Below are 57,671 nucleotides of genomic sequence, written 5' to 3' on the forward strand. Positions count from 1 at the left end.
AGAATTAAGCACGCATTTTTGATTTTTTTTCCCTTGCTGTTCGTCTATTGGCTTCAAACACTGATATAGCTGGAAGAGTGGATATATCTAAAAAAATCAAAATCAATATTTTCTCCACTATTTTTCAATAATCACGTGTAAAAAATATTATTCGCTTAAAATAAAATTCAAAAAAGCCTTTAGAGGCTTTCCCAACTTTATGCCACTGATAAGAATCGAACTTACGACCTTCACCTTACCATGGTGCTGCTCTACCGACTGAGCTACAGCGGCTGATTTTTCAGTATTTAGCAGAAATGAAAATTTGATTTACAAATTTTTCCTTCCGCCACTTGAAGTCTTAACTTCATTCTTACCGAAATGAGCAATCCTGCTCTGTAATGTTTTATCAAAATAATCTTCTTGCTAAGATTACTTAACCATTCTATCAAAATTCCAAAAAATTGCAAGTGAGAACCGTGCTACATTGCTCTTTCCCATAATAAAAAGACCACTAAAAAGCAGCCTCATCTTATGTTATTTCACTAACATCTGATTTCCCAGTCCTTTACTGATTGGTTCTACAAAATGAATATCTTTGTTCTGAGCATCTTTTAATAGCTCTTGCCAAGCTTTCCATACATTAGCTTCCGAAAAGCGTTCAGACAGTTCATAAGCTTTATCAGACATTGTTTGTAATTCCTTATCATCTTCAAAAAGCTCAACAAACTTTTCTGCCATTTCTTCAACACCATCAAATCCGACAATATAACCATTTTCTCCGTTCACAACTAAATCATTGGGACCATAATTAACATCATTCGTGACCGTCACCATTCCATGACTTTGCGCTTCCATCAATGCCAGATTAAATCCTTCCATGATTGACATGAGCGCATAAACTTGGTGTTCACGTTGTACACGCGCGACATCTTCTTTTTCCAAATAGTCATGTAAATGCACAGCTTCTTGTAAACCGTACTTTTCAATAGCTGAATCTATTGCTTTTTTAGCTGCATCATTATCACGATGGTCTATGTAACCATAAGCATCTAAAGTAATATCAGGAATTTTAGCTTTTGCTATTCCAACTGCTTCAGCAACTTTTCCTACTCCTTTTTCTGGAGCAATACGACAAGTCATAAGCACACTGTGTTTTTTTCGACTAGTCATAGGAATTTTATCTTCTGCAAAAACTTCGTCAGGATTGACACCGACAGGTATTGTAAATAACTTCGTAATTGGCTCAAAACGCGCCTTAACATCTCGTGTTTGCTTATCCGTTGCAGAAACTATCGCATCATACTTATTTGCATTAGTTAGACCATATTCATAGAAATTATTCATCACAGAATGCATTGGGTCTTGCGCATCTCCAGCATGAGAATTATGTAAATGCAACACAGTATAGGCAGGACGTTCCAACTCTGGCAAAGACCAATCGCCCAAATGTGTACGGTCTAAAATAAAGATATTTGCTTTTTCTGGATTCCAATAATCCTCATTTATGCAATTAAAGAAATACAAAGTGAGTTCATCAATATTAGAAAAAATATAAACTGCACCATTATCTTTCGTTAATCTCCAGCCCGTCTTAATGAATTTTTGGTTTGCATCAAAACGATTGTAAGTTTCCAACACAGGTTTCCCATTGATGTCATACCAAACTTCCGTCCCAATCTTATTATCTGGCGTATACCATTGTGCCAAACTCATAAATCCACGAAAATCATAGTGGTCCACTCGATATAGATTGCCAAAGCCATCAAAAAGCTCTACAACACTTACACGTTCCATCTCATCTTCATCATAATAACGAACACGCGCTACCAGTCGATTTTCCTGATTGACTAAATACATTAGTTGTCCTGGTTGTTTAACATAACTCAATCCCGTCAAGCCAAAATCAATGTCTTCGACATGAATGATTGTTTCAGGAACTTTTTCAGCTTTTTGAAAATAGTCAAACATTACCAACGTTTCTTCTTGAGAAACACCTACATTTGCTAGATAACGATGCACTTGAGGATTCCATTCTCGAAAAACAAGTTTAAATGGCTCTCCATGCTTTCTGAAAAGGTCTGCCCGTTTAAGCTGAGCGTGTTCAATTCCAGAATTTTTAGCATTAAATGTCGAATTTATAAAGAATAACATTACTGAACGCCTCCTACAAATAGATTTTTAATAGTATTTTTCTGTTTAAGCCAGCGTTCCCAAGCCTTTTCTTCACTAAATTCTTGAGACTTTTGGTAAGAAACTTCTACCAAATCAGAAACTAGCACATCAGCTAAAGCCTGAGCAGCTTCATTTAAAGCACCATATGGCACCAAACGTCCGTTTCTTCCATTTTCTATCATATCTGAAAGGCCATATTTCACACCATAAGCTACCACAGGAACTCCATGTGACAAAGCTTCCAGCACATTCATTCCAAATCCTTCACCACCAGAAACATTTAATAAAGCTTTTGAAGTATCTAAAGCTTTATCAATTTTCTCTTTGGATTGATAACCTTTAAATTTTACATTATCTTTCAAATCTAATTCTTCAACTTTTTTATTCATCTGTTCTTGAATATCTGCAGGTGAAGCATATCCATAAAATTCTACCACCAAATCAGGAATAACCGCTTGTACCCTTTTAACAATTTCAAGCACATCAATTGGATTTTTTTCAGCCGCAAGTCTTCCCAAATAAATCACTTTATTTTCACGTTTTTCTTGCTTCAATACTCCTTCATCCGCAAAAGTATCTGGTAAACTAATAACATTCTTAAAAGAGTAAAATTTCTTGATTTCATCACGTTGCTGGTCTGTAGCTACAATAATCCCATCAAATTCATCCTTATATGCCGAAAATAATGGTTCAAGATAATCCACCACTTTTCTTGAAGCACCCACTTGCAAATTATTTGCCGTATGTATATTATGCAAAAATTGCCATTTACCTACTGCTCCCGTAACATCTGCCAAAGCCGCTACCAACGATGGGCGGTCATTGATATAAACGACTTCATCTTTTCTTGCCAACTCATTCAAGAAAAATGTAAAAAGTTCTTGTTCCGTATTAAAACGCCAGACACATCCCTCATAATCAAGTAACTTATACATTGTTGGATTAAGTTGACCATTGATGTTCATGTGAGTAATTTCAAGCTTAGGTACACCATTATAATCAAAAAATATTTGACTACCTAACGTTCCATTAGGGTGAAAATATTGAGTAGAAGATTTAAATCCTCTCCTATCCCATATATCCTTCGCAAGAATACCATTCATATCATTGAAGTAATCAATCGAACCAACAATTCCTACCGTTGCAGGAGCAATCGAAACTTTACCGATTACCTTTCCTGCGTGTTTAATCAATGACTCATTTGCATCTATTCCCTCGATATGATACAGCTCTTTATCAATCGCTTCCGTATAACGAACATCAATATCTTTCGCCACAACATCTTCAATTCCTTGAAAATAATCGTACATATTGATTACATCAGTGTAAGATAAACCCGCTCGTTGCACATCTCCTGAAAGTTGCGAATTATAATTTTTTACTAAAATTTTCGCTGGAATATTGTTATCATGAAAAAGCTTCACTCTTTTAATTGCTGAAAATTCCGTTCCAGAATTTAAAGTAAAAATATTTTCATTCACAAAATAATTCATCGGCATTTTATATGCTCCGTTTCATTTTTCTAGCTCTGTTCTCTATTATACCATTATACTACACTACGTAAAGAAAAAAACAAGTAGCTCTATTTTGCTTTGACATTAGCTAGACTAAAGTAAAATTTAGAGCTACTTATTATGCTTATTTTGTATCTAAAGCTTATTCTTTCCCTTTAGAATCAGAGTTTCTACGTTTTTTAAGAAATACTGCAACAAGTAACGTCAATAGACCAACTGACATAGCGATTCGAGAATCTTCTTCCCCATCTCCTGTCTTAGGCAACGTACTAGCAGTAATTTTACTCATAGCTACCACAGGTTGATTATTAGCGGAACTATTCGTATTATTTTCAGTTTTCATAGTCTTTACAGCATTTGTGTTCTTTGTAGTCTTTCCAGCATCAACTGTAGATAAACTATTTGCTAAATCTGCTACTGATTGAACTTCTCGTAACGCTGAGCTTGCCACACTCGCAGCGCTACTAGCGATAACTTCTTCCGACATTGCTTTTGAAGTTTGTCCCGCAGAAGCATAACTATTTGTCAATGATGCTGCCTGACTTGCTAATGAAGTTGCACTCATTGCGATTGATTGTTCTGCCTTAGCTTGAGAAGCCAGACTCGCTAAGCTCTTATCACTAGAATAAGTTCCTGCCTCACTCACAACAACATTTGTTGTACTTGTGGTCATACTTGAAGAATTTTTGGCACTGGCTGCTGCTGTTGAAGCCGATGAGGTCATACTCATTGCTTCATTTTGCAAATCACCTCTAGCATTCATCAACAAAGTATGAATAAGTGAACGCGCACTAAGTGCCGTACTATTAGCACTACTTGCCGTACTTGCTGCTGTTGAAGCTTCATTCGTTTCATATATTGCCTGCGCAATATATGAACTTACTACTGATGTATTTCCATCTTCCGCAGCACTTTTCGCCAAGCTTGCATAAGAACTAGCTAAACTAGCATCTGTTATAGCTACCATTTTTGCATTTGTTGCAATACTATTAGCGTTATTAGCCGCACTATTAGCACTTTCTGCCAAACTATTATCAAAAGCAACATGGACATTAGAAGTATTTGCTGATGCCAAGCTTGCCAGATTTGTTGCCTCATCGTTAGCCGACTGAGTATTATTTGCTGCCATGCTCTTACTTATCGTAGCAGAGCTAGCATACTTATCTGCACCTGTTGCACAACTCTCTAAGGCTGAAATCAACTGTTCATTTGATACAACACTTGTCGCTTCCGATGCCGCTTTTAAAGCATCACTCGCCGCACTTGAAGCAAGAGAAGCTTGTTGTTCAGCAATAGCTTTTTGACTCGCTGCACCTGTCAAATCTCCTGCAGCTAAATCTTTCACCATTGCCTCCGAAGCTGTCGTAGCCGCTTTTGCTGCTGAACTTGCAATGACACTGTCAGAAGACGTTTCATTCGCTAAACTTACCAAGCTCGCATCGCTTGGATAACTATTCTCTATACTTGAAACTGTCGTATTAGCTAAACTTGCTACCTGCACAGCACTATTTGCAATAGACACAGCTAAAGCCACATTATCTGTTGCATTTGAGTTTGCAGTTGAAGCTGCATCACTTAATGCTTGATTCATCAAAACTTGTGTCGCACTGTCTGCTTGATTTCTAGCATTGCTTGCCATCGTCGCATCACTACCTGCCGCACTGGCATAACTGCTTGCCACACTCAAATTTCCTGTATTTGCTGCGACAATCGCTTCACTAGCTTCCACACTGGCTTGTAACGCTGCGCTATTGGCAAGACTAGCAGCACTACTTACCACAGTTGCATCAGATGTGAGAGCTGGGTCATTCGGATAAAGATTAGCAACACTAGATGCTGTTGTACTATCTTTATTCGTTGCTGCTGATGCTGTACTAGCTGTTACTGATGCACTATTGGCAAGATTTATCGCATCATTCGTTGAACTTGCTAAATCATTTTTTGCTTGATTAGAAGCTGAATCTATTGCTTGCGAAGCCAACTCTGCTGCACTTGAAGTTGCATCGCTCAAAGCTTGATTCATCATAGCTTGCGTTGCACTGTCTGCTTGATTCCTAGCATTGCTTGCCACCGTTGCATCACTACTTGCCGCATTGGCATAACTGCTTGCTTCACTCAAATCCCCTGCATTCGCTGCGACAATCGCTTCACTAGCCTCCGTACTGGCTTGTAACGCTGCGCTATCTGCAAGGCTGGTTGCGCTACTTACTATAGTTGCATCAGATATGAGAGCTGGGTCATTCGGATAAAGATTGGCAACACTAGATGCCGTTGAGCTATCACTACTCGTTGCGGTTGATGCCGTACTTGCTGTTACTGATGCACTCTTTGCCAGATTTATCGTATCATTTGCCGAACTTGCAAAATCAATTTCTGCTTGTTGAGAAGCTGACTCTGCTACTTGTGAAGCCTCTACAGCCGCACTTGAAGCACCAGATGCTGCACTACTTGCCAAGGCAGCTAAACTCGTCGCATCCCTGGTATCTCCAGCATTTGCTGCTGTAATCGCTGCTGATGCCGCTGAACTTGCAATAGTTGCCAGACTACTTGCAGCATTATTAGCCACACTTGCAAGCGTTGAGTCAGCAACCAAGCTCATATCATTTGGATAACTATTTAAAGCTTCACTCGTAGTCAACGAATTATTAACGGCAACATTTGAAGCCGTTTGAGCCACATCTGATGCTGTATTTGCAGTTGCAATCGCTGCTGATGCCGCCGCGTTATTACTTGCTGTACTGTCCGCTGCATCTTTTTCTGCTGCCGTAGTAACTGTATCCAACGCTGATTCAGCAACTGCCTTTTCACTTGTGGCAACAGACGCTGCTGAACTTGCAACACTCGCTGCACTACTTGCTATAGCTGCATAACTTTCCGCGACTGCTTGATCGGACAAAGCAGCACTTGTATTTCCGGCAAGAGAATCTACCGTCACAGCTTGAGCTGCTGATGCCGCCTTATCTGCAGCACTTGAAGCAATCATTTCAGCGGAACTTGCAGCCGTTGCTTCCGATTGAGCTACTGCATTTGCTGAGTTAGCAAGACTTGCCGCTGATAAAATCGTTGAATCTGCTGGATATTGTGATGCAAGAGAAGTCGCCGAAGTTGCCGCTTGACTTGTCGAAGCTGTTGTATCATTTGCCGCGCTGTTTGCCATTTCTGCTTCTGCTGCAGCATTTTTTGCATTTTCTGCTGCATTATCTGCTGCAACCGTACCGTTTGATACTGCCAAAGTTGCTGCATCGTTAAGAGCTTGTTTTGCTGCATTCGAGGCAACTACCGCAGCACTTGATGCCGCGTTTGAGGCTGTATTTGCCATTTTTGCATCTGCACTGGCTTCGTTTGCATAAGAATTCGCTTCTGATGCTAGACTTGCAACAAGACTGAGATTAACATTATTTGCTGCACTCGTTTCCGCAGCTTCTGCTGATGCAGCAGAAGCCGAATCACCAGCTGCAACCGCACTTGCATAAGCAGACGATGCACTATCATAAGCAGAAGTCAATGCACTGATGACTTTATAATCTTCATTCACCGCTGTTGATGCTTTTATCGCATCCTGAGCCGCTTGGCTTGCTACTGTACTTTCAGTATTTGCTGTATTTGTGGCACTGTTCGCTAAACTTGCATCACTGGATAATGCAGTATTACCAGAATTCTGTGCATAAAGCGAATTTGCAACACTTGCCGCAGAAGTCGCCGAGCTGACCGCTACACTATTTTGATTGTTTGCCGTTGCAGTATTTTCATAAGTATTTGCTACTGTTGTTGCGCTTGATGCAACACTTTCATAGCTACTAATATAAGCACCGTTAGTATTCGCTGCTGACAATGTCGCCAAAGCAGATGACAAATTTGTAGCCTCACTCGATGCTACTGTCGCAGCAGAATTTGCAACAGACAAGGCTGAGCTAGCAACAGCACTATCATTTGCTACAATCGCCCCCTCACTTGCTGCCATCGAAGCATAGCTTGCTGCTAGAGAAGCGTTATTTTGTCCTGCAGCACTCGTTGCTTGTGACTGATAACTATCAGCAACCGAAGTATTTCCTGCTGCTGTTGCACTGCCCGCTAAAGATGCATAGTAGGAACTTAAACTTCCTTGAGCCGCAATCGAAGCCATTATAGCATCCGATGAAGCAAGTGACAAAGCATTTGAAGCTTCTGAAGCCGCACTATTTGCAACAGCTTGTTCACTTGTTACTACAGATGCAGCACTTGAAATCACATCAGTATCAGAAACAACAGCAACATTTGAAGCAAATTGTGAGTAATCTGAACTAGCTAACAGAGTACTCAAACTCCCTTGAGCTGCCGTAGTACTATCCGTTGCGTTTGAAATAGCATTCGCAGAATTTGTTAATGAATTATTAGACGACGTTGCGAAAGTTACAGCACTTGATGCGTTAGAAGCATAACTTTCAGCTAAGCCATATTGAGCAGCATCAGCCGAAGACTCTAAACTTGCTGTATTTGCGGCTGTAGATGCAACTTGTGCTGCACTTGAAGCCACAGCAGCGTTAGATGAAGCTGCACTCGCTAAGCTTGCAGCTGCAGAAGCAGCTGAGGAAGCTTGTTCTGCAGCAATTAAAGCATCTGAAGAATCTCCATGCGCTTCATAGCTTGCAGCATCTGAAGCTTGTTCACTCGCTGTTGCTACAAGTTGATTCGCTTGAGTGACTTCATTATTAGCCAAATCTGCTGCCTGTGAAGCAACTGTACTGGCTGATTGAGCTGTGTTATTTGCCGATGCGATAATACTATCATTTGGCCAATCATTACTATCTGATGCAGTAATCGCTGCATAAGAACCTGCTCCATTTGCCCCTGCAGAAGCATAACTATTTGCAGAATCTGCTGCTGTTTGCGCATTCGCAGCATTCTTAATCGTTGCCTCAGAGAACGAAGACATTGCTGAATTAAATGCCGTTGAATTTACAGAACTTGCTAAAGAAGCGAGCGAAGCATTAGCATCACTTGTAACCGCAGCCGAAGCTGCCTCTGATGCGTTAGCTGCAAGATTTGCTGCATTGATAGCATTATCTGCTGCTTTACTTGCTGCTACAATCGCATCTGCCATACTAATCTGGAAGCCTGAGATTTCATTATAATAGCTTTCAGCATTTGTCACATCTCCTACGGCTGCTACTGAAGAAGCCAATAATGCAAGGGAAGAAGCTTCTGAAGAATAAAGTGATGCCGTTGCACTCGCTTTTGCTGCATCTGCCGCATAGCTATTTGCCGCCGCTGCGTAATTATCAATATTTTCTGCCGCAGTTATTAGCGCTGTATCAGTAGCACCGTACTCAGTTGCATAGGATTGGGCAAGGAGAGCATCTGCTTGTGCTGTTGCATTTGCACTGGAAGCAACAGAAGCTGCTGAACTAACTGTTGTTGCATCACTCGCTACTGATGTGCTTGCTGAGCCGGCATCTGAGGCATAGCTACTTGCTAACTTATCTTGTATGTATTCATTTGAAGCTGCGGTTGACTGAGCTAAAGCATCTTGTAAGGCTGCACTCGCTATTTGAGAAGCTTGTGAAACAACTGCTATATCAGAAAGAGCTTGTAACGCTGCACTAGAAGCTTGAACATTGTAATAACTTGCGAGAGACAAGTTTGCTGCACTCGCCGCACTGATAGCTAGAACAGCTACAGATTTAGCAATACTTGATTGAACAGCAGCATCTGCTACGGCGCTACTTGCTACTTTCGTTGCAGACGAAGCCAAAAGATAGTCAGAATTTGCTGCACTGGCTGCTGAAGTATTGATTGTATCAAGTGGATATTGATTGGCAATACTATTTGCATCGGAAGCTGCACTTGATGCAGAGATTGCTACGCCTGACATAGCATTAGATGAAGCTGCAGCTACAGTTGCCGCAGATGATGCTATCAAATATTCAAATTCTGCAGAGGCTGCAATGACTGCGGCGGCGGCTTCGGAAACTGCGGTTGATGCAATATTACTGTCCGCTGCTGCGCGTGCATTATCAGAGATAGCAATACTTGCGTCATTATCAATTTCGAGCGTCAATACAGCAGCTGAACCTGGGTCATATTGACTTGCAGGTGCTGTGTCTGTGGCATAAGCAGCGACTAGCGCTTGTAATGAAGCAGCTTCACTTGCTGCTGATTGTGCTTCTGCCGCTGCATTTGAAGCATCTAAAGTTGCCGTACTCGCTTCAGCATTAGCAGAAGAAATGACTGAGCTTGCTGAGCGAATCAGTGTATCATCTGGAAAAGCATTCGACATTGAAGTAATGGCATTTGCCTCAGATGTGGCTACTTCTGCTGTTGAGGCCGCACTATTGTATTCAGGGATTGCTCCAAATGTTGCTCCTGCTGAACCAGCATTTTGTGAAGCAACGATAGCATTTGACAAGGCACTACTACTTGTCTCTGCAAGAAGAGAATTATCAACGATTGCTTGAGAGTTTGCACTAGCTAGTGCTTTAGCAGCAACACTTGAATCATAAGAAGCGAGCGCTGAGTCTGAACTCGCCAAACTCAACAACGCTACTGCCGAATTCATCTTCTGCAAGGCATCTGCAGCCAATCCTGCGGCGGCGGCACTATCTGTACCTGCCATTGCAGTATTTCCCATAGCAAGATAAGATGAAGCGGCGGCAAAGAGAGAAGCTGCATCAACCGCATCTTGTGAAGCTATTGCTGCGTCCTGTGCTGCCGTAGTGGCTGCTGAACTTGCGCCACCTGTCCAAACAATCGTTCCATTAGATGCTGTACTAGAAACTAGCGCTGCATTTAAAGCATTGCTTGCTTCTATATTTGCATTTGAGGCAATCGTTGCATAGGAAAGAATGCTCTTATCATTATAAGAATTTTGTAGATTATTAGCTGAAGTTGCTGTCGTCGTTGTTGCATTGGCACTATCTTTTGTTCCTTGAACATAGTCAGCAGCTGAATTTGCTGCTACTGCTGCTAGAGAAGCATTTACTGATGGATTACTCATTACATAAGTAATGCTATAACTTGGATTTGACCCATCGTAAGTTCCTGTGATTTTCCCACCTTGAATGACACTTGATGGACTATCTGCTGAACCAGTTGCATCTCCATCGCTAGTCACAACTGCATAATAAACATAACCCGTCGTCACATCAGTAATCGTTGACGGTACTTCAATACTCCAGTTATCTCCCATAACACCTGCATCAGATACTACAAAAGTCCCTCCAGAAGTTGAGGTATCGCTTGTAACTGAATCTCCTGAAATAGCAGCTAAACTATCAGCATTTGAAGTTGAAGCTGTATTAAAGGTATCTGGGAAATTTAATGTCGCTGTTGCCTTGACAGTTTCTGGCGCTACTAAAAGCACAAAACTGTTACTTGTACTATAATTTCCACCATTATCAGCATTTATTGCTGACTGGACGGCTGCTGAGATATTGGAAGCAAGTGATGTATATTGAGTTCCCACAGCATAAGTTGAACCAGCATAGCTCACTGCTGAAACTTGATAGTTATTCGGTAATGTAGCTAGACTTCCTGAGATATTAGAAAGAGTATCTCCAAAAAGCCCTGTTTCAGAGATTGAGCCTGCTAATGTTGGTGTATTCGCATAATTGCTCGCATAAGAATATGCAAAAGTTGCTGTTTCTGAGTTGGCAGAAAGTGTAACTGTAAAATTATTTGTGCTGTTTGTTGCAGGATAATTCCCAGCATTAAAGTTAGAAGCAGCTATGCTTTCCGCTGTAGCTAATGATGAGACAGCTGAGGCAATCGCACTATAACTTTGATAAGAAGTTGTCGAACCTGCTACTTGATAAGAAAGAGCGAGTGATGATGTATAAGAATAATAGGATTGTGCAACTGAGGCAGCTGATGAAGCAGCTGAACCTGCATTTGCACCTTCTGAGGCAAAATCACTGGTATAGATATACGCATTTTCAGCTGCTTGAATGAGTGCCGCACCTGATAAAGTACTTGAACTATAGGTTGTATTACCACTTGGGTCTGTGACAGAAGCGACCGAATAACCACCAGGGACTTTAGCAAGCACATTTGTCGCAACTGCTCCTGTACTATCAATAGCTAAGCCTACTGAGCCAGAAGTTGAGTAAGAGCTAGGAAGTGTGGCAGCTCCTAATGTTGGTGTCCCTGTCGCATAACTATAAGCAAAGTTTGCTATGTCTGCATTTGGTGTATAGTAAACATTGATAACATTTGGATTGATAGCACTTTGTGCAAAGTTTTGCACGGTAATCGGACTTGATGTGCTAGAGTAAGTGTAACCAGATAACGTTGGATGCGTGTAGTCAGTCGTATCTCCTGTACCATCAACACCAAAACTCGAACCAATCGCTTGAGATACAGATGTAGATGGTGCTGTAGCGATAGGCAATCCAGTTGCAGCATTGATGTAGTTGACAATGACAGGCTGACTTGCTGCATAGCCTGAGATTGTTGCTGCTGGGACGGTTGTTGTTTGAGTAGAAGTCGTATTCGCACCCGTCGAACCTAAATAAGTAGATGAACTTAAATTATTTCCTGTCGTTAATGAGGCAGAAGCCATATTAACCGTCATGGTTGAACTGTTACCGCCCGTTGAACCTACAAGTCCTAGAGACATCTGATTTTGAACGGTTAAATTCGTATAGGTGACCGTTGTCGTTTCAGTCTGATAATGTCCCGAACCAAAAGTATCTGAAGGCATTATCGTAACAGTATAGGTTAACACAAGAGTACCTGTCGTTGAATTTCCAGTTGTGGTATTCGGTGTCCATTGAAGTCCCACGGTATCAAAAGGACCATTGGTAGTCGTCAAGCCTCCATTTGATAAATCATAGCCTTGAGAGAGTGAAGCAACTGGGTTTGTTCCTGAATTCGTCGTTCCAGAAGTCGTCAGATTTCCTGAAGCATTCGTCTGAGCAATACGGATTTGTTGAGATGCAGAACCTGAGCCACTATCTGCACCCACTGTACTATCTGCAGGCATTGTTGATGTTGAAGGGTCAGCATAAAAGTCACGACCAGCAAAAACCGTATTAGGAAGCCCAGCATAGTTGACCGTATTGCCAGATACATAGCCAGAAATAGCTTCTACACCTTTACCAATTCCAAGATAGGGACCTGGGGCGCCACCTGTGGAACTATAAGTTGTTGAAGTCCCACTCGTCGTGGAGCTTACATTGGTTGCTGCTAAGATTTGCTGGGCTGATGCCGGTGTCAAGATAAATCCAAGGTCATCCCCTACTTTATTATTAGAACCTGAAGCGAGTGTTTTCACATTAGAAACAGTAACCGCTTGTGTCATATCAAGTGCTTGATTAAAAATAGCCATCCCACTTTGAAAGCCACTGTCTGTCGCAAGTGTCATCGTACCCGATGTACTATTTTGAAAGCCAACTTTTGATGTTCCAGCACTATTTGCGCTTACCGTCTGATTGATTGCGCCAAAAGTCCAGTTGCTTTGTGTTTGTAAAGCACCTGTCGCTATCGCAATACTATTCGCAGATAGCGTTTGTCCAGGAACGAGTGTTCCTGCAGAGTTTGTTGCTGCATGAGCTATGATAGGACTTGGTGTTAATAATGGAAGTGCTACTGATGCGACTCCTCCAGCAAATGTTACCAAGAGCATTGAGCCATATACCCATTGCTTACCACGTTTCCACATACGAAAATTCGTTTGTTTTTCTTCCCTTTGTGTGTCTTTGAATAATGTGCTATGTTTCATTGTGGAAACTCCTTCATAATGCCTTTAATTGTATATTTAGCTTCGATTTTAAAGCTAAATTTTTCGACTATTTTATGTTATCATTTTTCAAAATTCTTAACGTTTCTTTTTAGAAATATTTCGGTTATCATTTCGCAACTTTTAGTTTTTTTTATTTCTTATAATTATTTTATTATTCGTTTAAATCTATGAATTATTTGGGTAAGTCCCATATATAATCTATAAATTTAGATTTTTACCGATAAACATTTGTTTATTTTGTTTTTATATAGTGTATTTATTATCTTTTTTATATGCTTCATTGTTATACAAATTTGTAGTAAAAAGATTTACATAAACTCTAAATTCTGTTATAATAATCATGCGAAATGAGAATACGCAAAAAAAACGCGTGCTAGCCGCACGCGCATGTCTCTCATCTCGGACAATTGGGATGACTAGCTACTTTACTTATGGCTAGTTTTTTTGTATTCAATATAAGCTTTCACAAGTTCAAGGATTGTCTTCAACAGTGCTAGCACAGCTAGAAATGCTGTCATGAATACCGCTTTCTTGTCCGAGTGTGTCATCAAATAACCATTTAGCCTCCCCATCCTCCATTACTACTATTTGTAAGACCGTTGGCTACCGTTTATTAAAAACTCTGAGCTTTTTTAGCACTAGCTCTATATACGTAAAAACATTCATTTGTCACTGAATTTTTGAAAAAAGAGTAAAAAAAACAATCTTAATTGAGTGTACTATCTGATTAGAAAACTAACCAGATAGACAGAGCTAGACTAAGCAATGCTACTCAATGCCCTAGGCATCAACTCAGGCACACCGCCAACATCGTAACACTCAATAAGGATTCTTATTTTTTTGTTTTTACTTTTATTTTTTAAATTATACTAATTCGATGATTGCCATTGGTGCAGCATCACCACGACGTGGTTCTACTTTAAGGATACGAGTGTAACCACCGTTGCGACCTTCGTAGCGTTTAGCAATATCATTGAATAATTTTTGAAGTGCTGTTGGGAAAGTTTCAGTTTCTTCGTTGAAATCTTTTTCAGCAATTTCATTACGAACATATGCTGCTGCTTGACGACGTGCGTGCAAATCACCACGTTTGCCAAGAGTAATCATTTTTTCAACTGTTGAACGAACTTCTTTTGCACGAGCTTCAGTTGTAACGATTGTTTCGTTGATAATCAACTGTGTTGTCAAATCACGAAGCATTGCTTTACGTTGTGCTGAGTTACGTCCGAGTTTACGCTTGCTCATTGTGTTTCTCCTTTCGTGGATTTGCTTTTGCAAATCTTTGTTTCAAGTATTAAATATGTCAATTTGAACTATTTAATACTTGTCTTATTTTCTTTTTTTCAGGCTCAAGCCTAGTTCAGTCAATTTCACTTTCACTTCTTCTACTGATTTGTGACCGAGGTTTTTGACTTTAATCATGTCAGCTTCACTCATTTCAACAATATCAGCAACTGTATTGATACCTGCACGTTTTAAACCATTGTAAGCACGAACTGAGAAGTCCATATCTTCAATAATCTTATCCAATACACGTTCAGTTTTTACTGTTTCATCTTTGGCTACAAGTGTTTCAGCTTCTTGGACTGTATCTGACAAATCAACAAACAGATTTAAGTGGTCTGTTAAGATTTTTGCAGAAAGTGACAAAGCATCATCTGAACTAATAGTACCATTAGTTGAAATATCCAAAGTTAATTTATCGTAGCTTGAATCTCCACCAACACGGGCAGGTTCTACTTGATAATTTACTTTGCTTACTGGTGTGTAAATAGAGTCAACGGCAATCGTACCAATAGGTGCGCCTTCGACCTTGTTTTCATCGGCAGGGACATAACCATAGCCTTTATTAACAGTCATTACAGCACGCATTGAGTGACCCTCAGCGATAGAGAACAAGTAGTGTTCTTTATTGACAATTTCAATGTCACTATCAGTTAAGATATCACCAGCAGTAACGTCCATAGGTCCTGTCACATCAAGTTCGATTTGTTTTTCAGAATCAACGTAAGATTTAATCGCAATACCCTTGATAGCAAGGACAATTTGAATAACATCTTCACGTACACCAGGGATTGTAGCAAATTCGTGTTGTACACCTTCAATTTGAATTGAAGTGACAGCAGCACCTGGGAGTGATGACAAAAGGACACGACGTAAAGAATTACCTAAAGTTGTACCGTAACCACGTTCAAGTGGTTCAATAACGAATTTACCGTAATTTTTTGTTTCGTCAAATTTAGTAATTTTTGGTTTTTCAAACTCAATCATCTGTATTCTCCTCTAAAACGAAAAGTTATTAGCAACTAGAGTAACTAATTATACGCGACGACGTTTTGGAGGACGTGCACCGTTATGAGGTACAGGAGTCACATCAGAAATAGAAGTTACGTTAAGACCAGCGGCAGCAAGTGCACGGATAGCTGATTCACGACCAGAACCTGGACCTTTAACTGTAACAGATACTGTCTTCAAGCCTTGATCTTGAGCAGCTTTGGCAGCAGCTTCTGAAGCCATTTGTGCAGCGAATGGTGTAGATTTCTTAGAACCTTTGAACCCAAGTGCGCCAGCAGATGACCAAGCAAGAGCGTTACCATGAACGTCTGTAATCATAACGATAGTGTTGTTGAATGTTGATTGGATATGTACAATACCTGATTCAATATTTTTCTTAACACGACGTTTACGTGTAATTTTTGGCATTTTAACTCCTTTCTAGTATTATTTTTTCTTGCCTGCGATTGATTTAGCAGGACCTTTACGAGTACGTGCGTTGTTCTTCGTGTTTTGTCCACGTGTAGGAAGACCACGACGGTGACGCATACCACGATATGAACCAATTTCCATCAAACGTTTGATGTTGAGGTTTACTTCACGACGAAGATCACCTTCAAGTTTGAGTCCATCAAGTTCACGACGAATTGCGTCTTCTTGATCAGATGTTAAATCTTTTGTACGAATGTCTTCTGAAACACCTGCAGCAGCAAGTACTTTTTGAGCGGTTGTAGTTCCAACACCGTAAACATATGTCAATGAAATAACAATACGTTTTTCGTTTGGAATATCAACTCCAGCAAAACGAGCCATTTAATTTAGTTCCTTTCTATCCCTGACGTTGTTTGTGTTTTGGATTTACAGGGCAGATTACCATAACACGACCATTACGGCGAATAACTTTACAGTATTCGCAAATCGGTTTAACTGATGGTCTTACTTTCATTTTTATACCTCCTATTAAATTTGGGGGTTATCTGAAGCGGTATGTGATGCGACCGCGAGTCAAATCGTAAGGTGAAAGTTCAACTTGAACTTTGTCTCCGGGCAATACTCGGATATAGTTTTTACGAATCTTTCCTGAAATGGTCGCAAGAACGCGATGCCCATTTTCAAGCTCAACAGTAAACATTGCATTCGGCATCGTTTCGACAACTCTACCTTCTACTTCAATTACATCATCTTTTGCCAAGCAAAAGTACCTCCTTAAAAATCCCCGAAAGATACAAATATATCTAAAAAGTCGGACTAGTATAGTTTATCACTTTCATTACTTTTTTGCAAGTAGTTCTTTTGGAAAATCCTTTATTTTTCTATATTTGTTGTGATTTAGGGGAATTAAAAGCCATTTTTTCTCTATGACAAGGGTTTCGTGTGTTTCTTTCTTGCTTTATTTTATGAAAAAAGGCCTATCTAGGTCTTTTTTTATAATTATTAGTCAAGAATAGCTTTAACATCTTGTGATACTTTATCAATATCTTGCTCACCACCAACATTTTTTACCAAGCCAAGAGTTGTATAATGTTCAATGATTGGTGCTGATTCTTTGATATTGACGTCTAAACGATTTTTTACAGTAGCTGGTTGATCGTCTGGACGTTGATAAAATTCGTGTTCACCACAAACATCACAAGTGCCTTCTACTTTGGTTGGATTATAAATCTTGTGATATGTTGCTCCACAGTTACGGCAGATATAACGTCCGCTCAGACGATTAACTAGAATATCAGGATTTACCTCGATATTGATAACTGCATTAAGCTTTAAGCCGAGTTCTACAAGCATTGTGTCAAGAGCGTGCGCTTGTTCAATTGTACGTGGGTAACCATCAAGTAGGAAACCTGCCTCTTTAATATCATCTTGTGCCAGACGTTCTTTCACAATACCGTTGGTTACTTCATCTGGAACCAGTTCGCCTTTGTCAATGAATGATTGGGCTAATTTACCCATTTCTGTTTCGTTTTTCATTGCAGCGCGGAACATATCTCCAGTTGAGATGTGATTAACATTATAATTTTTAACGATAAATTCTGATTGTGTCCCTTTTCCTGCACCAGGAAGTCCCATGATTAATAAGTTCATTTTATTTTTTTCTCCTATAATTTTTTGTCTCTTGGACAAATTTCCGAAAGTTTTACGTACCTATTTTAGCTTATTTTCTTGAAAAAATAAAGAAATGTCTTATTTTAGCTCTCTATTCTTTTAGCAAAAATAAAAAATAGCTGCCATTAGGCAAACTATTTTTTATGCTTCTTCAATTGGATTATCCATAAAACCTGTGTATTTACGTTTTAGAAGATATCCTTCAAGTTGTTTTACAGCTTGAATAGCTACTTGTATCAAGATTAAGAGTGATGTTCCACCAAGGGCTACGATTTTTGGTAGTCCCCATACATTTTGAGCAGCGATTGGAATGATTGAAATCAAGCCAAGGAACAATGCTCCAACTGTTGATAGACGCATCAATAAACGTGAAACGTATTTTTCTGTTCCCTTACCCGGACGAACTGATGGAATGTATGAGCCTTGTTTTTGTAAGTTTTCAGCCATTTTTTCTGGATTGACTTGAACAAATGAGTAGAAAAATGTGAACAAAATAATCAACAAAGCATAGAATAACATTCCTGTCCATGTCGTATATGACAAGGCATTTTGTAAGGTGGATAACCATCCTACGCTATTACCATTCGCTTTTTGCAAAAACTGTAAAATTGTTGCTGGAGCCGTTGTAATAGAACCTGCAAAGATAACTGGAATAACTCCTGCTGGATTGACACGCAATGGTAGATATGAACTCATTGGCGCACCTTGAGTCAGCTTTGTGTATTGAATAGGTACTTTACGTTCTGCTTGTTGCACATAAGTTGTGATGTAGATGATAAGAATACAAGCAATAACTAATCCTACTACAAATAACCATGACATTGGAATCTCTGAAGGACGAACGTTTTCAAACTTTTCTGTATAAACAGATTGGATTGCACTTGGAATGCCTGAGACAATACCCGCGAAGATAATCACTGATACTCCTGAGCCAAATCCTTTTTCGTTAATCTGTTCCCCCATCCATGTAACAACCATCGACCCTGTGGTCAGGATTGCGCCAATCATCAGGTAGCTTTGCCAAGTTGGATTTTCAACAATATTGAGTGAACTCATTGCTTGGAAACCTGCGGTGATACCAATAGATTGTGCCATTGCAAGAACCAAGGTTATATAACGTGTTGCCTGATTGAGCTTACGACGCCCGATCTCTCCTTGTTTTGACCATTCCACAAATTTAGGTAAGATATCCATTTGCAAAAGTTGAACAATGATAGATGCCGTAATGTATGGAGAAACTCCCATAGCAAAGAGTGAATAATTTTGCATGGCATTTCCTGACACCAAGTTCATCATATTGAGGAACGGTAAATCACTAATTTGATTTAAGTTTTGGACATTGACACCTGGTACTGTGATATGGGCGCCAAGTCGAAAAACAAAAAGTATGAAGATTGTGAAGAAAATTCTTGCACGTACATCTTTTACTTTAAGTGCGTCTTTTAAAGTTTTAAAGAACATTAGCACCTCCTTTAGCTTATTTTTTTAGTCAAAAAGCGATTGAAAAATCAATCGCTAGTTTTTTATTTGGCTTCGAGAACTACAACACTTCCGCCATTTGCTTCGATTGCGGCTTTTGCAGCACCAGATACTTTAGCTACGTTGACTTTAAGATTTTTAACTGTTAATTCACCATTTGCAAGTACTTTTACGCCAGATTTTACATCTTTAACGATTTTTGCTGCTACAAGTGTTTCTGCAGTTACTTCTGCACCGTCTTCAAGACGATTTAAAGTTTCAAGGTTTACAATAGCATATTCTTTGCGATTAACATTCAAGAAACCACGTTTTGGCATACGACGGAATAATGGTGTTTGTCCACCTTCAAATCCTGGACGAATGCTCCCACCTGAACGAGATTTTTGACCTTTTTGACCACGACCAGATGTTTTACCATTACCTGATGATGTTCCTCGACCTACGCGATTACGTACTTTACGGCTACCTTCTGCAGCTTGCATTTCATGAAGTTTCATGATGTTCTCCTTTATTTACACATTGCTTCTCGCTCCTACTTCCTGTAAAGAGATAACAAAAAGTATGAACTCGCCTGTGTATTCTTTAATTTGTGATAAATCACTATAACATTATATCAAAATTTGAAAAGAAATACAAATCTTACTTGCATTATCTTTGATACTTGAAATATTTACTATAATGCTTTATAATTTATTTTGTATTCTTTAGATTTATCTGAATATTTTAACTTTTAACTTAAGGAGAAAATAATGGCAAAACAACAAGCAAATGAGGGCGCTAATGAGCACACTTCTATTGCAGGACTTACAACAGAATCTCCACAGGCTTCTCGTGGCTTAAAAAATCGACATATCCAACTTATCGCTATTGCTGGTACAATTGGTACTGGACTTTTTCTTGGCGCTGGTAAGACTATTTCAATGACCGGTCCTTCTATTATTTTTGCTTATCTTATTATCGGTATTGTGATGTTTATCTTTTTGAGAACGATTGGTGAGATGCTTTATGTTGACCCTTCTCAACATAGTTTTTTAAATTTTATTACTAAATACTTGGGAAAAAGGGCTGGATATTTTTCTCAGTGGAGTTATTGGTTAGTGCTCGTTTTTGTTTGTATTGCTGAGCTTACTGCCATGGGAACTTATATACAATTTTGGTTGCCAAAAGTGCCGCTTTGGTTAATTGAAATCGTAATGTTAGTTTTACTTTTTTCCCTCAATACATTAAATGCGAAATTTTTCGGAGAAACTGAGTTTTGGTTTGCGATTATCAAAGTTGTTGCTATCATTGCATTGATTTTTACTGCCGTTATTTTGCTTTTTGGTAATTATAGTTATATCAATGAAGTCACACACAGTCATGCTCATGTATCACTCACTAATATTACCAGAGGTTTTCAGTTATTCCCCAATGGTCCTTGGCACTTTATTGGCTCCTTGCAAATGGTAATGTTTGCATTTACTTCCATGGAATTTATCGGTATGACTGCTGCTGAAACTGCGAATCCTCGAAAAACTTTACCTAGAGCTATCAATCAAATCCCTGTTCGTATTTTAATCTTTTATATTGGTGCTTTGCTTGCGATTATGTCTATCTTTAATTGGCATGATATTCCTGCTGACAAATCGCCGTTTGTTATGGTATTTTCTTTAATTGGTATAAAATGGGCTGCTGCTTTGATCAATTTTGTTGTATTAACTTCTGCTGGTTCTGCGCTTAATTCAACTTTATTTTCTGCTACACGAAATATGTATTCTTTGGCGGCGCTGCACCCTAGTAAATTTACTTCACGTTTTACAAAAGTTTCTAAAAATAATGTCCCTATAAATGCTTTGTGGTTCGTTGGTATTTTAACTTTATTTGCACCTGTACTTTCACTTTTGTCTGGTATTTCTTGGATTGGAAATGCGTTTGATTTTGCTTCTTCTTGTACGACGAATTTGTATTTGATTGTTTATTTATTAACCCTTTTCACATATCTAAAATTTAGAAAATCATCTGACTTTAGAGAAGATGGATTTAAAACACCGCTTTATAAGGTTCTTGTGCCCTTTACCATACTAATCTTTGTTCTTATATTCCTTTCTCTATTTACAAATAGTAGCACTCAACTCCCTGCTATTGGTGCTGTGATTTGGACGATTATCTTTTCTGCTTTCCTTATTTATGGTTGGTTACGTGAGAAGCAAAACAACCGTGCGTAAATACTTGTCAAGAAATTTAAAAAATCTGAGGTTTCGATAGACCTCAGATTTTTTTATAAAACAAAAGAACAGAAAATATTTTCTGTTCTTTTTTGTAATTATGCTTCTTCTACTTTTACCAAGTGAGAAATTGAGTTTGCCATGCCGCGGATGGCTGGTGTATCTTCTTTGATAACTGAACTGTTCAATTTTCCAAGGCCAAGTGCCACAACTGTTTTGCGTTGAGCAGGGATGCGGCCGATTGGAGAATTTACCAATGTAATTTTAATTTGAGCCATTTTTTCCTCCTTATGCAAAGTCTGAGACTGATTTGCCACGTAATGCAGCAACTTCTTCGACACGTTTAAGTTGTTTCAAGCCATCAACAGTAGCGCGTACAACGTTTACTGGTGTATTTGAACCAAGAGATTTAGATGTTACATCAGCAACACCTGCGAGTTCGAGGACGGCACGTACTGCACCACCTGCGGCAACTCCAGCACCTTCAACAGCTGGTTTGAGGAGGATTTTCCCTCCGCCAAATTGACCAAGTGCTTCGTGAGGAAGCGTTGTGCCAACCATAGGTACAGTAATCAAGTTCTTTTTAGCTGCTTCGATTGCTTTACGGATAGCTTCTGGAACTTCTTGAGCTTTACCAGTACCAAATCCTACACGACCGTTACGGTCACCAACAACAACGAGTGCTGCAAAACGAAGACGACGACCACCTTTAACAACTTTAGTTACACGGTTAATCGCTACTACGCGTTCTTCAAATTCGCTTTTAACTTCTTCTCTGCGATTTTTTCTTTCTTCTGCCATTTGTGTTTACCCCTTTCCTTAGAATTTCAATCCAGCTTCACGTGCGCCTTCAGCGAGTGCTTGAACGCGTCCGTGATAAAGATAACCACCACGGTCAAAGATAACATCTTCGATACCTTTAGCAGTTGCAGCTTTTGCTACGAGTTCACCAACTTTTTTTGCTTGTTCAGATTTTGTTCCTTCAGCAATTTTGAGTGATGAAGCACTTGCAAGCGTTACTCCAGCTACGTCATCAATAACTTGTGCGTAGATGTTTGTGTTAGAACGGAAAATGTTCAAACGTGGACGCTCTGCAGTTCCAGAGATTTTTCCGCGAACGCGTGTGTGGCGTTTTTGGCGGAGTTTGTTTTTATCTGGTTTAGAAATCACAATTCTACCTCTTATAATTTTAAAATTTTGATAGTTTTTGCCATCAATGTGCTGTCATTTTACTGACAGGGGGAAATTTTTTCTTTGGCGAAATGCCAAAAATATTTGGAAGACTAATAAATAATTTTTTAGATTATTTACCAGTTTTACCTTCTTTCCGGCGTACATATTCACCAACATAGCGAATACCTTTACCTTTATAAGGTTCTGGTGAACGACGACTACGGATGTAGGCTGCCATTTGTCCAACAGCTTCTTTGCTGATACCTTTTACAGTGATGTGTGTAGCATCTGGAACTTCAAATGTAATTCCTTCTGGTGCTTCAACATCATCTGGATGTGATTTACCAACTGAAAGGACAAGTTTTTTGCCTTGAAGTTGTGCACGATATCCGACACCAATCATTTCAAGAGCTTTTGAGAAGCCTTCTGAAACACCAACAACCATGTTGTGGAAAAGGGCACGTGTTGTACCGTGGATTGTTTTCATTTCTTTTGAGTCATCCGGACGTTTGAATGTAACTTCGTTTCCTTCAATAGACAATGTAATGTCTTTTGAAAATACACGAGTCAACTCTCCTTTTGGTCCTTTAACTGTTACTTTTGAGCCGTCTTGTTCTACTGTTACTCCAGCAGGTAATACGACTACTTTGTTACCAATACGTGACATATTAATATCTCCTGTTAAATTATCAGACTGTCAGCAGTCCGTTTTCACGGGGTCTTGTTTTTCCATTCCTTTTCCGTTTTTGGGGAATGGCTTAGAAATTTTCATTCTAAGAATTTTATTATTTATGACAAAATGTCTTAAATAATTTGATAAATCTTACCAGATGTACGCGAGAACTTCGCCACCAATATTCTTACCACGTGCAACTTTATCAGTTACAACGCCTTCAGAAGTTGAAACGATAGCTGTTCCCAAACCATTCAAAACTTTTGGCATTTCGTCAGATTTGACATATACGCGAAGTCCTGGTTTTGAGATACGTTTCAAGTTTGTGATAACTTTTTCACCATTCTTACCGTATTTCAAGAAAACACGGATGATGCCTTGTTTGTTATCTTCAACGTATTCAACGTCTTTCACATAACCTTCAGCTTTGAGAATTTCAGCGATTTGGCGCTTAATCTTTGATGCAGGAGCTTCCACAACATCGAATTTACGCATATTTGCGTTACGAATACGTGTGAGGAAATCTGCAATAGGGTCAGTCATTACCATTTGTAATTTCTCCTTATTTGTAGTTTGGGTGTGTTCAATCCCACTTTCAAATTAATGAGGTTATTTTTTCATAAAATAACCGAACCTAAACATTATAGCAAACTTTTTTTGCTATGTCAATAGCTTCGGGTGTTTTGAGACCGTCTAAATTTTGGTTAGAATTCATCAATCTCTTTGTTATCAAGAATAGAGAATATCGAATTTTTATACAAAAAAATCTGCAGATGATGCGCAGATTTTTTATTGTTGTTCTTCTTTAACATTATTTGAGATTTCCCAATTTATACTTGCTGTATAATTAACTCCAGCTTGAATGTTGGCTATTTGTTCTTCAGGAATTGTTAAACTGATTGATGGTATTTCTTGATTTATCAGTATGATTGGTGCGCCTGTATGATTTGTAATTAAATTTTGACTTTCTTGGGAAATCGTTATTGTTTGCCAATAATTTTCCAATGTAGGAAAAGTTAGTTGTGAGCTGAAAGTGCTTGTCGTTCCATTTGCTGTTTTTCCTGTCCAATCTCCAATAGAAACTGAGAGTGAGTAACCATCTAAAATCGTTGCATTCATTGTTAAAATACTTGTATTTTGAATACTTTTTCTCAAATCTGACCATGCAACATTTCCAAAATCAAGATAATTCTCATTGATACTCAATGCGTTCGATAATTCTGGTGTTGTTGACGAATTTCCATTTAGCTCTGCTATCCGTTGTTGAATCAATGCAATCAAATCTTGGTTGTTTTGAACATTTGGATCATTATCTAGTAACATCTGAAGTGTTTTCACTGTCATCTGTTCTAAATAACTTCTAATCAAAGCTTCTGTTGGTTGCCACTTAGTGCTTGCTTTGGGAATTGCTTGAAGAAGATTATTGATTGTAGCATCATCTAAATCAAAATCATCCTCTCCTTCATTGAACAATGTTAATAGTAAATCCATTGTATTATAATCTGAAACGTCAATATCGTTTCCCGTTATGTCAAGCGTTCCACCATTATCTGCGATATTTTGTGTTGCTTCTAGCAACCATTGCGCTAAACTGATCAATGCATTATTTTTTAAATTCAGATTTGTGAGATGAGCTGTAATTGGAAAATGAGTATTGGAGCTACTACTTTGCATTCCATTATTTGATAAATCTAATATTGTAATGTTTTGCTCTGGCGCTTCGCTAAAAATGGTATCTCCTAGCTCATAATAGGATGTGTACTTTAAATTATTATCAGCAAGAAGCAAGGTTTGGAGATTGGTTAATCGGTCTGTCTGAAAAAGGGCAAGAAGTTCTTCAACCAGTGTTGCATCTGCTACTTTAGATGTTATGCCTGTCAAGTCAACTGTTGTTGCTTGATCTGCAGAAGCGAGGATTTGCATCAGAAAGTTAAAAGCTCCTTGAGCTGCTGTACCATCTTGAATAATATCTTTAGTCGCTAAAGAGCCGTTTTCTCCTTCAACCAAATCAGTCGTATTGGCACTATATGCTGCTTCACTAATACTATAATCTTGATTGACTTTTAAATTTGCTATCCAATCTGCAACCGTTTCGTTTGCTTCCGATGTCACTGTCCCATCTGCATTTTGAGTTCTCGTCGCTAAACTTACTGTTGTTAGTTGTTTAAGGTCAGAAATCGTAAATGTTGCTGGAGTTTCTCCGCGTTCAGTCGGTGTCGTTCCATCAGAATAGCTACTATTATCCAATAAAACTTGGATAATATCATCAGGAATTTCATATGCTTCTAAAGTGTTGCTGTAATAGCTATAACTCTCACTTTCTGTTGTTTCTGCTACAACGTTTGGTACCAGTCGAGGAGAAAATAATGGAAAGAGTGTCGCTAGGAATAGACATATCAATAAAATTATTTTTTTATCACTTATTTTCGTCATCTTTTTCTTTCTTCTCTTTTCGTTTTTTCATTAGTAAAATGATAAAAATAATGAAAACTAATAAAATGAGAACTAACAAAACAATCACTATCCAGATAGCATAAATAAACCAAGGGGTTCCTCCTTTTGCCTTTTTCAACTTCTGCTGAAGTTTTTGGGCTTTTTGAGCACTAAGAGTAAGTGTGGTGGTTGATGTTTCTTTATATTGATAGTGCGTTCCATTCGCATCTTGATATTTTCCGTTAGAATTTTTTACAAAATATGCTACTGTTTGTACTTTATACTTTCCAGTTTCGACTTTTGCTGGTAATTCTAAACGATAAAAGAAATGCGAATTTGGTGCCATTTGCATATCGCTATTGGTACGTATATATGTTTTGCCTGTTAATAAATTGATTGCATTCGTCGTTATTTCCAGTTGATTTAAAAAAGTAGGTGCAGGATTTTGCATGGGGAGAGTGATTGTATTTTGATAACTATGCTGAGTAATCGTTGCTTTTCCTATCTTCAAAATAGGTAGCCAGCTTTGATTAACATTGCGTGCTATGGTGGCAATCTCATAATTGTATTGATTTTTGACAGATAAACCTTGCTTTTTTTGTGCGCTATCTGTAGTCTCTACTGGTGTAAATGTTAAGCCTCCAGCAATTATACCTGGTAACTTTATAGCAGGCATTGTCAATGTTCCTGTATATCTATAAGTTTGCTTGGCTGGAATTACCACCTGCTTTGGACCTTTAAAATAATCGGCAATATCTGATTTTAAACTCTCATCTCTTTTTTGAGGTAGTTTATAATCAACAATACCACTATCACTTGTTTGCGCCTGAGTCATTGCTACTTTTACTTTGATAGGTTTATCAGTGTTATTGATTAAATCAACTTGTAATGCTGTAGATTTGTTAGGTGCTAATATAAGGTCAAAGAATGTTTCTGTATTGTCTCGTTGTGTAGATGGTTCAAGAGGACGAACCGAAAAGGGCAAGCCTTCTGCCTGCCCTTTTATCGGAAATACTACTCCTACAAAAAAGACGGCAATGAGTATTGCTATTTTTAATAGTCGTTTTATTTTCATGAATATTTTCCTATGCTTGTGTTGAAGAAACTGAGCTTTCTAAATCCCAAGTTAGTGTGTTACTATATGAACCTTTTTTCAAGAAAGTTCCTGCTTTAATTGATAAGCCAATATTCATTTCTGGGAGCGTTGTTTGTCCTTCATTACCTGTAGCATATTGATAGCCATCTTTTGAAAATTCAGTGCCGTTGAGGATAAATTGAGCACCACTATTGAGTGCTGTGGCTCCTTCATCACTTCCTGCTGATGCGCCAACTCCTGTAGCAGTCCAATCACCACTTGCAACAGTGACTTTCCATTGGTCATTTGCTTGACCTAAAAAGTCGTCCACATTTCCATTTAAAGTTTCATTTGCTGGAAGGGTAGTGTTATTATCTAAAGTTGCTCCATTTAGATAAATATCTCTCAAATCAAGATTATCCCCGTTAAATGTCACTTTATCTGTAACATTGTATAAGCTCAATGCTCCACCTGTGAAAGCAATGGAAGCTGTTGTTGTTGCACTTGTTTGATTATCAGATGCTTGTGTTGAATTTGGAGTATTTACGTCCGCAACAACAAAAGAATCAGTGATACTTGCTCCTGAAGTAAGTACTGCGCTTAGAAGTAATGCTTGTGCTATTTGTTTTTTCATAATTTTTATTTCTCCCTTTTTTTAATTTAGTTTGTTAGTGATAATATAATTAACTTTTCAATATGACACCTCCTCTTATGCAAGATAGACTATTTTTTTAATAGTCTGGTCAATAGCACGGAAAAAGGTTAATCTTATTTTATTAACCTTTTTATAACTCGTTGATTTCGTATATATTTTACGAAAGTTATCATTAGATATGATTATTTATATATCTTTTTAATCCTTTTAATGATTGTTGTTGCTTTTGTTAAAACAAAAGCAACAAATATGCTATCTTCTTTAGAAGTATAGCATATTTATATTAAAAATTCTAATTAACTTTTTTAGTTTTATTACTAGTTTTGTGTTAATAGTGGCTATTTTTTTGTTACTATTTTAATAGTTCTAACAGTAATAAACAGCTATAATAGCCATTTTTATCCTATTTACGTTAAAATTCGCTTACTTTAATTTGTTTTTATTTTGTGAAAAAATCATTCAAATATGTTGAATAAGTCATGAATTATTTGCAAAAAAATAATTTTAGTTTTATTTGATTTTTTGACAGTTCTGTCAAAAAATCATTAGTCGTCAAACAACGAAATAATATTATTCTTATCTCTGGTGCTGTCACTTTTCTCAATCTCTGTCAGGGCTTTTAAACGATGTGCCATAACATCATTTTTATATAATCTCCGCAAATTCCACTGTGCATATTCATACCCTTGGTCTGCTGATTTTTTATACCATTTAAGGGCTTCTGTCTTATTTGCAATCACTCCTTCCCCTTGTTCATACATCAGTCCAAGACCATTTTGTGCTTCTGCATATCCCGCCATTGCTGACTTCTTGTACCATTCTAATGCCAACAATTTATTTTCTTTTGTATCACCAAGATAATAGTGATACATCCATGCTAAATTATACCAAGCCTCTGGCGAACGGTGTTTTGCCGCTTTTTTATACCAGTAAAAGGCTTCCTCTCCATTCTTGATAATCCCATCACCATAATAATAAAAAGAAGCCAAGCAAGATTGCGCCTTTCCAACATCAGCTTTTGCGCTAGCAAGATAATATTTGTATGCTTCGGTTTTGTCCGTTTTCACTCCAAGTCCCAGCGAATACATTGTCCCCAAGTTATAGACAGCAACATCACTTTCACTGCTTGCTCATACCAATAAACAGCTTTCACATAATCCTGCTCGACACCGCACCCATATCTATAATTCATTCCCATATCATTTTGCGCTGGAGAATAACCCTGGCTGGCTGCTCTTAACATCCAATACGCACACTTTTTGTCATCTTTTTCAATAACCTCCCCCCCTCCTATAGTAGTAAGCGAGCATATACTGACTTGCTGCATTGCCATGTCTTGCCAAATTATCATCTGCCATGTAATGTTCTCTAGTTTTTTTAAATTGAACAAGCCGAATTCGCAATTTTTTATGATAAACGAGCGCAGCAGCCTCTTTCACCAGGATATGACACGTTTGAAGTTCTTGCCTATCAACTTCCCACTGATACTCAGATTTATAGCCTATAGTAATCCAGCCGTGTTCAACAGAAATCAACGTAACATAATAAGTGAAATCTATATAATCATTTCTTGATAGAATTTCTTGGAGAAAACTTTGCGCATACCTCCAAAAGGTCATGTCCTGTGTTGTCATTCTCATTCTTTACCTCGACATTTTTTTATGACTATTATAACACTTTATCTTATTCTTTGGAATACGTTTTAGCAATTCTCCCCAAAAATTTTCAACAAAAAAACTACCCAAAGGATAGTTTTTATATTTTAAATTACCAAGAAGCTTTTTTAACGCCTGGAAGCTCACCTTTGTAGGCAAGTTCGCGCAAGCAGATACGGCAAAGTTTAAATTTGCGGTAAACTGAATGTGGACGTCCGCAGCGTTCGCAACGTGTGTAGGCTTGCGTTGAGAATTTTGCTTTGCGATGATTTTTAACAACCATAGATGTTTTAGCCATTTTTAATTCTCCTCCTATTATTTCGCGAACGGCATGCCAAGTTTAGCAAGCAATTCATGTGATTCTTCATCAGTATTTGCAGTAGTTACGACAACAATGTCCATACCACGAACTTTATCTACATCATCATAAGTGATTTCTGGGAAGATAAGTTGTTCTTTAACACCGAGTGTGTAGTTCCCGCGTCCATCAAATGCTTTATTTGATACACCGTGGAAATCACGTACACGTGGAAGAGAAACAGTTACAAGCTTGTCCAAAAATTCAAACATACGTTCGCCACGAAGTGTTACTTTCGCACCGATTGCTTGACCTTCACGCAGACGGAAAGCAGCGACAGATTTCTTAGCTTTCGTGATAAGTGGTTTTTGACCTGAGATAAGCGCCAATTCAGCAACTGCTTTATCAAGAAGTTTAGAGTTATTTGTAGCTTCTCCGACACCCATGTTAATCACGATTTTGTCAACTTTTGGCACTGCCATGATAGAAGTATAGCCAAATTTTTCAGTCAACGCTGGTACTACTTCGTTAGTGTATTTTTCTTTTAAACGATTAGTCATATTCTTTCTCCTTCCGTCTTAGTCTAGGACTTCGCCTGATTTTTTGTTGAAACGAACTTTTTTGCCGTCAACTTCTTTATAACCAACGCGTCCTGCGACACCGTTCTTGTCAAGCACTTGCACGTTAGAAACGTGGATAGGAGCTGCGATTTCAAGAATAGCACCATTTGGATTTTCAGCATCTGGTTTTTGGTGTTTCTTCATAATAGCAACACCTTCAACGACGACTTTGTTCACTTTTGGCAAAGCTTTAAGTACTTTACCAGTTGTACCGCGGTCTTTACCTGCGATAACTTTAACTGTATCACCAGTTTTTACAAACATTTTAATGTTTCCTTTCTTACGCCCTTATGGGCACCCTGATTTCTCTATTAACAACTATTGTTGCATTTTCAAGCTTGTCAGGGGACTATTTTATTTTTGACAGTTCTGTCAAAAAATTTTAAAGAACTTCAGGTGCCAATGACACAATCTTCATGAAGTTACCTTCACGGAGTTCACGTGCAACTGGACCAAAGATACGTGTGCCACGTGGAGTTTTGTCATCACGAATGAGAACTGCTGCATTTTCGTCAAATTTGATGTATGAACCATCAGCGCGTTTTGCGCCATGTTTTGTACGAACGATAACAGCTTTTACCACGTCACCTTTTTTAACAGCTCCACCAGGGGCAGCTGATTTTACTGTAGCTACAATGATATCACCGATACCAGCGAACTTACGTGAAGACCCACCCAATACACGGATAGTCAAAAGTTCTTTAGCACCTGAGTTATCTGCAACTTTCAAACGAGATTCTGTTTGAATCATGCTAATTTCCTCCTAGTTTTGCTTAGATAATAACAGCTTCTTCAACGATTTCGATCAAACGGAAATGTTTGTCCTTAGACAAAGGACGAGTTTCCATGATACGAACGATATCACCAGTTTTGGCAGTATTGTTTTCGTCATGAGCTTTATATTTTTTAGAATAATTGATACGTTTACCATAGACAGGGTGGTTACGTTTTGTTTCAACAACAACTGTGATAGTCTTATCCATCTTGTCAGAAACCACGCGGCCTTGATAAACTTTACGTTGATTACGTTCCATTTATAGTTTCTCCTGTACTATTTGTTCAATTCAGCTTGCACCGTTTTTACACGAGCAATAGTTTTTTTCACATCGTTGAGCTTAGTGGTATCTTCAAGACGACCAGCAGCTGCTTGGAAACGAAGTTCAAATAATTCTTTTTTTAATTCTGCTTCACGAGCTGTCAATTCTTCAACTGACAAAGCGCGCAAATCTTTAAGAAGTGATTTAGTTTCGCTTAATTTCATTACGCTTCACCTCGTTTCACGAATTTAGTTTTTACAGGAAGTTTGTGTGATGCAAGACGCAATGCTTCACGAGCAGTTGCTTCATCAACACCACCAAGTTCAAACATGACTTTACCACGTTTTACTGGGGCAACCCAACCTGCAGGAGCACCTTTACCAGACCCTTGACGTACACCAATACCTTTAGTGGTGTATGACTTGTGTGGGAAGATTTTAATCCAAACCTGACCGTTACGTTTCATATAACGAGTCATTGCAATACGGGCAGCTTCGATTTGGCGGTTAGTAATCCAGTGAGAAGTTTGTGCTTGAAGCCCAAATTCACCGAATGTTACTTCTTTACCACCTTTAGCTTCGCCACGCATTTTACCGCGGAATTCACGACGGTGTTTTACACGTTTTGGTACTAACATGGATTAGTTTTCTCCTTTCACAGATTTTTTAGTTGGGAGAATTTCACCACGGTAAATCCAAACTTTAACACCGAGTTTACCATAAGTAGTGTCTGCTTCTTCCCAAGCATAGTCGATATCCGCACGCAATGTGTGAAGTGGAACTGTACCTTCAGAATATCCTTCTGCACGGGCAATATCAGCACCGTTCAAACGTCCAGATACTTGAGTTTTGATACCTTTAGCTCCAGCACGCATTGTACGTTGGATAGCTTGTTTTTGAGCACGACGGAAAGCAATACGTGCTTCAAGTTGTTTAGCAATACCATCACCAACAAGATGAGCGTCCAAATCAGGTTTTTTGATTTCAACGATATTGATGTGAACTTGTTTACCAGTCAATTTGTTAAGTTCTGCACGGAGTGCATCAACGTTTGCTCCAGATTTCCCGATAACCATACCAGGTTTAGCTGTATGCAATGTAACAATAACTTTATTAACAGCACGTTCAGTTTCAATAGTTGAAACTGCTGCATCAGCAAGTTTTGTATTGATAAGTTTACGAATTGCTAAATCTTCGTGAAGGTAATCCGCATATTCCTTTTCAGCATACCATTTGGCATCCCAATCGCGAATAACGCCAACACGCATTCCTATTGGATGTACTTTTTGACCCACGATTTTACCTCCTTATTCTTTCTCAGCCACAACAACTGTGATGTGACTTGTACGTTTGTTAATTGGTGAAGCTGAACCTTTGGCACGTGGACGGAAACGTTTCATCGTTGGTCCTTCGTTAATATAAGTTTCGCTAACTACCAAATTAGCTTTTTCAAGACCAAAGTTATTTTCTGCATTAGCGATAGCACTATTAAGTACTTTTTCAACTTCTACAGCACCTTTAGTCGGTGTAAATTTCAAAATTGCGATTGCATCTGCAACACGTTTCCCACGAATCAAGTCCACTACAAGACGAGTTTTACGAGGTGAAACGCGAACTGTTTTTGCAGTTGCTTTAGCTGAAGTAATTTCTGCCATTTATTCTCTCCTCTTATTTAGTCTTGCGATCGTCACCTGAATGACCGCGGAATGTACGTGTAGGTGCAAATTCACCAAGTTTGTGTCCAACCATATCTTCTTGAACATAAACTGGTACGTGTTTGCGACCATCGTAAACAGCAATAGTAAGCCCTACAAAGCTAGGATAGATTGTAGAACGACGTGACCAAGTCTTGATCACTGATTTTCTTTCGGCGTTTTCTTGAGCTTCTACTTTTTTAAGTAGATGTTCATCGGCGAAAGGTCCTTTTTTAAGACTACGACTCATGAATGAGTTTCTCCTTTAAATATTGTTACCACACACGTTACTAAGACGCGGCTGGCGGATATGTGATGTCTTCTCGACATCTCATCAAATCTGGAACTGTTAGCTTGAATGCTCTCAGAGTTTCATATACTATCATTTTCAAATTTGACAAGACGCCGAGAAGGCGAATTGTTTCATCGAGAGATGAATTATTTTCCGTCGTTGATACGACGAACAATAAGATTGTTTGATCTTGCTTTTTTGTTGCGTGTCTTGAGACCAAGAGCTGGTTTGCCCCATGGAGTCATTGGAGATTTACGTCCAACTGGTTGTTTACCTTCACCACCACCGTGTGGGTGATCGTTAGGGTTCATAACAGAACCACGAACTGTAGGACGGATACCAAGATAACGTGTACGTCCAGCTTTACCAAGATTAATCAAGTTTTGTTGTTCATTACCAACAACACCGATAGTTGCACGACAAGTTGAAAGAATCATACGAACTTCACCTGATTGGAGACGAATAAGTGTGTATTTACCTTCAATACCAAGTACTTGTGCTGAACCACCTGCGGCACGGACAAGTTGTCCACCATGACCAGGTTTTAATTCAATGTTGTGAACCAATGTACCAACTGGAATGTTAGCAAGTGGCAAAGCATTACCAACTTTAATGTCGGCTGCAGTACCAGATACAACTGTCATTCCAACTTCAAGGCCTTTAGGAGCCAAGATGTATGATTTGATACCATTTTCGTAAACAATCAATGCGATGTTTGCTGTACGATTTGGATCATATTCGATAGTTGCAACTTTAGCGACAACATCATCTGTTGTACGTTTGAAGTCAACCAAACGATATTTCTTTTTGTGTCCTCCACCTTGATGGCGAACAGTGATACGACCGAGGTTGTTACGCCCCGCTTTGCTATTCAAACTTACAAGCAAGCTCTTTTCAGGAGTGCTGGTAGTGATTTCAGCAAAATCGCTAGACGTCATATTACGACGACCGTTTGAGGTAGGTTTGTAAACTTTAATTCCCACGATTTATCTCCTTTCTTATTCAGCGTCTTCGCCGAAGATTTCGATGCTCTTAGAGTCAGCTGTAAGAGTAACGATAGCTTTTTTATAACCAGGTTTTGTACCTGTATAGCGACCAACGCGTTTTGCTTTAGGTTTAACAGTAACTGTATTTACTGAAGCGACTTTTACACCTTCAAATACTGCTTCAACAGCTTGTTTGATAAGAAGTTTGTGCGCGCGAGCGTCAACTTCAAAAGTGTATTTTTTTTCATCCATAGCTGCCATAGAAGCTTCTGTGATGATTGGTTTTTTGATTACATCATAAAGTGACATTATGCAAGAACCTCCTCAATTTGAGACAGAGCTGATTTTACTACGAGAAGCTTGTCAGTTGATACGATATCAAGTACGCTTACTGTGTTAGCAGTTGTAACTTTTACGTTTTCAAGGTTACGAGCAGAAAGTGCTGCAAATTCATTGCCTTCGTTTGGAAGAACAACAAGAACCTTACGTTCTAATGAAAGAGCTGAGATAACTTTTGCAAATTCACTTGTTTTAGGTGCTGCAAATTCAAGTGCATCAACAGCAATCAAATTGCTTTCAGCAACTTTTGTTGAGTAAACTGATTTAAGAGCAAGTTGACGAACTTTTTGTGGTAACTTGTAAGCATAGCTACGTGGATTAGGTCCGAAGACAGTTCCACCGCCACGGAATTGTGGTGAGCGGATTGAACCTTGACGGGCACGTCCAGTTCCTTTTTGACGCCATGGTTTTTTACCACCGCCAGATACGAGCGAACGATTTTTATGTGCGTGCGTTCCTTGACGGAGGCTGGCGCGTTGTGAGAGAACAACGTCAAACACAACTGATTCATTTGGTTCGATACCAAATACTGTGTCGTTGAGTTCAACTTCTCCAGCTTTTGTGCCATCTTGTTTGAATAATGATACTTTAGCCATTATAGATTATCTATCTCCTTTCCTTCTTATTTAGCTTTGATTGCTGATTTGATAACAATCAAAGATTTCTTAGCTCCAGGAACGTTACCTTTTACAAGGATAACATTTTTTTCTGGAAGCACTTGTGCAATGACAAGGTTTTGTACGGTAACACGTTGATTACCCATGCGCCCTGCAAGGTGTTTACCTTTTGGCACACGGTTAGCGGCTACAGGTCCCATTGAACCTGGACGACGGTGGTAACGAGAACCATGAGCCATAGGTCCACGTGATTGTCCCCAACGTTTGATAGGTCCTTGGTAACCTTTACCTTTTGATGTTCCGGTAACATCTACGACATCTCCAGCTGCGAATGTATCAACAGTGATTTCTGAGCCAACTTCTAAGCCTTCGAGTCCTTTAAATTCACGAACGAAGCGCTTAGGAGTCGTGTTAGCTTTAGCAGCGTGACCTTTGGCGGGTTTGTTAGTCAAAACTTCACGAAGTGTATCGAAACCAACTTGAGTTGCTTCATAGCCGTCTGTTTCAACAGATTTGACTTGGAGAACTGTGTTAGGAGTTGCTTCAATTACAGTTACGGGGATTAATTCACCGTTTTCTGTGAAGATTTGAGTCATTCCCACTTTTTTCCCTAAGATTCCTTTTGACATGAGAATACCTTTCTTAATGTGTGAGTTTTTCATCTAATAATAATTAAGATGAATAGTGCTTTAATTGCGTGATTTTTTGTTCAATACGAGGAAGGCGAAGCGAAGTTACCTAAAGGCAATGAGCTGAAGCCTGACGAAGTATTGGGCGAAAAAGCACCAATTAAAGTTTGATTTCGATGTTGACACCACTTGGCAAATCAAGTTTCATCAATGAATCAACTGTTTTTTGTGTTGGTTCGATGATGTCAATCAAGCGTTTGTGTGTGCGCATTTCGAATTGTTCGCGGCTGTCTTTGTATTTGTGCGTTGCACGAATAACTGTATAGACACTGCGGTCAGTAGGAAGTGGAATTGGTCCACTTACTTCTGCATTTGTACGCTTAGCAGTTTCAACGATTTTTTCAGCTGCTGCGTCCAAAATACGATGTTCATAAGCTTTCAAGCGAATACGAATTTTTTTAGTTGCCATTTTTTCTCCTTCGTCTATTTTTTAATAGGCTAGCTCTGTGAGAAAACCGGCACGCTGGTATGGCAATACCTTCGGGTGTGTCGCAACCTCTCACTTCATTGCTACATACTGTTTTTAACAGCACCTGTCTATTTTATCAAAGCTAATGTGACTTGTCAAGACTGGGAGACTATTTTTTTTGTATTTTTTGGAGATCCATATTTCGTTTTCTTGTTTTTTAGGAGTTAGAATTTTGTTCATTCATTAAATTTTGTTATAATGTTTATAAATATGTAATAAGGAGGATTTATGTTAAAAGAATTTAAGAATTTTATTTTACGTGGCAACGTGCTTGATTTGGCCGTTGGTGTCATTATTGGTGCTGCCTTTACGGCGCTGGTTAAGTCTTTGGTGGATAATTTAATCAATCCTTTAATCGGACTTTTCGTGCAAAATAGTGCATTGGCTCATTTGTACTTTACAGTTGGCAAGGCTAAATTTACTTATGGTTCATTTATCAATGATTTAATTAATTTTGTGATTACAGCCTTTGTTGTGTTCCTTATGATTAAAGCTATCAATAAACTCTTTCCTAAAAAAGAAGATACTGCTGCGGTTATTGAGAGTGAAGAATTGGAAACTTTGCGTGAAATTCGTGATTTATTGAAAAAATAAGCCTGTTGGCTTATTTTTTTGTCAGTTGATAAAATTTTATTTTTAAAAATATAAAGCGAAAAAGGTTGTCTAAGACGACAGCTATCCAGACGCCAACAAGTCCTAGATGAAGGAAAATTCCTAAGAAACTGCCTAAGATAAGACGGATGGCAAACATTCCAATCGTTGTCGTGTAGAAGGGAAGTTTTGCATTTCCTATTCCTTGGAAGGCTGCCGTGTAAGTTGTTGTGCCTGTGACGAAGAAAGTTGCTAAGAGTGAGAATAAAATGACGGTATCGCTACTTTGTGTGGCGATTTTTTCTGTGGTAAATAGAGCATTAAGCCAATGGCTGCTTGCAAAAAGGAAAAGTCCAATAATGAGCATCATGATGCTGGATAACCAATAAGTGCGGCGAATGTATTGCTTGATATTGTTGATATTTTCCTGCGCAAACTCTTGTGCAACTAAAATGACGGTGACCGTTGCCATACCGAATGCGGGCATATAGTTGAATTGTGTGATGCTTTCGCCAATAGCATTTCCTGCAAAAACACGACTTCCAAAACTGATGACGAGCGCCATGACGAGCAAATCGCCAATCCGCATGGATAAACGTTCTCCTGTGGCTGGAATGGTCAAGTTTATCAACTCTTTGTCAAGTTTTTCTCGGAAGAAATGACGTGTGGGATGTTCGGTGTTTAATTTTTTATAGAGAAAAATACTCGCAATGAGACGTGCTACAATCGTGCCAAGTGCTGCTCCGACGACTCCGAAATGAAAAACGAAAATTAGAGTTGCTGAAAAAATCAAATTGAGAATATTTGCCATAAAACTTGCCCACATGGGCGTTTTTGTATTGCCTCGCGCACGCAGAAAACTGCCAAAAGTCGTCATCAAGCCAAGTAAAATAATCATTCCTCCTACTAAGGCAAGATAGACTGTGGCAAGATTTAACACGGTCGCGCGCGCACCAATGATATAAGCAATCGGTCTGCCAAGGGTGACCGAAAGAATTCCCATCATTAGACTGACGAGAACGGTGAATTTTACTGCTGAATTGGCAAGTTGCTGGACTTTGTCAGTGTTTTTTTCGGCGATTTTGCGGGCGAATAGGCTAGAAACCATTGTGCCGAGGGCTATAAAAATCGCTTGATAGACTGTGATAACATTGTTGGCGAGGGAAACAGCGGCAACTGCTGAAAGACTGATATGTGACACGAGAAATGTGTCGGAAAGTCCTACGAGCATTTGCAGGAAATTTTCGATAATCGCTGGGAAGGCAAACTTTACTATTTCGCGGCTTGACTTCATTTCAGCTTGAGATAGCTTTCTACTTCGTGTTGCATCTCTGCGGTTGCAATTACTGTATTGTGTCGGATTTCAGCATTAAATAAATCGCTAACTGCCTTTGGCAATGGTGTTTTGCTGATTTTTTCGAGTGCTTCAACGGCTTCAAAATCTGTTAGATTTTTTGACGGTTCTGTCAAAGATTCTAAGACGACTTTTGGAAATTTGTAAGGGCTGGCTGTGCTGACAACAACTGTTTTTTCTGCTGGTTTCAGGCGGCGATAAACGGCACTGGCAACTGCTGTGTGGGGGTCAAGAACATAATGTTCCTCCACAAATGTTGTTGCAATTTCGTCAGAAATAACTGCTTCAGAAGCCCAATCTGCTGAGAAATTCGCCAATTTTTCTTGCATTTTTTCTGTAATTTTGTATTCGCCAGTTTTTGACAGTTCTGTCAAAAATTTTGAGGTCATTTTATCGTCTTCGTCAGTCAGCTCAAAAATCAATCGTTCAAGATTTGATGAGATGAGAATGTCCATAGATGGCGAACTTGTCACATAAAAATTGCGTTTTTTATTGTAAGTACCTGTGTTGAAAAAATCTGTCAGGACATTATTCTTGTTGGAAGCACAAATGAGTTGCTTGATTGGAAGTCCAATTTTTCTAGCATAATGTGCGGCAAGGATATTTCCAAAATTGCCAGTTGGTACAGAAAAATCAATTTTTTCACCTGCTGTGATGTTGCCAGACTTGACAAGTTGTGCGTAAGCGTAGATATAGTAAGCAACTTGTGGAATTAAGCGTCCAATGTTCATTGAGTTTGCTGATGAAAATTGTTTGCCATTTGCCAGCATTTTTTGACGGAGTTTTTCGTCATTAAACATTGTTTTGACAGCTGTTTGTGCTTCGTCAAAATTACCGTCAATCCCAACGACATGAACATTTTCGCCTGTTTGCGTGAGCATCTGTCGTTCTTGAATTTTGCTGACACCATTTTTCGGATAGAAAACAATAATTTTTGTCTGAGGAACGTCCGCAAATCCTGCCATAGCAGCTTTTCCTGTATCACCTGATGTTGCTGTCAAAATCACAATTTCATTGTCCACCGCATTTTTCTTTGCTGACAGAGTTGTCAAAAATGGTAAAATTGACAGCGCCATATCTTTGAAAGCAATCGTTTCGCCGTGGAAAAGTTCCAGCACAAAATGGTCGCCAACCTGCTTAACTGGGGCAATTTCTGCTGTATCAAATTTTTTCCCATAGGCAGATTTGACAGCTTTGTCAATTTCTTCGTGACTGAAATCATCAAAAAATGCTGACAAAACAAGTGTTGCAATTTCCTGATAAGTTGCATTTTTCAGTTGGTCAAAATCCAAGTCAACTTTAGGAAATTTGACAGGAACATAAAGTCCACCATCAGTTGCCAAACCTTGCAAAATCGCCTGACTTGCCGTAACTTGATTTGATTTATTTCTTGTGGATTGATAGAGTAATGGCATACATTTTCTCACTTTCGGAATTTTCTATATTATATCATAAATTCTCAATTTCGTTAAGTAGACAATGAAAAACAGACATCTAGCGACATCTGTTTTTCTAAAATCATGCTTCTTGAATTTCCTCGATTTGGTGCAAATCCAGCTCTACCGGTGTTTCGCGACCAAACATATCTACTGTCAATTTCACTTTGTCGCCATTGATTTCTGTGATTGGCGCTTCAAAACCAGAAAATGCACCGTCAACAATGCGAACGCGCTTCCCAACAAAAATCTCGAAATCAATCTGACGCACCATTTTGCCCATGCCAACCAAAATCTCGTTAATTTCTTCTTCAAAAAGTGGCGTTGGTTTTGAACGATTTCCGTGAGAACCCACGAAACCAGTGACATTTGGCGTATTACGGACAATAAACCAAGCTTCATCGGTCATATTCATTTCGACCAGCACATAACCTGGAAAAAGATTTTCCTCAATATCTTTCATTTTGCCATTGACTTCCGTGCGAATTGTTTCCGTAGGAATTTCCACACGCAAAATCTTGTCTGCCATATTGTACAGCTCAGCGCGGTCCAGCAAATCCTGTTTGACCTTATTTTCGTAGCCAGAGTAAGTCTGGATAACGAACCAGCCTTGGTCAAAATTTACCGTATTTGTAGTTTCATCCATTTTTAAATACCTCTTATTTTTTATTCATATTTCAATTTTTTTGTAAAACAAAAAGGGTCAACACCCTCGAGCAAACATATTATATCACGTTTGACGAAGAAATAAAAGACTATTATTCATTTTTTCACAAAAAATAGCTTAAATTTTTTTGACAGCTTTGTTAAAAAGTTTTTTAGACAAAAAAATCCTGTCAATTTTTTTGACAGAACTGTAAAAAATTTTTATTTGTGCATCAAAGGCAACAAATGACTGACTGCTGACGTAATACCATTTTGACTAATCCAGTCAAAAATCATAATAAACACCAAGAAGAAAATCGTGTACTCAACCACTTGAAAGAAATCACGAACAGATTCTTTTCGCGTTGGCCACGTTGTTAATTTCATTTCTTCAATGATACCTTTAATAAATTTCATCTCTTTTCACCGCTGCCAAAACTGACAACTCTCCATTTTCTCAAAAATTATTTTTGACAGTTTCATCAAAAAATATTTTACCGTGTTTCTTTGTGCAATGTATGTTTACCACACGTTTTACAAAACTTTTTTACTTCGATTCTTTTATCTTTTGCATTGCTCGACAAATTCAACGTATAATTTCGTGAACCACAAACCGTGCAAGCTAATCCTGCTTTTTTTAACATATTATTCATTTTATCAAAAAGACATCAAAAGCGCAAGTTCTCTCTTTTATTCTATTTTCAAGACCGCTCGTTTATTTTACTTTTTAGTTGCCGCCATAGTATCAGCAATCAATCGTGCATAAGCAATCGCACCAGTTCCTTTAGGGTGAATATTGTCACTCCAAAACCAATCCGTTTTACCTGCTGAAGCTGCATACCAGTTAATAATTTTTAGATTATGATATTTTTTTGCCGCTGCCGCAAGTTGTGCATTATTGACTGAAATCCAAGGTTTCCCAGGCGCACGATTATTTATCCAGTAAACAGGTTTATTCCCAGCCAAAGCCATGATTTTATCAATATAATTCACACCGCCAATCGTCAAAGTCCCATTCGTCCCAAGCCCAATCAACAGCGCATCCGAAGCTTTTATCTTCGCTTGATTTTTCTCTAAAAATTTCTCACCAACATTAGCTTGCTCCCCAACTACCGCAGAAATATTCATTTGAGGAAATACTTCACTTAAATCTGTCGAACCAGCCACCATGACTGAATCCCCAATCGCCAAAACTTTCATTTCACTCGCTTTTTCAGCAATAACAGGCTCTACCTTATATTTGGAAGCAATAGTTTTCAAGGGTTTACTAACCTTAGCATTTGCCGTCGCTTCTTCCCGTTTTTGCAGGACTGCCTGTTGTGCCAAAATCTTTTTTTGCAAAATTTCCTGATCATGTGGCGAAGCCGGAGAAAATATAATCACAGCCAACATGGCAACAATCAGTAGCAAAATACCTGACGTTACCAACTTTTTAAGTTTGAGCCAGTTCCCACCAAATACATAATTCCGAACAACACTCAATGTATTGCTATAATCAAAATTCTTCAAAGGCGTTTCAATGAAACGATAAGAAAGTTCCGACAATCCAACAATAAGTGCTAATTGCCAAAGCACATTATACCAAGCTGTCGGGTTCAGCAACTTCGCCGCAACCAAAGCCAAAACAGGCAACTGCCAAAGATAAATACCATACGAACGCGAGCCAATATAGCTAAAGACAGGATTACTAAAGACCTTATCAATCCCAAAAGCAGGCTGAGCAACCAAAGCAATCAGTACCATCGTTAACAGACTAACTGCCCACATTCCCCCGTAATAAGTGACCGCACTTTGCGCCGGCATGAAGAAATAAGCAAGAACGCTCAAAGCAAATGCAGCCGCTGCCAATCCTAATCCCACACGTTTTCCACGCTCATTTACTTTTAATTTCTTTCTTAAAGGAAGAACAAATGCAAGACTTGCACCCATCACCAAACTAAACAAACGTGTATCCGTACCATAGTAAACGCGCGTAGGGTCTTGTCCTGGCACAAACAAAACAGCCATCCAAATCACTGAAATCAAAGTAATTCCACTTAAAATCAAGAAAATCTTTCCACGATTTTTAACAAATTTCAGTAAAATAAACAACAACAAAGGGAAAAGCAGGAAAAATTGTCCCTCAATCGACAAATAATAAATATGTTTAAAAGGAGATTCCCCGGCAATATTTGCAAAATACGAATCCCCCTGCGCAATCTGCCACCAGTTCTGGATAGAAAGCACACTAGAAAAGAAGTCAGAACCCAAACCGCGCAACTCATCTCTCTGAAAAATCAACAAATAAGGCGTGACAATCAAGAAAACAGCAATCATCAGCGGATAAATTCGCTTCAGACGCCGTCCCCAAAACTGCAAAATATTCAATTTTCCTGTTTGTTGATATTCACGTAGCAAAGAATCTGTTACAAGATAGCCCGAAAGGACAAGGAACAATACAACGCCGAGAAAACCACCGCGCAAAACATTGGGATAAATATGATATAGAATAACTGCAAACACCCCAAGCGTCCGCAAACCATCAAAACCAGTGACGTAGCGTTTCATTCGTCTTCCTTCCTAATATTTCTAAAAAAATATAACACCATTTTACTTTTTAATATCATCTTGAAAAGCTCACATTAGCTTTTTCCAAAATTTTATATTCTTATTTTACCATAAAATCAACATATTGTTCAGTTATTTACAGACATTCTTACGTTTTTTTCGAAACTATCTGCGAAACAAATCTGTAACCTTATTCCACGCTGATTTGGCTGCTTTTTGTGCAGATTTTGCTGTATCCTGAGCAGATTTCCACAAACCACCAAGTTTATTACTTTTACTTTCTTTTGACGATGATGAGCTTGTCGAGCTAGGCACTGCTGGCGTATTCCCAGTTGTATGAGCTTCTGCTTGTTCTTGACTTACGATATCATCTTGCAACTGTCGCTGATAAGTATAAGCAGATGTCAAAGGTGCAACACCAGCCGTCACATAAGGATTTTTCACCTTAAATTCCGTCCCACTTGTATAAGGATAAAGATAACTTGCTTCCTGACGGAAAATAACCGATGTTTGTCCCTCAGAAGTTCCTGCCAACTTATAATCTTTAGGGTCAGGAAAACCAACCCACAGAGCAGTGACAAGGTCTGGTGTATAGCCAACCACCCATTGGTCAACATCTTCATTTGTCCCAGTTTTTCCTGCAAATGTATAGCTTGCTGGTGCTGCATTATATGCTGAACCGTTAGAAAATGTTCCCATCATCATTTCAGTCATTTTATCTGCTGTATCTTTACTAATCACGCGCTTTTTACTTACCTTCGCCCGTTTAATCACCTGACCATTAGCATTCTCAATCTTTGTAATCAGATGCGCCTCGTCCATCGTACCATTATTTGCAAAAGCCGAATAGGCTTGAGCAATCTGCCAAGGATTTGTCTCCACACCCGCACCAAGCGCCGTTGTCAACACATTATTTTTAGAAGTTAAATCAATCCCAAAATCACGCCCAAGAGCATTTCCAACTTTTGGACCAATTGTCTGATAAGTATTTATCGCAGGTATATTATAAGAATTTGCTACAGCTTGATACATTGGAACTTCTCCGCGCCACAAACCATCCGCATCTGTAGGTTTCCAACCATTATAATCCGCCGGACTATCATCCACAAGCTTATCAATCGACCAACCAGCTTCAATCGCTGGACTATAAACAATCAAAGGTTTAATCGCCGAACCTGGTGAGCGTTTTGCCATCGTCGCATAATTAAAATTCGTAAAAGAATTATAATTATCCACATTAACATTTCCAACAAGTGCTTCTACTTCCCCATTTTTAGGATTCACCGCAACAGAAGCAGACTGTACAGATGTTCCATCCGCTGCCGTAGGGAAAAGACTGGTATTATCATAAGTCTGTTGCATTCCCGACTGCATATTTTGATCCATACCAGTATAAATCTTATAACCATTATTCATGATTTCTTGTAAAGTCAAGCCATATTTACTCTCAGCCTCTGAAATCACAGCATTATAATAGCTCGGATATTTATAAGCTGCCATTTGCGAGCTATAATTATCTTTTAACTCACTTTGCAAATCAACCTTCATAAAATTATCAGCATCACTTTGTTTGAGATAGCCTGCGTTTACCATATTTTGAAGGACTGTATCTCGTCTTGGCGTTGCATATTTTCCTTTATCATACAAAGGATTGTAAATTTCTGGGCCTTTAAGCATTCCAGCGAGTGTCGCCGCTTCATCTGTTGTAACTTGCGTTGCTGGCACGCCAAAATATTTTTCCGAAGCGTCCTGTATTCCCCAAACACCATTTCCAAAATAAGAATTATTCAGATACATCGTCAAAATCTCATTTTTACTGTAATGTTTATTGATTTCAAGTGCAAGGAAAAATTCACGTGCTTTACGGTCAATCGTTTGTTTCTGCGTCAAATAAGCATTTTTTGCTAATTGCTGCGTAATCGTTGAACCACCACCAAAATGCCCCAGAGTCACAAGTGCTAAGGTAAAACGTTTAATATTAACTCCATGATTTTTGTAGAAAGTCCTGTCTTCCGTTGCAATGACTGCATCTTTGATATTATCAGAAATTTGATTAAAAGTGACTGGTGTACCTTTTTGACCATAAAGCGTTCCAGCTTCCTTGTCATTTTTATCTAAAATTTCAGTTTGTGTTTCAATAGAACTCTGTAAAACTTTAACATTCGCCGTTTTCGCAAGGAAAAAGAGATAAGAGCCCACACTGACGACAAACAAAAGTAGCACAATAATCAAAATTTTTGTGAGATTGTATTTTTTCCAAAAACGTTTTATTGGATGCATTATCTGCGCAAATTGTCCTGCTTGTACAAGTTCTTCGTTTTTTTCTTCCGTTATTTTTGGATTTTTTTTACTTTCTGCTCGTCTGGAACGACGACTAAAGTTTGGATTTTCTTCAGACAAGTTGTATTCTCACCTTCTTGTACTTATTCTATTCTGCCTATTTTATCAAAAAACTCTTTGTGTTACAATATTCTATATGGAATTTAACTTTATTTTACCAGAAAATTTTAAGAAGCAAAGCGTTAAGCACTTACTCGAAGATACTTGGCTCATTCCTCGAAAACTCCGTTATTTTTTGCGGATAAAAAAGCATTTTCTCATCAACAATCAAGTAGCAAATGAAGAATTATTCGTTAAAGCTGGCGATAATGTTCACTTAATTTTTGATGTGGAAGATTTTCCTGAACTAACTGTTCCTTTTGGTGATGCTCAAAAAGCAGATATTCTTTATGAAGATGACTTTTTTGTTGTTGCAAATAAACCCTGCGGTATGAAAACTCATGGAAATTTAGAAAATGAACTCGCCCTACAAAATCATGTTGCAGCTGCGCTCAATCAACCTGTTTACGTTGTCCATCGTCTTGACGAAGCAACTTCTGGCGCTGTTTTATTTGCAAAAAATCAGTTCGTACTTCCAATTTTAGGACAATTATTTGAACAAAATAAAATCCATCGTGAATATCTCGCTTTGGTCTATGGAACTTTTGCTCAAAATCATTTCACAATCAATCAACCAATCGGTAAAGACCGCCACGATAAACGCAAACAAGTGATTTCAAAGACTGGAAAAGCTGCTATCACACACGTGACCGTTTTAGAAAATTTAAAACAAAAAAGCCTGCTCAAGTTAATCCTTGATACAGGCAGAACCCATCAAATACGTGTTCATTTGTCTGCTATGAATAAGCCAATCGTCGGTGACACTCTCTATACTAAAGATAATAACGAAGCTCGACTTATGCTTCACGCTGCAAAGCTCATCTTTCCAAATCCATTTTCTGGAGAAAATATCGAAGTTTTAGCGCCTAGCCAATCTTTTGACGATAGATACCAGCAAGAAAAGTCCAATAAAAATGAGAGTAATCGCTGAGCTTGCTGGTGCATTATAATAATAAGACACAATAAGTCCAGCGTTCATGCCGATAAATCCCATAACAACCGATAATATAAGTACCGTTTTAAAGGATTTTCCAACGAGCATTGAGATACTCGCTGGAAGTACCATGATTGCCGAAACAAGCAACGCGCCACAAGCTGGAATCATCAGCGCAATCGCAAGTCCCGTGACGATATTGAAAATCATTGACATCAATCGCACAGGCAAACCATCAACAAGCGCTGTATCTTCGTCAAAAGTCATCACATAAAGTGGACGCAAGAAAAAGATAAAACCAGCCAGTACAATCAAGGCAATCACATAAAGCATAATAACTTGTGTTCCGCCAATCGTGACAATCGAACCAAAAAGATATTGGTCAAGACTAATCGTTGTTTTACTTCCGACCGCATTGATAATAAACATGGCAATCGCAAGCCCAGCTGACATCAAAATCGCCGTCGCAAGTTCCATATAATTTTTATAAACAAGACGTAAATACTCCATAAAAATCGCCGCAATCACAACAACAATCAAAGTTGACCATGTAGGATTGATACTGAATAATATCCCAAAAGCTACGCCAGCTAGAGAAACATGGGATAATGTATCAGACAACAAAGATTGTCTTCGAAGCACGAGAAATACACCCAGTAGTGGTGCAAAAAGCGAAATCGCTGTTGTTGCTAGAATGGCATTACGCATAAAGCCATAAGAAAATATTTCAAACATTATATTTCTTGGAATTGAGTTGTATTGAGAAAATACAACTTTTTTTAGTTAATAAATAACTAATTTATTCCTCTTTCCCTTTCTGTTACTACACTTGTATCTTTTTGTGAATGAAGTTCAAAACAAGCAAACTTACCATTTTTATCTCTTGCCAAATGAATATCACGGTCAACATATTTTTTGACATCTTCTGGGTCATGTGTCACCATAAGCACACTTTTCCCATGAACATGAGCGCTGTGCGACATCAATTCATAAAATGCAGCTGTTGTCGCATCGTCCATTCCTACTGTCGGTTCATCTAATACAAAAAGGTCAGGGTCCGAAGCAAAAGTACGTGCAATAATTACACGTTGCTTTTGTCCACCAGATAAATCTCCAATCTTTTTATTCCGATAATCCCACATACCAACTGATTCAAGAGCCACTTTCACGTGTTCTTCATCATGTTTTTGCAACTTTCTAAACCAACCTTCACGTGGATAACGTCCAGAACGTACAAATTCATGAACAGTCGAAGGAAATCCAGCATTAAAGCTTGAAATTTGCTGAGGAACATAGGCAATTCTTAACTTACGATTTTGTGTATCTTCGCGCGCAATGATTACTTTACCTGACTTAGGTTTCAAAATACCCAATGTTACTTTGACAAGAGTTGATTTAGCTGCTCCATTTTCCCCTGTCAATGTCACAAATTCTCCAGAATCAAGGGAAAAACTGACATTTTCCAGGACAGGTTCACCCTCATATTGAAAAGTGACATTTTGAACATCAATATATCGCATTAATTATTTAACGTACTTTCTAGGACTTTCAGATTTTTTTGCATGATATTAATATAATTTTCTCCGTCAGCGATTTGTTTGTTGCTAACAGATTCCAAAGTGTTAAGTTCAACAAGTTTGGCCCCCGTTGCTTTAGCAAGTGTGTCCGCTACTTTGCTATTACTATTCATTTCAGAATACACATATTTTACATCATACTTTTGCATTTCATTTTTAAGTTTAATCAATGTAGCACTTGATGGCTCAACTTCTGGATCAATACCAGCAATAGGGTCATTTGTCAATCCGTAATCATTCGCCAAGTATGAGAAAGCATCATGTTGAGTAATAATGATTTTATGCTTCACATTTTTCAAAGAATTTTCATATTGAGCGCTTAACGCTTCAAGTTTCTTAACATAACTCGCTTTGTTTTTAGCAAAAGTTGTTTTGTATTGCGGGAATTCTTTTTCCAGACCTTTAGCAATCGTATTGACCTCGATAATTGCTTCTTTTGGAGAAAGCCATGTATGTGGGTCACTCGCATTTATTTTTACGTTTTTAGCAGCTTCGATTTTGACACCTTTGTTATTTACTCCAGATGCCCATTTTTCTAAATCATTATCGTTATAAACAATGACTTTTGCTTTGCTCATTGTTGCTACTTCTTTAGCAGAAGGTTCAAATTCATGAACTTCTTGATTACTTGGCATGATTGTTTTTACTTCTACTTTATCTCCAACTACGGCTTTAGTAAAAGCGTACATTGGATAAAATGAAGTAACAACTTCTGGCTGCTTATCATTTGCTGTTTTTTGGCATCCTCCCAAAACAAAAAGTGCTGGAATAAAAAGTGCTAAAACTATTTTTTTCATTGAAATTCTCCTAAAAGTTCTTTGAGAAATTGACTAATAACCTTTTGTTCATCTTCAGAAAAATCTTCAACAAGTTGCGCATAAGTCTGCAAAGTTTTTGCATGATGTTCTGCGTGTTCATGAGCAATGGGCAAGGCTTTTGGCGTCAAGCTCCACATCACACGTCGTTCATCTTGTAAAGTTCTTGCAGAATCAATAAGTTGTTGCTCCTGCAATTTTTTCAATGCTTTTGTGACTGCAGCAGGTGAAATTTTTAGCTGTTCAGATATTTTCGCATTTGTCGTTGCTTCATTCATGAGCAACATTAAAATATGCTCTTGCGTACTTGTGAGCTTGATATCTGATTCGCATTCTCCTAATAAAATTTCATGCTTATTTTCTGCGAATTGCATGAGATGACTCAGAAATTCATCAATTTGTCTTTCTAAATTCATATCGTAAAGCCTCTTTCGAAATTAGTTTACTGGTAAAGTATATCAGAATAAGAAAATATTGTCAACTGGTTAAGATTATTTCCCATAAAAACTGCTAAAATTGTTTTTGACAGCTTTGTCAAAAAATTATTTGCCAAAAATATCTTATAAATTTTTTTGACAGAACTGTCAAAAATTATTTTTTGCTTATTGACTCAAAATTATTTCTGTACCATCTGTCAAATTAACATCAAAAGTTTTATTTTCTGCTGACGACTTGTAAATGAGCATTCCTTTATCAAAATGAATGATGTCACCATTTTTCAAGCTCTGTTTTTCTGCCAATGAAACCATAAGTTGAGCTTCCAAATTATCTTCTTGCACTATCAAATGACGATGTACATTTATCATATTTTCTAAGAAAAATTGCAATAACAATCCAAAAATTAAAGATATAACCAGCGTATAAAGTAAAATCCCAGCTTTTACTCTCCGTTTGAAAATTCGTAAAGAAATTCTCTTTTCCCTCCCCGTTCTAAATTGAGTTGAATATCAACCAAACCATTTTTTTCAGTAATTTGTGTACTTTTTACTCCATAAATCATTGGTTGATAGCCTGTGCCATCAGCTGCAGATTTTCTAAAATCATCTGCTGTTACTGTTTTTCCAAAACGTAAAGCCTTACTCGTTGTCACATATAGAAAATTATTTTGCACTTTGTCAAAATGTGCATTTTCTAATTCAACACGCATTTGTTGACAAAAAATTTGCCAATCTTTTGTATTATCATCTTGTACTACAACTATTTGCTGGTGCATAAGTTTTGTCAATCCTGATAAAACCAGTACACTCCCAGAAATAGCCAATAACGCAACTAAACATTCCAATAAAGTAAATGCTCTAATTTTTCGACACGAGTTCCAAAATTTTTTCTTCATGATTTTTGATGATAATTTCCTTATCATTTTTAATAATTTCCACATCTTGTCCATTTGCTGACAGTTTTGTCAAATGATTATCAACTGCCATTTTCGCCACATTTAATGCTTCAATGTGAGTGTTTTCTGATGAAATACGTTGACGAGCATTCACAATTCCTGTCAAAACAACTGTCACCAAAATCGCCAATAATCCCATTGTAATCAAACTCTCAAGTAAAATATAGGCTTTAATTGATTGATTTTTTATATTTTCCACTTCCCATTTCCAACTGATAAATAATTTTTTTGTTTTCATAAGGTAAATTAAGTTGAATTTTTTTCAAACTTGAATTTTCTCCCTTTTCATTGAATGTGATATTAAAATCATTAAATTGTACCTCATCTGGCACTTCTATTTTCTCATTCTCACAAAATAAACTCTTATTTTTAGCTAAAATAGTCTCATTTTCTCCTAATAATCCAGCATCTTCTTGCGCATTTTGATACAGATTTTCAAATCGTAAAACAAATAATTCTCCACGAACAATATGTATTGTTTGTAGCAAGCTTGAAGAAAACACAATAATCACAAAGCTAGTTATTCCTAGTACTAAGAGACTTTCCACTAACGTAAAAGCCCTAATTTGCAATTTCTGCTGTCTCTCCCTTATTTTTTGCATAATAATCCTTGTAACTATCCGCTTGCTTCTGTGTAATCATCCCATCTTTTACCAACTCAGACAAATCTGGTGTATCAGAATGGTCTAATTCATAAAGCTCAACCTGACTCTCAACAACCTTTACTACAGCTGATTCTCCAGTATTTTGAACCTGTGACTTTTCTTTTAATAAGTTTGGAACAAACAACAAAATTAAAATCGAAATAATCATAAGGACAATCAACATTTCAATCAAAGTGAAAGCAGCTACTTGCTTTCTCTTGCTTGCTTTATTTTCACATTTATTTTTTAACAAACTTATTAATACAAATTTTTTTCTCATTTTTACCTCACTTTATTTTATCATCGTGCCCATATTAGAGTAAATCGGCAAGAGCATTGCAACATATAAAAGAACAATCATCAATGCGACAAATACAAAAACAAGTGGCTGAATCCATTGCATTGTTCGATTAATTTTTTCAAAAAACTGTTCCCAACATTCTTGTGCGTAAACAGTTAATTCTGTTCCTAATTTATCTTTTATTTCCCCATATTCAATAATGAGTGATAATTCTGGCATAAAAATGTGTGTGTGCTTGACTGTGTCATAAAAACTTTTACCAGAATTTAATTCATTTCCCATTTTCTCGCCTAATTCACAGAAAATACGACTTTTTTGTTCAGACATAATTTCTAAAATCTGACGCAATTCAACCGCTTGTGCCATTAAATTTCCCCATTCTCTTGCAAAATATGCCGTCATATAAAGCCGAATAAAACTTTGAACAAAAGGAATTCTAACTAATAAACGATAATTTTTTAATGCTGAATTTCTTTTAAATGCCCAACTCACGAGAAAAGTTACAATGATGATACTCGCAGTTCCGACCAGAAAAATACTGGGTAAATGGTTGATAATCGTTGTCGCAATATTTCCTCGGCTATCCAGTTGCGGCAATAAATAATTTTTCAAGCCAAACATAATAGCCACCAAAAACAACACCAATATCACAGGATAAGTCGCAACACTCACTAATTTTTTCTTAACAGTTAAACTTTGGCGCAGATTATTTTCGATAAGTTCCAAGGTTTGTGTTAAATTTCCATGAAAATCTACCAGCGCAACTTGTGTGACGACATTTTTTGAGAAATGTAAGCTCTCTAAAATCCCTGCTAAACTTTCTCCAGAAGCAAGTCCTGTTTGCATTTTTTCCACAAATTCTCTATCGGTCAGATGAGAACGTGCTAGAAAATCTACTACTTCTCCCAAGTGAAATCCACTAGAAAGTAAACTACTCATCAGTTGAATCAGTTTCACCTGTTTGTTCAGAGTTAATTTTTTCTGCTTGCGCTTCAAAATCTGTGAGATATCCATCTGCAACCAAAGCCGCCATTTTTTCATTCCAGCTTTGGGCTGTCCAGTTTTCAAATCCATTTTTTGCAATATCTACTGCTCCTTTCCCTGCAATAAGTCGCTGATAAAGTATTGTCTGCACAGCATTTTCAATTTCCCATTCGCTTAAACCAAGTTCTAATAAACGTTCTTTCACTCCAAAGATTGATTTCGCATGAATGGTTGAAAAAACAATATGTCCCGTCAAGCTCGCACGTAGCACAGCTTTTGCCGTTTTTGTATCACGTATTTCTCCAACAATCAATAAATCTGGACGATGACGAAGCGACATTTTCAATAATTCATCATAATCATTTCCAATCAATTCATTGACTTGAAGTTGAATAAAATCAGTTTCTACTAATTCCACAGGGTCTTCAATCGTCATTACCTGCTTTTTAGTAAAATAACGTTTGGCAAGTTCATACATCAACGTTGTTTTTCCACTTCCGACTGGTCCAGAAAAAAGATAGAGTCCACGTCCACGTAAAATGCTTTGTAATTCTTGCGCATCGTCATACCAAAATTCCAGTTTTTGTTTTTCTGAATGAAGCAAACGGATGACTAAACTTTCTTTTCCTTCAAAATCTCCGACACAGGATAAGCGCAGACGTTGCGACTCTCCACTCCCTAACTCATACCAACAAGAGCCTAATTGTGTCCGCCTTTTTTCACCAACATTCATTCCTGCTAAAAACTTAAAATGAACAATCAACGCTTGTCCCATTTTTTCATCTAATTCGTCCGCTAACTCACGGGATTTAAAGTTTCTAAAATATACACAGTATTTTCCGTGAGAATACTGTAAATAAATATCCTGAGCTTTGTCAGCTCTTGCGCCTTTTAAAATTTCTTTTGCATAATCTTGTATCATACTTTTATATACGAAAAAAATAGCAAAAGGTAACAAAAAAACTGCCAAAATAAGCAGTTTTTTTCAATCTTTATAACTTATAATGATTTTTCCAACTGGAATAAGCACGACAGCATAAGCGATAAGATTTACCCAAAATGGCAAATCAAACCATGCCACAAATAGTGTAATTAGAAAATATAAAACAAGATAAAGAGTTGGCTTTTGATAAAATCGATTGGCTGATTTTTTGGCGCTTTCGGGAACAACCTTTCCAAGCAATGCTCCAAGCACTATCACAAAAATAACTCCTATCATGATTATTGGATAACTTGATTTATGTGTTACCAGAATATAAGCAAGGATAAGCGAAACGATAGCATAAGCAAATCCCATCAGTTTATATTTTATATTTTTCATATTGTTAGTTATTTCCCCAATAAGTAAATGTTCTTCTTAAAGATTATTATAGCTTTTTACTTAAATTTATTTTTTCAAAAATTATAAATGATAGTTAAATTTTTATTCCTAATAAAAAGTAAAACAATATCTTAGTGATACTGTTTTACTTATAGTTTATATTCTGTTTTTATTTTCAAAATAACTACGAATGAGATGTTCAATAACTGCTTTATCGTTATTCCCTAATGGATGTCCCTCAAAAAACTGAGCTTCGCTGATGAGACACTCTAGGTTTTTACTGCTTTCAACTTTATAAGTTGTATCTATATCAGATTTTTCAACACCAAAAACATCTGCCATAAGTTTGACAACTGTATGGCTCGGTCGTGAGCGTAATTTTAAATAATCTGTCAACGTTGAAGGAGCAATTCCAACACGTGTGGCTAATTCCTTTTGGAGCATCTTATTTTCTATCAAATATTTTTTGATATTTTGCGCTATAATGGCTGTCTGTTTGTCATCTTTCATCGTAAGACCATTATAACATATATAAATACAATTAAAACAGTTTTAACCATATTTAATAATAAAAAAATAATTTAATTTATTTTGTAATTTAAATAAATATTTATGTAAACCAAAAGAAAAAAATAGTGCTAAAACACTATTTTCAACTTTAAAAGAAATCATCAAATAAACTGAGTTGATTATCTTCTGGCATTCCTGCAAGAATTCCCATAGCATCCATGTTTTCAACGATTGTTTGAGAAACACCTCCGCGTTTTCTAAGTTCCATTTTACTGAGAAACTCTCCTTCTTGGCGAGCAGCAACAATTTGTTTGGCAACATTTTCTCCGAGACCATCCATCGTAACAAATGGTGGTATCAATGTATTGCCATCAATCACAAATTCTGTTGCTTCTGAACGATAAAGGTCCAATTTTCCGAAAGTATAACCACGTTCAAGCATCTCATTACAGAGTTCAAGTGTTGTATAAAGTGCTGTTTCTGTATTGCTGGCATCAAAACCTTTGTCTTTGATTTCTTGCATTTTACTCTTGACAACTTCTAAGCCGCCCCCCATGACAGCAAGGTCAAAAGCGGTCGCACGGATAGAAAACCATGCACAATAGTAATAAATTGGATAATGCACCTTAAAATAAGCAATACGCAATGCCATCATGATGTAAGCTGCTGCGTGAGCTTTGGGGAACATATATTTGATTTTAGAGCAAGATTCGATGTACCATTCGGGTACTTCGTGTTCTTGCATGGCTGTAATATACGTTTCACGTTCTTCAGCTGGAATTTTAGTCCACATTCCTTTACGAACACGTTCCATGATTTGGAAAGCCATTGAGTTGTCCAAGCCTTTGTGAATGAGGTAAACCATGATATCATCACGACAGCCAATAACCGTTGAAAGGTCTGCAATTCCTGATTGGATAAGGTCTTGTGCATTGCCTGACCAAACATCTGTTCCGTGTGAAAGTCCTGAGATTTGTAGTAAATCCGCAAAAGTTTTTGGTTTTGCTTCGGCAATCATATTCATTGACGTGAAGGTTCCCATTTCTGGAATTCCTAATGTCCCTAAACTAACGCCTATTTGCTCTGGAGTTACTCCAAGAGACTCTGTTGAAGTAAAAATCTTCATAACTTCTTTATCATCCATTGGAATATCCTGTGGTACAATTCCAGACAAACTTTGTAATTTTCGAATCATCGTGGGGTCATCGTGTCCAAGTATGTCAAGTTTTAGGATATTATCGTGAATAGCATGGAAATCAAAGTGAGTTGTTTTCCAAGTAGCGTTGACATCATCTGCTGGAAACTGAACGGGTGAAAAGTCATATACATCCATGTAAGATGGAATAACAATAATTCCGCCTGCGTGTTGTCCTGTTGTTCGTTTGACACCAGTTGCTCCCATAGCGAGACGGTCAATTTCTGCACTTCCATAATATTGGTCATAATCGCGTTCATAACCTTTGACATAACCAAAGGCTGTTTTATCCGCAACGGTACCAATCGTTCCGGCACGAAAGGCATAATCATCACCGAAAATATCACGGACGTCAAGGTGGGCAAAAGGTTGGTCATCACCAGAGAAGTTCAAATCAATATCAGGAACTTTGTCACCTTTAAAGCCAAGGAAAGTTTCAAAAGGAATATCATGTCCGTCTTTAGTAAGTTTATTGCCACAGTTGGGACAGACTTTATCTGGCATATCATAGCCTGAACCGACTGAGCCATCATCATGAACTTCAAAATACTGACATTCTGAACAGATATAATGTGGTGGGAGTGGATTCACTTCAGTAATTCCAATCATTGTTGCAACCAATGAGCTCCCAACTGAACCTCGGGAACCAACAAGGTAACCACGTTTACTAGAACGAAAAACAAGTTCTTGAGCAATGATATAAATCACAGAGAAGCCATTTCCGACAATCGAGCGAAGTTCTCTTTCAAGTCGAGCATCTACGATGTCAGGAAGTGGATTACCATAGACTGCGTGAGCTTTTTCATAGGCAAGTCGAACGATACGTTCTTCTGAACCTTCTCCTCCTTCAAAAGTCATCACTGGTGTATAAAGGTCATCTCGAACTGGTGTAAGTGTATCAAAACTGTCTGCCATTTCTTGCGTGTTTGTGATAACTATCTCACGCGCTGTCGCTTCATCAAGAAAACTAAAGGCATCTAGCATTTCATCGGTTGTACGAAAATGTGCTTCTGGTAAAGGAAGTGGTCTTGCGTGTTCGCCATGTCCTTGAGTCCAGTTGATTTCAGCTCCTTGACCCAGTGAACGGACGATAATTTCACGGTAAATGGCGTCTTCTGGATTGATGTAGTGAAGATTTCCTGTTGCGAGGACTGGTTTGTTGAGTGTTTTTCCTATTTTCACTAAATCTTTGAGACTTTGTTCAAGTTCTTTTTCGTTTTTAAAATTTCCTCCTACTAGGAGAGCGCGGTAGAGAGCTGGTGGCATGACTTCAATAAAGTCATAAAATTTAGCAATTTCTAAAGTTTCTTCAAAGGTTTTATTGTTAATCGCATCAAAGACTTCTCCGATTTCACAGCCTGAACCAACTAAAATTCCTTCACGATGTGCTTGCAAAACAGAACGTGGAATGCGTGGGACACCTGCGAAATAATTGACATTGGAATAACTGACAAGTTTGAATAGATTTTTCAATCCTACTTGTGTTTGAGCATAGAGTGTCATATGTTTGGGACGAACTTTTTTGTAGGAATCTTCAGCGACAAGTCGTGCATTGAGGTCAAGAACATTTTTCCATTCGAGATGTTTTACATTGCGCATCTCATCAAGCATGACCCAAAGAAGGCGAGCTGTGGCCTCCGCATCAGAATCGGCTCTGTGGTGCGCTGCGCCAAGGTCAATCTGAAATTTCTTGGTCAACTGTCCTAAACCGTAACGTTTCATTTCTGGATAAAGGTTACGAGCAAGTTCAAGTGTATCAATGACTGGCTGGCTGATAATCGGCAATCCGGTGCGCTGATAATTCATGTTCATGAAACCGACATCAAAGGTTGCATTGTGGGCAACAAGAACTGTGCCTTCGCAGAATTTTTGGAAAGCAGTCAAGACTTCATAAAGAGGTTTGGAATTTTTCACATCATCATCGGTAATTCGTGTGAGTTCTGTGGTAAATTCGCTGAGACGATAACCTGGATTTAGAAATTCAACAAAAGAATCAATCGGATTTCCTTTGTGCATCTTGGTTGCGGCTATCTGGATAAGGTCATTGTGAACGGCGGAAAGTCCTGTGGTTTCAACGTCAAAAACAACATAGGTGGATTCAAAAAGGTCTGCATCTGCTTCATTGAAAACGATTGGAATTTTGTCTTCTACAAGATTGGCTTCAACACCGTAGATGATTTTTATGCCGTATTTTTTACTGGCTGAGTGGGCATGAGGATAGGACTGTAAGCCGCCATGGTCTGTGATAGCAATCGCTTTATGTCCCCATTTTGCGGCTTGAGCAACTAAATTTTCAACTTCTGGAATGGCATCCATCTGGCTCATATTTGTGTGCGCATGAAATTCGACACGTTTTTCTTCGGATTTGTCTTGGCGAACTTTTTGAGTGGGAATTTCTACGAGGTCATTGAGCTGGAGGACGAGGTCTTTTTTGAAATCATCACGGACGACTGAACCGCGCACGCGCACCCATAATCCCGCTTTGATTTGTTTGGCTATGGCGATTTCTTCTGTGCCATACAGCCATTTTTGGACGTAAAAGCTTGATGTGTAATCTGTCATTTCAAACTCAAAAAGATGGCTGATATTTCCTGTTTTTCTGGATTTGATTTCGCGGACTTCGCCTTTGAAAATGTAGCCTTCAAAAACAATCTGTCCTTGCGTTGAAAATTCACTGACTGAGCGCATTGGTGTGATAGGTTCGTTATTTTTGATGTCGCGTCCCATTTGGAGTTTGTCAGATTGGAGAGATTCGAGCTGATTTCTTACTTTATCTACTGTTTCTTTTGGGGCAATCTGGACAACGGCATTGGCAGTCATTATCAAGTCATCTTT

General features: G+C 38.1%; 61 protein-coding genes, 1 tRNA gene and 2 pseudogenes. 3 read left to right on the top strand and 61 right to left on the bottom strand.

From position 1 onward, the window contains the following. Positions 1-200: 200 nt before the first annotated feature. The 13 genes from KJS36_RS10155 to rplO form a co-directional block, all read right to left on the bottom strand. Positions 201-273 (bottom strand) — tRNA-Thr (locus tag KJS36_RS10155). A gap of 243 nt (positions 274-516) precedes the next feature. Then, on the bottom strand, positions 517-2,133 hold the full coding sequence (locus tag KJS36_RS10160) for a glycosyltransferase (RefSeq protein ID WP_213536808.1): 1,617 nt from the start codon (positions 2,131-2,133) through the stop codon (positions 517-519). Then, the gene (gene asp1, locus KJS36_RS10165) at positions 2,133-3,647 is read right to left on the bottom strand and encodes an accessory Sec system glycosyltransferase Asp1 (RefSeq protein WP_213536892.1); all 1,515 of its coding nucleotides are present in this window, start codon (positions 3,645-3,647) and stop codon (positions 2,133-2,135) included. Before asp1 ends, KJS36_RS10160 begins: the two co-directional genes overlap by 1 nt. Before the next feature lie 163 nt (positions 3,648-3,810). Next, entirely contained in the window at positions 3,811-13,365 is a 9,555-nt protein-coding gene (locus KJS36_RS10170) for a KxYKxGKxW signal peptide domain-containing protein (protein ID WP_213536809.1), read from the bottom strand. Positions 13,366-14,250: 885 nt separating this feature from the next. After that, positions 14,251-14,631: a 50S ribosomal protein L17 gene (rplQ, locus tag KJS36_RS10175; protein ID WP_213536810.1), complete on the bottom strand. Its 381-nt coding sequence runs from the start codon at positions 14,629-14,631 to the stop codon at positions 14,251-14,253. Between the two features lie 84 nt (positions 14,632-14,715). Continuing rightward, positions 14,716-15,657, bottom strand: a complete 942-nt coding sequence (locus KJS36_RS10180; RefSeq protein WP_213536811.1) for a DNA-directed RNA polymerase subunit alpha — start codon at positions 15,655-15,657, stop codon at positions 14,716-14,718. A 48-nt stretch (positions 15,658-15,705) separates the two neighbouring features. Further along, positions 15,706-16,089, bottom strand: coding sequence for a 30S ribosomal protein S11 (gene rpsK, locus KJS36_RS10185; protein ID WP_213536812.1), 384 nt, complete (start codon positions 16,087-16,089; stop codon positions 15,706-15,708). Between the two features lie 18 nt (positions 16,090-16,107). Continuing rightward, entirely contained in the window at positions 16,108-16,473 is a 366-nt protein-coding gene (rpsM, locus tag KJS36_RS10190; RefSeq protein ID WP_213536813.1) for a 30S ribosomal protein S13, read from the bottom strand. Positions 16,474-16,489: 16 nt separating this feature from the next. After that, positions 16,490-16,606, bottom strand: a complete 117-nt coding sequence (rpmJ, locus tag KJS36_RS10195) for a 50S ribosomal protein L36 (protein ID WP_014024193.1) — start codon at positions 16,604-16,606, stop codon at positions 16,490-16,492. A 27-nt stretch (positions 16,607-16,633) separates the two neighbouring features. Beyond that, complete coding sequence (gene infA / locus KJS36_RS10200; RefSeq protein WP_213536814.1) at positions 16,634-16,852, bottom strand: translation initiation factor IF-1; 219 nt, start codon at positions 16,850-16,852, stop codon at positions 16,634-16,636. Between the two features lie 242 nt (positions 16,853-17,094). After that, the gene (locus tag KJS36_RS10205) at positions 17,095-17,742 is read right to left on the bottom strand and encodes an adenylate kinase (protein ID WP_213536815.1); all 648 of its coding nucleotides are present in this window, start codon (positions 17,740-17,742) and stop codon (positions 17,095-17,097) included. A gap of 162 nt (positions 17,743-17,904) precedes the next feature. Continuing rightward, positions 17,905-19,224: a preprotein translocase subunit SecY gene (secY, locus tag KJS36_RS10210; RefSeq protein WP_213536816.1), complete on the bottom strand. Its 1,320-nt coding sequence runs from the start codon at positions 19,222-19,224 to the stop codon at positions 17,905-17,907. 62 nt (positions 19,225-19,286) lie between these two features. Then, entirely contained in the window at positions 19,287-19,739 is a 453-nt protein-coding gene (gene rplO / locus KJS36_RS10215) for a 50S ribosomal protein L15 (protein ID WP_213536817.1), read from the bottom strand. Positions 19,740-19,991: 252 nt separating this feature from the next. On the opposite strand from rplO, the gene KJS36_RS10220 reads away from it, so the two are divergent. Then, entirely contained in the window at positions 19,992-21,446 is a 1,455-nt protein-coding gene (locus tag KJS36_RS10220; RefSeq protein ID WP_213536818.1) for an amino acid permease, read from the top strand. Between the two features lie 98 nt (positions 21,447-21,544). On the opposite strand, the gene rpmD is transcribed toward KJS36_RS10220, so the two are convergent. The 27 genes and pseudogenes from rpmD to rpsJ all read right to left on the bottom strand — a co-directional run bounded on the left by rpmD (position 21,545) and on the right by rpsJ (position 36,090). After that, positions 21,545-21,724 carry a 50S ribosomal protein L30 gene (gene rpmD / locus KJS36_RS10225; protein ID WP_213536819.1) on the bottom strand — a complete coding sequence of 60 codons (180 nt, stop codon included), beginning with the start codon at positions 21,722-21,724 and terminating at the stop codon, positions 21,545-21,547. Between the two features lie 10 nt (positions 21,725-21,734). Then, entirely contained in the window at positions 21,735-22,247 is a 513-nt protein-coding gene (gene rpsE, locus KJS36_RS10230) for a 30S ribosomal protein S5 (RefSeq protein WP_213536820.1), read from the bottom strand. An 18-nt stretch (positions 22,248-22,265) separates the two neighbouring features. Next, the gene (rplR, locus tag KJS36_RS10235) at positions 22,266-22,616 is read right to left on the bottom strand and encodes a 50S ribosomal protein L18 (protein WP_213536821.1); all 351 of its coding nucleotides are present in this window, start codon (positions 22,614-22,616) and stop codon (positions 22,266-22,268) included. Between the two features lie 133 nt (positions 22,617-22,749). Next, a complete protein-coding gene (rplF, locus tag KJS36_RS10240; protein WP_213536822.1) occupies positions 22,750-23,286 on the bottom strand; it encodes a 50S ribosomal protein L6 in 537 nt (178 codons plus the stop codon). A 156-nt stretch (positions 23,287-23,442) separates the two neighbouring features. Further along, entirely contained in the window at positions 23,443-23,841 is a 399-nt protein-coding gene (gene rpsH, locus KJS36_RS10245) for a 30S ribosomal protein S8 (RefSeq protein WP_213536823.1), read from the bottom strand. Positions 23,842-24,081: 240 nt separating this feature from the next. Further along, positions 24,082-25,725: a hypothetical protein gene (locus tag KJS36_RS10250; protein WP_213536824.1), complete on the bottom strand. Its 1,644-nt coding sequence runs from the start codon at positions 25,723-25,725 to the stop codon at positions 24,082-24,084. Next, entirely contained in the window at positions 25,709-26,800 is a 1,092-nt protein-coding gene (locus KJS36_RS10255; protein WP_213536825.1) for a DUF916 domain-containing protein, read from the bottom strand. The genes KJS36_RS10250 and KJS36_RS10255 overlap by 17 nt, the downstream gene beginning before the upstream one ends. Positions 26,801-26,810: 10 nt before the next feature. Beyond that, complete coding sequence (locus KJS36_RS10260; RefSeq protein WP_213536826.1) at positions 26,811-27,434, bottom strand: hypothetical protein; 624 nt, start codon at positions 27,432-27,434, stop codon at positions 26,811-26,813. A gap of 566 nt (positions 27,435-28,000) precedes the next feature. Continuing rightward, positions 28,001-28,522 carry a tetratricopeptide repeat protein gene (locus KJS36_RS10265; RefSeq protein ID WP_244842927.1) on the bottom strand — a complete coding sequence of 174 codons (522 nt, stop codon included), beginning with the start codon at positions 28,520-28,522 and terminating at the stop codon, positions 28,001-28,003. Further along, the gene (locus tag KJS36_RS10270; RefSeq protein ID WP_244842929.1) at positions 28,519-28,698 is read right to left on the bottom strand and encodes a hypothetical protein; all 180 of its coding nucleotides are present in this window, start codon (positions 28,696-28,698) and stop codon (positions 28,519-28,521) included. The genes KJS36_RS10265 and KJS36_RS10270 overlap by 4 nt, the downstream gene beginning before the upstream one ends. Positions 28,699-28,701: 3 nt before the next feature. After that, positions 28,702-28,749: pseudogene (locus tag KJS36_RS10970) on the bottom strand (hypothetical protein); the annotation flags it as partial. Further along, positions 28,727-29,089: a hypothetical protein gene (locus KJS36_RS10275; RefSeq protein ID WP_213536829.1), complete on the bottom strand. Its 363-nt coding sequence runs from the start codon at positions 29,087-29,089 to the stop codon at positions 28,727-28,729. The gene KJS36_RS10275 and the pseudogene KJS36_RS10970, both read right to left, overlap by 23 nt. A gap of 133 nt (positions 29,090-29,222) precedes the next feature. Then, complete coding sequence (locus KJS36_RS10280) at positions 29,223-29,408, bottom strand: type Z 30S ribosomal protein S14 (protein WP_213536830.1); 186 nt, start codon at positions 29,406-29,408, stop codon at positions 29,223-29,225. 17 nt (positions 29,409-29,425) lie between these two features. Next, positions 29,426-29,968: a 50S ribosomal protein L5 gene (gene rplE, locus KJS36_RS10285; RefSeq protein WP_213536831.1), complete on the bottom strand. Its 543-nt coding sequence runs from the start codon at positions 29,966-29,968 to the stop codon at positions 29,426-29,428. An 18-nt stretch (positions 29,969-29,986) separates the two neighbouring features. Continuing rightward, on the bottom strand, positions 29,987-30,292 hold the full coding sequence (gene rplX / locus KJS36_RS10290; RefSeq protein WP_213536832.1) for a 50S ribosomal protein L24: 306 nt from the start codon (positions 30,290-30,292) through the stop codon (positions 29,987-29,989). Between the two features lie 118 nt (positions 30,293-30,410). Continuing rightward, positions 30,411-30,779 (bottom strand): 50S ribosomal protein L14, encoded by a 369-nt coding sequence (gene rplN / locus KJS36_RS10295; protein WP_213536833.1) that lies wholly within the window; start codon positions 30,777-30,779, stop codon positions 30,411-30,413. A 22-nt stretch (positions 30,780-30,801) separates the two neighbouring features. After that, positions 30,802-31,062 carry a 30S ribosomal protein S17 gene (rpsQ, locus tag KJS36_RS10300; RefSeq protein WP_153497029.1) on the bottom strand — a complete coding sequence of 87 codons (261 nt, stop codon included), beginning with the start codon at positions 31,060-31,062 and terminating at the stop codon, positions 30,802-30,804. A gap of 17 nt (positions 31,063-31,079) precedes the next feature. After that, positions 31,080-31,289 (bottom strand): 50S ribosomal protein L29, encoded by a 210-nt coding sequence (gene rpmC, locus KJS36_RS10305; RefSeq protein WP_213536834.1) that lies wholly within the window; start codon positions 31,287-31,289, stop codon positions 31,080-31,082. Continuing rightward, positions 31,289-31,702, bottom strand: coding sequence for a 50S ribosomal protein L16 (rplP, locus tag KJS36_RS10310; protein WP_213536835.1), 414 nt, complete (start codon positions 31,700-31,702; stop codon positions 31,289-31,291). The genes rpmC and rplP overlap by 1 nt, the downstream gene beginning before the upstream one ends. A 3-nt stretch (positions 31,703-31,705) precedes the next feature. Next, entirely contained in the window at positions 31,706-32,359 is a 654-nt protein-coding gene (rpsC, locus tag KJS36_RS10315; RefSeq protein ID WP_213536836.1) for a 30S ribosomal protein S3, read from the bottom strand. A 12-nt stretch (positions 32,360-32,371) separates the two neighbouring features. After that, a complete protein-coding gene (rplV, locus tag KJS36_RS10320; protein WP_213536837.1) occupies positions 32,372-32,719 on the bottom strand; it encodes a 50S ribosomal protein L22 in 348 nt (115 codons plus the stop codon). A gap of 13 nt (positions 32,720-32,732) precedes the next feature. After that, the gene (rpsS, locus tag KJS36_RS10325) at positions 32,733-33,008 is read right to left on the bottom strand and encodes a 30S ribosomal protein S19 (RefSeq protein ID WP_213536838.1); all 276 of its coding nucleotides are present in this window, start codon (positions 33,006-33,008) and stop codon (positions 32,733-32,735) included. A 188-nt stretch (positions 33,009-33,196) separates the two neighbouring features. Further along, positions 33,197-34,033 (bottom strand): 50S ribosomal protein L2, encoded by an 837-nt coding sequence (gene rplB / locus KJS36_RS10330; RefSeq protein WP_213536839.1) that lies wholly within the window; start codon positions 34,031-34,033, stop codon positions 33,197-33,199. A 15-nt stretch (positions 34,034-34,048) separates the two neighbouring features. Then, positions 34,049-34,345 carry a 50S ribosomal protein L23 gene (locus tag KJS36_RS10335; protein ID WP_213536840.1) on the bottom strand — a complete coding sequence of 99 codons (297 nt, stop codon included), beginning with the start codon at positions 34,343-34,345 and terminating at the stop codon, positions 34,049-34,051. Next, complete coding sequence (gene rplD / locus KJS36_RS10340) at positions 34,345-34,971, bottom strand: 50S ribosomal protein L4 (protein WP_213536841.1); 627 nt, start codon at positions 34,969-34,971, stop codon at positions 34,345-34,347. The genes KJS36_RS10335 and rplD overlap by 1 nt, the downstream gene beginning before the upstream one ends. Before the next feature lie 26 nt (positions 34,972-34,997). After that, the gene (gene rplC / locus KJS36_RS10345; RefSeq protein ID WP_213536842.1) at positions 34,998-35,621 is read right to left on the bottom strand and encodes a 50S ribosomal protein L3; all 624 of its coding nucleotides are present in this window, start codon (positions 35,619-35,621) and stop codon (positions 34,998-35,000) included. Between the two features lie 160 nt (positions 35,622-35,781). Then, on the bottom strand, positions 35,782-36,090 hold the full coding sequence (gene rpsJ, locus KJS36_RS10350; protein WP_003129973.1) for a 30S ribosomal protein S10: 309 nt from the start codon (positions 36,088-36,090) through the stop codon (positions 35,782-35,784). Between the two features lie 288 nt (positions 36,091-36,378). On the opposite strand from rpsJ, the gene mscL reads away from it, so the two are divergent. Then, a complete protein-coding gene (gene mscL / locus KJS36_RS10355) occupies positions 36,379-36,744 on the top strand; it encodes a large-conductance mechanosensitive channel protein MscL (RefSeq protein ID WP_213536843.1) in 366 nt (121 codons plus the stop codon). 10 nt (positions 36,745-36,754) lie between these two features. On the opposite strand, the gene KJS36_RS10360 is transcribed toward mscL, so the two are convergent. The 7 genes from KJS36_RS10360 to KJS36_RS10390 form a co-directional block, all read right to left on the bottom strand. Further along, positions 36,755-38,035, bottom strand: coding sequence for an MATE family efflux transporter (locus tag KJS36_RS10360; RefSeq protein ID WP_213536844.1), 1,281 nt, complete (start codon positions 38,033-38,035; stop codon positions 36,755-36,757). Then, complete coding sequence (gene thrC / locus KJS36_RS10365; protein WP_213536845.1) at positions 38,032-39,510, bottom strand: threonine synthase; 1,479 nt, start codon at positions 39,508-39,510, stop codon at positions 38,032-38,034. Before thrC ends, KJS36_RS10360 begins: the two co-directional genes overlap by 4 nt. Before the next feature lie 103 nt (positions 39,511-39,613). After that, positions 39,614-40,177 carry a transcription termination/antitermination protein NusG gene (gene nusG / locus KJS36_RS10370; protein WP_213536846.1) on the bottom strand — a complete coding sequence of 188 codons (564 nt, stop codon included), beginning with the start codon at positions 40,175-40,177 and terminating at the stop codon, positions 39,614-39,616. 221 nt (positions 40,178-40,398) lie between these two features. After that, the gene (gene secE, locus KJS36_RS10375; protein ID WP_213536847.1) at positions 40,399-40,593 is read right to left on the bottom strand and encodes a preprotein translocase subunit SecE; all 195 of its coding nucleotides are present in this window, start codon (positions 40,591-40,593) and stop codon (positions 40,399-40,401) included. A 77-nt stretch (positions 40,594-40,670) separates the two neighbouring features. Next, positions 40,671-40,820, bottom strand: coding sequence for a 50S ribosomal protein L33 (gene rpmG / locus KJS36_RS10380; protein WP_213536848.1), 150 nt, complete (start codon positions 40,818-40,820; stop codon positions 40,671-40,673). A gap of 76 nt (positions 40,821-40,896) precedes the next feature. After that, on the bottom strand, positions 40,897-42,723 hold the full coding sequence (locus KJS36_RS10385) for an acyltransferase family protein (RefSeq protein ID WP_213536849.1): 1,827 nt from the start codon (positions 42,721-42,723) through the stop codon (positions 40,897-40,899). A 165-nt stretch (positions 42,724-42,888) separates the two neighbouring features. Next, positions 42,889-45,123 (bottom strand): PBP1A family penicillin-binding protein, encoded by a 2,235-nt coding sequence (locus KJS36_RS10390; protein WP_213536850.1) that lies wholly within the window; start codon positions 45,121-45,123, stop codon positions 42,889-42,891. A gap of 76 nt (positions 45,124-45,199) precedes the next feature. Between KJS36_RS10390 and KJS36_RS10395 the strand changes: the two genes are divergently transcribed. Beyond that, the gene (locus KJS36_RS10395; protein WP_213536851.1) at positions 45,200-46,093 is read left to right on the top strand and encodes an RluA family pseudouridine synthase; all 894 of its coding nucleotides are present in this window, start codon (positions 45,200-45,202) and stop codon (positions 46,091-46,093) included. On the opposite strand, the gene KJS36_RS10400 is transcribed toward KJS36_RS10395, so the two are convergent. The 14 genes and pseudogenes from KJS36_RS10400 to KJS36_RS10465 form a co-directional block, all read right to left on the bottom strand. Beyond that, a complete protein-coding gene (locus tag KJS36_RS10400) occupies positions 46,022-46,831 on the bottom strand; it encodes a metal ABC transporter permease (RefSeq protein ID WP_213536852.1) in 810 nt (269 codons plus the stop codon). The genes KJS36_RS10395 and KJS36_RS10400 overlap by 72 nt on opposite strands. Positions 46,832-46,890: 59 nt before the next feature. Beyond that, positions 46,891-47,616: a metal ABC transporter ATP-binding protein gene (locus KJS36_RS10405; protein ID WP_213536853.1), complete on the bottom strand. Its 726-nt coding sequence runs from the start codon at positions 47,614-47,616 to the stop codon at positions 46,891-46,893. After that, the gene (locus KJS36_RS10410) at positions 47,616-48,470 is read right to left on the bottom strand and encodes a metal ABC transporter solute-binding protein, Zn/Mn family (RefSeq protein WP_213536854.1); all 855 of its coding nucleotides are present in this window, start codon (positions 48,468-48,470) and stop codon (positions 47,616-47,618) included. The genes KJS36_RS10405 and KJS36_RS10410 overlap by 1 nt, the downstream gene beginning before the upstream one ends. Continuing rightward, positions 48,467-48,904, bottom strand: a complete 438-nt coding sequence (locus tag KJS36_RS10415) for a zinc-dependent MarR family transcriptional regulator (protein ID WP_213536855.1) — start codon at positions 48,902-48,904, stop codon at positions 48,467-48,469. The genes KJS36_RS10410 and KJS36_RS10415 overlap by 4 nt, the downstream gene beginning before the upstream one ends. Positions 48,905-49,090: 186 nt before the next feature. Continuing rightward, the gene (locus KJS36_RS10420; RefSeq protein ID WP_308443364.1) at positions 49,091-49,321 is read right to left on the bottom strand and encodes a hypothetical protein; all 231 of its coding nucleotides are present in this window, start codon (positions 49,319-49,321) and stop codon (positions 49,091-49,093) included. A gap of 47 nt (positions 49,322-49,368) precedes the next feature. After that, positions 49,369-49,875 (bottom strand): competence type IV pilus minor pilin ComGF, encoded by a 507-nt coding sequence (comGF, locus tag KJS36_RS10425; RefSeq protein WP_308443365.1) that lies wholly within the window; start codon positions 49,873-49,875, stop codon positions 49,369-49,371. Then, positions 49,784-50,080 (bottom strand): competence type IV pilus minor pilin ComGE, encoded by a 297-nt coding sequence (gene comGE, locus KJS36_RS10430; RefSeq protein WP_213536858.1) that lies wholly within the window; start codon positions 50,078-50,080, stop codon positions 49,784-49,786. The genes comGF and comGE overlap by 92 nt, the downstream gene beginning before the upstream one ends. Continuing rightward, positions 50,052-50,453, bottom strand: coding sequence for a competence type IV pilus minor pilin ComGD (comGD, locus tag KJS36_RS10435; protein WP_308443366.1), 402 nt, complete (start codon positions 50,451-50,453; stop codon positions 50,052-50,054). The genes comGE and comGD overlap by 29 nt, the downstream gene beginning before the upstream one ends. Then, positions 50,443-50,805 carry a competence type IV pilus major pilin ComGC gene (comGC, locus tag KJS36_RS10440; protein ID WP_213536860.1) on the bottom strand — a complete coding sequence of 121 codons (363 nt, stop codon included), beginning with the start codon at positions 50,803-50,805 and terminating at the stop codon, positions 50,443-50,445. The genes comGD and comGC overlap by 11 nt, the downstream gene beginning before the upstream one ends. A 12-nt stretch (positions 50,806-50,817) precedes the next feature. Continuing rightward, entirely contained in the window at positions 50,818-51,867 is a 1,050-nt protein-coding gene (comGB, locus tag KJS36_RS10445; protein WP_373306167.1) for a competence type IV pilus assembly protein ComGB, read from the bottom strand. Next, positions 51,758-52,732 carry a competence type IV pilus ATPase ComGA gene (comGA, locus tag KJS36_RS10450; RefSeq protein WP_213536861.1) on the bottom strand — a complete coding sequence of 325 codons (975 nt, stop codon included), beginning with the start codon at positions 52,730-52,732 and terminating at the stop codon, positions 51,758-51,760. The genes comGB and comGA overlap by 110 nt, the downstream gene beginning before the upstream one ends. 63 nt (positions 52,733-52,795) lie before the next feature. Further along, positions 52,796-53,131 (bottom strand): hypothetical protein, encoded by a 336-nt coding sequence (locus tag KJS36_RS10455; protein WP_213536862.1) that lies wholly within the window; start codon positions 53,129-53,131, stop codon positions 52,796-52,798. A gap of 156 nt (positions 53,132-53,287) precedes the next feature. Then, positions 53,288-53,641: a helix-turn-helix domain-containing protein gene (locus KJS36_RS10460; RefSeq protein WP_213536863.1), complete on the bottom strand. Its 354-nt coding sequence runs from the start codon at positions 53,639-53,641 to the stop codon at positions 53,288-53,290. Positions 53,642-53,789: 148 nt separating this feature from the next. Further along, a pseudogene (locus KJS36_RS10465) lies at positions 53,790-57,578 on the bottom strand (PolC-type DNA polymerase III); the annotation flags it as partial. Between the last annotated feature and the right edge of the window lie 93 nt (positions 57,579-57,671).

Origin of the sequence: Lactococcus nasutitermitis (assembly GCF_018403765.1) — a bacterium.
GTDB classification, from domain to species: domain Bacteria; phylum Bacillota; class Bacilli; order Lactobacillales; family Streptococcaceae; genus Lactococcus; species Lactococcus nasutitermitis.

Excerpts from the sequence above, each read along its gene's own strand:
- KJS36_RS10260 (WP_213536826.1), bottom strand. The coding sequence starts at position 27,434 with ATGAAAAAACAAATAGCACAAGCATTACTTCTAAGCGCAGTACTTACT.
- KJS36_RS10385 (WP_213536849.1), bottom strand. The coding sequence starts at position 42,723 with ATGAAACGCTACGTCACTGGTTTTGATGGTTTGCGGACGCTTGGGGTG.
- rplP (WP_213536835.1), bottom strand. The coding sequence starts at position 31,702 with ATGTTAGTACCAAAACGTGTAAAACACCGTCGTGAATTCCGCGGTAAA.
- comGF (WP_308443365.1), bottom strand. The coding sequence starts at position 49,875 with ATGGACAAGATGTGGAAATTATTAAAAATGATAAGGAAATTATCATCA.
- rpsM (WP_213536813.1), bottom strand. The coding sequence starts at position 16,473 with ATGGCTCGTTTTGCTGGAGTTGATATTCCAAACGAAAAACGTATTGTT.
- KJS36_RS10400 (WP_213536852.1), bottom strand. The coding sequence starts at position 46,831 with ATGTTTGAAATATTTTCTTATGGCTTTATGCGTAATGCCATTCTAGCA.
- rplC (WP_213536842.1), bottom strand. The coding sequence starts at position 35,621 with ATGTCAAAAGGAATCTTAGGGAAAAAAGTGGGAATGACTCAAATCTTC.
- rpmC (WP_213536834.1), bottom strand. The coding sequence starts at position 31,289 with ATGAAATTAAGCGAAACTAAATCACTTCTTAAAGATTTGCGCGCTTTG.
- rplQ (WP_213536810.1), bottom strand. The coding sequence starts at position 14,631 with ATGAGCAAGCGTAAACTCGGACGTAACTCAGCACAACGTAAAGCAATG.
- KJS36_RS10205 (WP_213536815.1), bottom strand. The coding sequence starts at position 17,742 with ATGAACTTATTAATCATGGGACTTCCTGGTGCAGGAAAAGGGACACAA.
- rpmG (WP_213536848.1), bottom strand. The coding sequence starts at position 40,820 with ATGTTAAAAAAAGCAGGATTAGCTTGCACGGTTTGTGGTTCACGAAAT.
- KJS36_RS10220 (WP_213536818.1), top strand. The coding sequence starts at position 19,992 with ATGGCAAAACAACAAGCAAATGAGGGCGCTAATGAGCACACTTCTATT.
- rpsS (WP_213536838.1), bottom strand. The coding sequence starts at position 33,008 with ATGAGTCGTAGTCTTAAAAAAGGACCTTTCGCCGATGAACATCTACTT.
- KJS36_RS10335 (WP_213536840.1), bottom strand. The coding sequence starts at position 34,345 with ATGTCACTTTATGATGTAATCAAAAAACCAATCATCACAGAAGCTTCT.
- rplV (WP_213536837.1), bottom strand. The coding sequence starts at position 32,719 with ATGGCAGAAATTACTTCAGCTAAAGCAACTGCAAAAACAGTTCGCGTT.
- rpmJ (WP_014024193.1), bottom strand. The coding sequence starts at position 16,606 with ATGAAAGTAAGACCATCAGTTAAACCGATTTGCGAATACTGTAAAGTT.
- asp1 (WP_213536892.1), bottom strand. The coding sequence starts at position 3,647 with ATGAATTATTTTGTGAATGAAAATATTTTTACTTTAAATTCTGGAACG.
- KJS36_RS10275 (WP_213536829.1), bottom strand. The coding sequence starts at position 29,089 with ATGACAACACAGGACATGACCTTTTGGAGGTATGCGCAAAGTTTTCTC.
- KJS36_RS10460 (WP_213536863.1), bottom strand. The coding sequence starts at position 53,641 with ATGAAAGATGACAAACAGACAGCCATTATAGCGCAAAATATCAAAAAA.
- rplE (WP_213536831.1), bottom strand. The coding sequence starts at position 29,968 with ATGACTAATCGTTTAAAAGAAAAATACACTAACGAAGTAGTACCAGCG.
- KJS36_RS10360 (WP_213536844.1), bottom strand. The coding sequence starts at position 38,035 with ATGAAGTCAAGCCGCGAAATAGTAAAGTTTGCCTTCCCAGCGATTATC.
- KJS36_RS10410 (WP_213536854.1), bottom strand. The coding sequence starts at position 48,470 with ATGAAAAAAATAGTTTTAGCACTTTTTATTCCAGCACTTTTTGTTTTG.
- KJS36_RS10255 (WP_213536825.1), bottom strand. The coding sequence starts at position 26,800 with ATGAAAATAAAACGACTATTAAAAATAGCAATACTCATTGCCGTCTTT.
- KJS36_RS10180 (WP_213536811.1), bottom strand. The coding sequence starts at position 15,657 with ATGATTGAGTTTGAAAAACCAAAAATTACTAAATTTGACGAAACAAAA.
- rpsJ (WP_003129973.1), bottom strand. The coding sequence starts at position 36,090 with ATGGCAACTAAAAAAATTCGTATTCGCTTGAAAGCTTATGAACATCGT.
- thrC (WP_213536845.1), bottom strand. The coding sequence starts at position 39,510 with ATGCCATTACTCTATCAATCCACAAGAAATAAATCAAATCAAGTTACG.
- KJS36_RS10395 (WP_213536851.1), top strand. The coding sequence starts at position 45,200 with ATGGAATTTAACTTTATTTTACCAGAAAATTTTAAGAAGCAAAGCGTT.
- comGC (WP_213536860.1), bottom strand. The coding sequence starts at position 50,805 with ATGAGAAAAAAATTTGTATTAATAAGTTTGTTAAAAAATAAATGTGAA.
- rpsK (WP_213536812.1), bottom strand. The coding sequence starts at position 16,089 with ATGCCAAAAATTACACGTAAACGTCGTGTTAAGAAAAATATTGAATCA.
- rplO (WP_213536817.1), bottom strand. The coding sequence starts at position 19,739 with ATGAAACTTCATGAAATGCAAGCTGCAGAAGGTAGCCGTAAAGTACGT.
- rpsQ (WP_153497029.1), bottom strand. The coding sequence starts at position 31,062 with ATGGAACGTAATCAACGTAAAGTTTATCAAGGCCGCGTGGTTTCTGAC.
- KJS36_RS10270 (WP_244842929.1), bottom strand. The coding sequence starts at position 28,698 with ATGTTAAGAGCAGCCAGCCAGGGTTATTCTCCAGCGCAAAATGATATG.
- rplD (WP_213536841.1), bottom strand. The coding sequence starts at position 34,971 with ATGGCTAAAGTATCATTATTCAAACAAGATGGCACAAAAGCTGGAGAA.
- mscL (WP_213536843.1), top strand. The coding sequence starts at position 36,379 with ATGTTAAAAGAATTTAAGAATTTTATTTTACGTGGCAACGTGCTTGAT.
- KJS36_RS10405 (WP_213536853.1), bottom strand. The coding sequence starts at position 47,616 with ATGCGATATATTGATGTTCAAAATGTCACTTTTCAATATGAGGGTGAA.
- secE (WP_213536847.1), bottom strand. The coding sequence starts at position 40,593 with ATGAAATTTATTAAAGGTATCATTGAAGAAATGAAATTAACAACGTGG.
- KJS36_RS10415 (WP_213536855.1), bottom strand. The coding sequence starts at position 48,904 with ATGAATTTAGAAAGACAAATTGATGAATTTCTGAGTCATCTCATGCAA.
- nusG (WP_213536846.1), bottom strand. The coding sequence starts at position 40,177 with ATGGATGAAACTACAAATACGGTAAATTTTGACCAAGGCTGGTTCGTT.
- secY (WP_213536816.1), bottom strand. The coding sequence starts at position 19,224 with ATGTTCTTTAAAACTTTAAAAGACGCACTTAAAGTAAAAGATGTACGT.
- rpmD (WP_213536819.1), bottom strand. The coding sequence starts at position 21,724 with ATGGCTCAAATTAAAATTACATTGGTAAATTCTCCAATCGGCCGCATC.
- comGB (WP_373306167.1), bottom strand. The coding sequence starts at position 51,867 with ATGAAAAAATGGCGGCTTTGGTTGCAGATGGATATCTCACAGATTTTG.
- rpsE (WP_213536820.1), bottom strand. The coding sequence starts at position 22,247 with ATGGCAGAAGAAAGAAAAAATCGCAGAGAAGAAGTTAAAAGCGAATTT.
- rplX (WP_213536832.1), bottom strand. The coding sequence starts at position 30,292 with ATGTTTGTAAAAACTGGTGATACAGTTAAAGTTATCGCAGGTAAAGAC.
- rplF (WP_213536822.1), bottom strand. The coding sequence starts at position 23,286 with ATGTCACGTATTGGTAACAAAGTAGTCGTATTACCTGCTGGAGTAACA.
- rpsH (WP_213536823.1), bottom strand. The coding sequence starts at position 23,841 with ATGGTAATGACTGACCCTATTGCAGATTTCCTCACACGTATTCGTAAC.
- KJS36_RS10160 (WP_213536808.1), bottom strand. The coding sequence starts at position 2,133 with ATGTTATTCTTTATAAATTCGACATTTAATGCTAAAAATTCTGGAATT.
- KJS36_RS10250 (WP_213536824.1), bottom strand. The coding sequence starts at position 25,725 with ATGACGAAAATAAGTGATAAAAAAATAATTTTATTGATATGTCTATTC.
- rplN (WP_213536833.1), bottom strand. The coding sequence starts at position 30,779 with ATGATTCAAACAGAATCTCGTTTGAAAGTTGCAGATAACTCAGGTGCT.
- KJS36_RS10170 (WP_213536809.1), bottom strand. The coding sequence starts at position 13,365 with ATGAAACATAGCACATTATTCAAAGACACACAAAGGGAAGAAAAACAA.
- comGA (WP_213536861.1), bottom strand. The coding sequence starts at position 52,732 with ATGATACAAGATTATGCAAAAGAAATTTTAAAAGGCGCAAGAGCTGAC.
- KJS36_RS10455 (WP_213536862.1), bottom strand. The coding sequence starts at position 53,131 with ATGAAAAATATAAAATATAAACTGATGGGATTTGCTTATGCTATCGTT.
- KJS36_RS10280 (WP_213536830.1), bottom strand. The coding sequence starts at position 29,408 with ATGGCTAAAACATCTATGGTTGTTAAAAATCATCGCAAAGCAAAATTC.